Origin of the sequence: Azohydromonas caseinilytica (assembly GCF_012927045.1) — a bacterium.
Classification (GTDB): domain Bacteria; phylum Pseudomonadota; class Gammaproteobacteria; order Burkholderiales; family Burkholderiaceae_C; genus Azohydromonas; species Azohydromonas caseinilytica.
Genome location: NZ_JABBFW010000002.1, coordinates 334629 through 391989, shown reverse-complemented (window position 1 = coordinate 391989; position 57361 = coordinate 334629). Strand labels below are relative to the sequence as shown.

Genomic DNA, 57361 nt, shown 5'->3' with positions numbered 1-57361 from the left:
TCGGCCGTGGCCGAGGAGCGCACGGCGAAGCTGGCACCGGGGTGGTCGCCGGTCAGCCGCACGAACTCCTCGCGCACCGCCGCCTCGAAGGCCGGCGGGAACGGCGCGTCCGTGACCCAGCCGCGGATCTCGGCGCCGGCCTCGGTCAGCGCACGCACGTCATCGACGTCCAGCGCCGACAGGCGGGCGTTGATCTTCTCGGTGAGGTTGTTGAACTTCAAAAACTCGCGGAACGCGTGGGCCGTGGTGGCGAAGCCACCGGGCACGCGCACACCGGAGGCGGCGAGCTGGCTGATCATTTCGCCCAGCGAGGCGTTCTTGCCGCCGACCGACTCGACGTCGGTCATGCGCAGCTGCTCGAAAGGCAGGACCAGAGCGGTTGCGGCTTGAAGGTTGGACATGGAAAAGCTCCGTGATGATGGGAAAGCTGGAGCCCTGCGCAGCCGCCGACACGAAAACGTGCCCGGTGTGGATTTGTTCTTGATGTTCTTGGATTTGGAGATCCCGGGCAGTCGTGCCGTCGGGGCCGCAAGGCGAATTGGGCGTGATTCTACGCAGCCGCCACCTATGATCGTCACAACACTCCATCTTGCTGTACGTCATGCCCAACCGAACCGTGTTCTTCGTCTCCGACGGCACCGGCATCACCGCCGAGACTTTCGGCAATTCGATCCTGGCGCAGTTCCCGGCCAAGCACCGGCATGTGCGGCGGCCCTTCATCGACACCGAAGAGAAGGCCGCGCAGGTGGCCGCCGAAATCGAGGCCACCGCGCTGCGCGAGGGCAAGCGCCCCATCGTGTTCATCACGCTGGTCAACGAGGCCGTGCGCCGCATCGTCAAGGAGTCGCCGCACGGGCTGATGCTGGACATGTTCAACACCTTCGTCGAGCCGCTGGAGGCTGAGTTCGGCGTGAAGTCCAACCACCGCGTCGGCCGCTTCTCGGACGTGGCCAAGAGCGAGGAGTACAACGAGCGCATCGAGGCCATCAACTTCTCGCTGGCGCACGATGACGGGCAGTCCGCGCGCAACCTGGAGAGCGCCGACGTGATCCTGGTGGGCGTGAGCCGCAGCGGCAAGACGCCCACCTCGCTCTACCTGGCCATGCAGCATGGCATCAAGGCCGCCAACTACCCGCTCATTCCCGAGGACTTCGAGCGCGGCCAGCTCCCCTCCTCGCTGGCGCCGCACAAGCGCAAGTGCTTCGGCCTGAGTATCGACCCGGAGCGTCTCTCGCAGATCCGCAACGAGCGCCGACCGGGCAGCAAGTACGCGGCGCTGGAGAACTGCCGCTGGGAGGTGCGCCAGTCCGAAGCCATGATGCGCCGCGAGGGTATCGGCTGGCTCAGCTCCACGCACAAGTCGATCGAGGAGATCGCCACCACCATCCTGCGCGACATCCGCCCCGACCGGCTCATCTACTGAGCCAGCGGGCAACCTGGCGCGGGCTGCCCGGGAACCCGCGCCGAAGCCCGTCAGCCGGTGCGCCGCCGCGCCGACTCGTGCAGGCAGATCGCCGCCGCGGCGGCAACGTTGAGCGACTCCTCGCCCCCGGGCTGCGCAATGCGCACGGTGAGGTCGCAGCGCTGCAGCAACTCCTCGCGCACGCCCTGCCCCTCATGCCCCATCACCCAGGCACAGGGCCAGGGCAGCGGGGCCTCATGCACCGCCTGCGCCGCATGGGAGCTGGTGGCCACCAACGGCAGTTGCAGCGCCGTCAAGGTTTCGGGCTCGATACCCTCGACCAGGCGCAGGTTGAAATGGGCGCCCATGCCGGCGCGCACCACCTTGGGCGACCACAGCGCGGCGCTGCCCTTGAGCGCGATCACCTGCCCAAAGCCCAGGGCCGAGGCGCTGCGCAGGATGCTGCCGAGGTTGCCCGCGTCCTGCACCCGGTCCAGCACCACGCTGGCCTGCCCGGCGGCGATGTCGGAGAGCGCCGGCGGCACCCAGGTGAAGCCGATGCGTGCGGGCGATTCCAAGGCGCTGATGCCGGCAAAGAGCGCGTCCGGCAGCACCATGGCCTTGGGCGCCGCGGCGGCGAGCTCGCGCAGCGCCGGCTGCAGCCAGCCTGACTCGCTCACCACGGCCTGTGCCGGGCGCTGCCCGCGCGTGAGCAGCGCCCGGCACAGGTGGTCGCCTTCCAGCCACACCAGGCCGAGCTTGCGGTACGCCGACGGATCCTGCGTGAGCTTGCGCAGTTTCACCAGCAGCGGGTTGTCGCGCGAGGTGATGCGTACCGGCTCGCCCATCACGCCACCTCCCGGCCGCCGGCGGCCAGCGCCTCGCGCACGGGCCTGAAGCTGCGCCGATGCACGGCGCTGGCGCCATGCGCGCGCAGCGCCGCCAGGTGCGCCGGCGTGGGATAGCCCTTGTGCACGTCGAAGCCGTAGTGCGGGTACTCGGCATGGAGTTGCGCGCACAACCGGTCACGGTGCACCTTGGCCAGGATGGACGCGGCCGAAATGGAAGCCACCAGCGCGTCGCCGCGCACGATGGCCTCGGCCGGAATGCGCAGCGGCGGCAACCGGTTGCCGTCCACCAGCGCCTTGGCCGGCTTCAGGCGCAGTCCCTCCACGGCCCGCTTCATGGCCAGCATGGTGGCGTGCAAGATGTTGAGGCGGTCGATCTCCTCCACGCTGGCCTCGGCGATGCAGAAGCTCAGCGCGCGGGCGCGCACCTGGTCGAACAGCAGCTCGCGCCGCCGCGCGGTGAGCGCCTTGGAGTCGGCCAGGCCCTCGATGGGATCGTCATCGTCCAGGATCACGGCCGCGGCCACCACCGGCCCCGCCAGCGGGCCTCGCCCGGCCTCGTCCACACCGGCCACCAGGCCGGGCACGTCAAAGCACAGCGCCATCTGCTCAGGCCCGATCCAGCAGTCGTGCAATCGCATCCGTGGCCGTGCGGGCCGTATCGCGCCGCAGAAGGTGATGAAGTTCCATGAATCGTTGTTCCAGCGCGGCCGCGCGCTGCGGCGCATCGAGCCACTGCAGCACCGCGTCGGCCAGCGCGCGGGGCGTGGCATCGTGCTGCAGCAGCTCGGGCACCACGAAATCGCGGCACAGGATGTTGGGCAGCCCGACCCAGGGCTGATAGCGCATGCGCTTCATGATCTGCCAGCTCAGCGCGGCCATGCGGTAGGCGATGACCATGGGCCGCTTGAACAGCGCCGCCTCCAGCGTGGCGGTGCCGCTGGCAATGAGCGTGACGTCGCAGGCGGCCAGCGCCTCGTGCGAGCGGCCGTCGAGCAGCGTCAGCGGCAGCCCGGCGCCATGGGTGGCGATCTGCGCATCGACGAGCCCGCGCAGGCCCGGCGCCACCGGCAGCACGCAGCGCAGGTCGGGCCGCGCCGCATGCAGCAACCTCACCGCGCCCAGGAAGGTCGGCAGCAGGTTCGCGATTTCGCCGCGGCGGCTGCCGGGCAGCAGGGCCAGCACGGGCGCGCCGTCGCTCAGACCCAATGCCGCGCGCGCCGCGGCGCGGGGCACCTCCAGCGGGATGGTGTCTGCCAACGGGTGGCCCACATAGCTGGCCTCGATGCCATGGCCGCGCAGCAGCTCGGGCTCGAAGGGAAAGAGGCACAGCACATGGTCCGTGCTGCGCGCCAGGCGCTTGGCACGCCCGCCGCGCCAGGCCCAGATCGACGGGCAGACGAAGTGCACGGTGCGCACGCCCGCGGCCTTGAGCCGCGCTTCCAGCCCGAGGTTGAAGTCGGGTGCGTCCACACCGATGAACAGGTCGGGCCGCTCCTGCAGCAGCCGCGCGGCCAGCGCCTCGCGGATGCCCGAGATCTCGCGGTAGTGCCGCAGCGCTTCCGCATAGCCATGCACGGCCAGCTTCTCCGAGGGCCACCAGGCGGTGAAGCCCTGTGCAGTGAGCTTGGGACCGCCGATGCCGGTGGCCGAAAGCCGCGGCCAGCGCTGCCTGAGCCCGCCCAGCAGGAGCGAGGCCAGGAGGTCGCCGGACGCTTCGCCGGCGACCATCGAGAAGCGAGGATCGCCTGCGATGGATGCCATGGCGGTCAGCGCACGATGCCGCGTTTGGCGCGTTCCAGGAATTCGAGCATCAGCCCCAGGTCGGCGTCGCCGTCCGCGTCGGCGCCGCCGCGCAGCGCCTCGATCTGGCCCCTGGCGTTGTCCAGCGTCAGGCCTTCGCGGTAGAGCAGCTTGTGCATCTGCTTGACCTGCGCGATGCGGGCCCGGCTGAAGCCGCGCCGGCGCAGGCCCTCGATGTTGAAGCCGCGCGCCTGCGCGGGGTTGCCGTCGATCATCATGAACGGCGGCACGTCCTGCGACAGCGCCGTGGCGAAACCGATCATGGCGTGCGCGCCGATCTGCACGAACTGGTGCACACCGGTGAGGCCGCCCACGATCACCCAGTCGCCCACATGCACATGGCCGGCCAGCGTGGCGTTGTTGGCCAGGATGGTCTTGTGGCCCAGCTGCACGTCGTGCGCGATATGCACGTAGGCCATGATCCAGTTGTCGTCGCCCACGCGCGTAACGCCCACATCCTGAGCCGTGCCGCGGTTGAAGGTGCAGAACTCGCGGATGGTGTTGCGGTCGCCGATGTGCAACTCGGTGGGCTCGCCGGCGTACTTCTTGTCCTGCGGGGCGGCGCCCAGCGAGGCGAACTGGAAGATCCGGTTGTCGCGGCCGATGGTGGTGCGGCCCTCGATCACGCAATGCGGCCCGACGGTGGTGCCCGCACCGATCACGACCTGGGGGCCAATGAGCGTGTAGGCGCCGACGCTGACGTCCTCGGCCAGCTCGGCCGCCGGGTCCACGAGCGCGGTGGGATGGATCAGGGCCATCGGTGCGTCAGGCGATCTTGCGGATCGTGCACATGAGCTGCGCCTCGGTGGCGAGCTCGCCGTCCACCAGGGCACGTGCGGTGAACTTGGCGATGCCGGCCTTCATGCGGTCCAGCGACACCTCCAGGCGCAACTGGTCGCCCGGCTCCACCGGGCGCTTGAAGCGCGCGCCGTCGATACCGGCAAAGTAGTAAACGGTGTTCTCGTCAGGCCCCGTGTCGTCGCTGGCGAAGGCCAGCAGCGCCGAGGCCTGCGCCAGCGCTTCGAGGATCAACACGCCCGGCATCACCGGGCGGTGCGGGAAATGGCCCACAAAGTACGGCTCGTTGATGGAGACGTTCTTGAGCGCCACGATGCGCTCGCCCTTCTCCACCTGCAGCACCCGGTCCACAAGCAGGATCGGATAGCGGTGGGGGAGCTTCTTGAGAATCTGGTGGATATCCATCATGAAATCTTTTTCTCGAGGGCCTTCAGGCGCTCGCGCAATGCATGCAGCTGACGCAGGGTGGCTGCGTTCTTTTCCCAGCTCGCATTGTCGTCGAAGGGGAAGGAGCCGCTGTAGCGGCCCGGCTGGCGGATCGAGCGGCTCACCAGCGTGCAGGCCGAGACATGGACATGGTCCACGAGCTCGATATGGCCAACGACGCTGGAGGCGCCGGCAATGGTGCAGTGCCGCCCGATGCGGGTGCTGCCGGCGATCGCCACGCAGCCCGCGATGGCAGTGTGCGCGCCGATGTGCACGTTGTGGGCGATCTGGATCAGGTTATCGAGCTTTACGCCGTCTTCAATGACGGTGTCGCCCAGCGCCCCGCGGTCGATGCAGGTGTTGGCGCCGATCTCCACGTCGTCGCCGATGCGCACCGCGCCGAGCTGTTCGATCTTTTCCCAGCGCCCCTGGTCCGGCGCAAAGCCGAAGCCGTCGGCGCCGATCACCACGCCGCTGTGCACGATGCAGCGTTGGCCCAGCGTGCAGCGCTCGCCCAGCACCACACGGGCGGCCAGGCGCGAGCCCGCGCCGACTCGGGCCGCGCGGCCCACGAAGGATTGCGCGCCCACCACCGTGCCGGCCTCCACCACCGCGCCGGCACCGACGAAGGCCAGGGCCTCGACGCGCGCCGTGGGGTCGATGTACGCCCCCTCTTCCACCACCGCGCCGGGATGCACGCCGGCCGGCAGGGCCGCGCGCGTGCGCACGGCCCACCATTGCGTCAGGCGCGCGAAGTAGAGATAGGGATCAGGCGTGACCAGCGCGGCGCCACGCGCGGCGGCCTCATCGCGCAGCGCCGGGGCCACGATCACGCAGCCGGCCCGAGTGCTGCCGAGCTGGCTGCGGTAGCGCGGGTTGGCCAGGAAGCTGATGGCCGAGGGGCCGGCGCCGTCCAGCGGCGCGATGGCGTCGATGCGCGCCGACGCATCGCCCAGCAGCTCGCCGCCAAGTGCGGCCACAATGTCGGAAAGCGCGACGCTCATGGTTGCAGGCTCAATCAAAAAACAAAGGCTGCGGCCGCCCGAAGGCGGCCGCAGCACTGGCAATGATGCCCGCTGCGCCTGGCCCGCGCGGCTTGGCGCAGGCCCGGCGCCGCAGGGCGCCTCACTTGCCGGCGTTGAGCGCGTCGATCACCTTCTTGGTGATGTCCACGCGCGGACCAGCGAACACCACTTCCTGCAGGATCAGGTCGTACTTTTCCTGGTCGAAGATCTGCTTGATGACCTTGTTGGCACGCTCGACCACGGAGGCGAGCTCCTCGTTCTTGCGCTGGTTGAGGTCTTCCTGGAACTCGCGGCGGCGACGCTGGAAGTCGCGGTCCTGCTCCACGAGGTCCCGCTGGCGCCGCGTACGCTCGGCCTCGGCCAGCGTGGGCGCGTCCTTCTCCAGCTTGTCAGACGCCGCCTTGAGCCGGTTGGCCATGTCGGCCAGTTCGCGCTCGCGCTTGCCGAACTCCGCCTCCAGCTTGCTCTGCGCCGCCTTGGCCGGCGTCGCCTCACGCAGCACGCGCTCGCTGTTGACGTAGCCGATCTTCAATTCCTGGGCCTGCGCGCCAGCACCGGCAGCCGCCAGCGCCGCGGCAAGAACCAGCGACTTCAATCCACCCATGTTCATCAAAACGCGGTCCCGATCTGGAATTGGAAACGTTGAATTCTATCTGCCGGCTGCTTGCGCACCGGCGCGCCCACGCTGAGCTTGAGCGGACCCACCGGTGAGATCCAGCTCAAGCCCAGGCCAGCGGACACCCGCAGGTCATCGAGCTTGACCTTCTCCTCTTCGCCCCACACGTTGCCCGCGTCCACGAAACCGAACAGGCGCAGCGTCTTGTCGTTGCCCGAGCCCGGCACGGGCACGTAGAGCTCGGCATTGAGATTGATCTTGCGGTTGCCGCCCAGATAGGCACCGGTGGGATCGACCACACCCAGCGAGCTCTGGTCGAAGCCGCGCACCGAGCCCAGGCCACCGCCGTAGAAGTTCTTGAACACCGGGTACAGCCGGCCGCCCAGGCCCTTGCCGTAACCCAGCTCGCCATTGAGACCCAGCGTGAAACGCGGGCCCAGCGCAAAGTACTGCTGGACCTGGAAGTTGCTGCGCAGATAGCGGGCATCGCCCCCCGGCGACAGCTCGACGTTGACGCGCTGGTAGCGCCCGCGCGTGGGTACCAGGGCGCTGTCGCGCTGGTCCCGCGCCCAGCCCAGCGTCAACGGCACCGACAGCGCCGTGTCGCCAAAGCGCTCGCGGTACACGAAGTAGGCGTTGGGCAGCGCGCTGCCGCGGATCTCGGTGCGCTCAATGCCGACGCCGAAGTAAACCGTGTCGTATTCGGAGAACGGCACGCCGAAGCGCACGGCGGCACCGGGGGTGACGAGTTGGTAGTCCTCGCCCTGGCTGTTGATCGGGCGGCTGGTGCGGTAGTACAGGTCCACCGCGCGCGAGATGCCGTCGATCGTGAAGTACGGATCGACGGTGGAGAACACCAGCTGGCGGTTGTAGCGGCTGGTGTTGACTTCCACACCCAGGTAGTTGCCGCTGCCGAAGACGTTCTCCTGCCGGATCGAGCCCGAGAGCGTGAGCTTCTCGGCACTGGAGAAGCCCGCGCCCAGCATCAGGTTGCCGGTGGGCTTCTCGGCCACATTGACGGTGAGGTCCACCTGGTCCAGCGCGCCGGGCACCTCCTCGGTGTCGATGGCGACTTCCTTGAAGTAGCCCAGGCGGTCGACGCGGTCGCGCGACAGCTTGATGCGCTGGCCGTCGTACCACGACGACTCGAACTGGCGGAACTCGCGCCGGATCACCTCGTCGCGCGTGCGCGTGTTGCCCGCGACGTTGATGCGGCGCACGTACACGCGGCGCTGCGGCTCGGCCGACAGCACCACCGCCACCTGGCCGTTGGCACGGTCGATCTCGGGCCGCGACTCCACGCGCGCGAAGGCGTAGCCGTAGAAGCCGAAGCGCTCGGTGAACTGGCGCACCGTCTCGGCCACGTCCTCGCTGCGGTACGGCTCGCCGGGCTGAATTTTCACCAGCGAACGGAACTCGTCTTCCTTGCCCAGCAGGTCCCCTTCCAGGCGCACTCCGGTGACGGTGTAAGGCTGGCCCTCGCGGATGGAGATCGTGATCGAAATCTCCTGCTTGTCCGGCGAGATCGTGACCTGCGTGGACTCGACGTTGAACTCCAGGTAGCCGCGGTTGGTGTAGTAGGCGCGCAGCGTCTCCAGGTCGGCGTTGAGCTTGGCGCGCGAGTAGCGGTCGGTCTTGGTGTACCAGGTCAGCCAGCCGCCGGTGGTCTGCTCCAGCAATCCCAGCAGCGTGCGCTCGGAGAACGCCTTGGCACCGACGATGCGGATGTCCTTGATGCGCGCGGTTTCACCCTCGACGATCGTGAAGGTGACGTTGACGCGGTTGCGCTCCTGCGGCGTGATGGTCGTGACCACCTCGGCGCCGTAGAGGCTGCGCGAGAGGTACTGGCGCTTGATCTCCTGCTCGGCGCGGTCCACGGTAGCCCGGTCGAACGGCAACCCCTCGCCGATGCCGGCGGACTTCAGCGACTTGAGCAGCGTGTCCTGATCGAACTCCTTGAGGCCCACGAAGTTGACGTTGGCAATGATGGAGCGCTCATCGACCACCACCACCACCACGTCACCCTCGACCTCCAGCCGCACGTCGCGGAACAGGCCCGTGGCGAACAGCGCGCGCAGCGCCGCCGAGCCCTTCTCGTCGGTGTAGGTGTCACCGATGCGGAACGGCAGCGCCGCGAACACGGTGCCCGGATCGGTGCGTTGCAGGCCCTCGATGCGGATGTCCTTCAACACGAAAGGCTCGGCCGCCATGGCCGGCAGGGCACAGGCAGCAACCGCCACCGCCACGCTGGCCGCCACGGGGCGCAGCGGGCTCACAGATAAGGGAAACAGCATCGGAAGCGCGCGTCAGTGCTGGCCCAGCAGGCGGGCCAGATCGTTGGACAGGGCAAGGGACATCAGCAGCAGCAGAATCAGCGCGCCGCCACGCTGCAGCCACTTGAGCCACAGCTCCGAGACCGGGCGTCCGGTCAATCCCTCGAAAAGATAATACATGAGGTGTCCGCCATCGAGCATGGGCAGCGGCAGGAGGTTCAGCACCCCCAGGCTCACGCTCACCAGCGCCAGAAAGCCCAAGTAGTAGGACAGGCCCTGGTTCACGGACTGGCCGGCGTAGTCGGCGATGGTCAACGGGCCCGAGAGGTTCTTGAGCGAGGCCTCGCCCGTGAGCATGCGCCCCATCATCTGCAGCGTCAGCACCGACACCTCCCAGGTGCGCTGCGCGCCCTGCACCAGCCCGTCCACTGGGCCGCGGCGCACCAGCACCATCTCGGGCGGTTGGCCGACGTAGGCGTCAACACGACCGATGGCGCGCGGGCCTTCGCCATGCAGCCGCGGCTGCACGCTCAATTCCAGCGTCTGGCCTCGGCGTTCGATCTGCCAGCGCATGGGCTGCGGCACACCGTTGCGCACGCTGGCGGCGATGCGCTCGCGCAGGCCCGCCGCGTCCATTACCGGCACGTCGTCCACGCGCAGCACCCGGTCTCCGGCGCGCAGCCCCGCGCGCGCGGCCGGGCCGTCGCTCTTGACCTCGCCGAGCACCGGCTCGCTGTAGGGCGCGCCCAGCCCGATGCGCTGCATCAGTGCCGCATCGACCTCCTGCCCGGCCACGCTCTGCAGATCCAGCACCAGCGTGCGCGTGGCCTGACCCTGCGCATTGCTGGCCATCAGCTGCAGCCGCTCGCCCGCCAGCGCGGCCTGCGTCACCTGCCAGCGCAGCTCGGTGACCGATGCCACGTCCTCCCAATCGGTTCCGTCGCGCGAGACGGCGCGCACCCAGTCGCCCGCGCGCAGCCCGGCACGCTCGGCCAGGCTGCCCGCCGCCGGCGCGCCCAGCACCGGCTTGGCCTCCTGCGTGCCGATCCAACTCGCCGCGGCGTACAGCAGCACCGCCAGCAGCAGGTTGGCCATCGGGCCGGCCAGCACGATGGCGGCGCGCTGCCACAGCGGCTTGTTGTTGAAGGCTTCGCCACGCTCGTGCGGCGCCACGGGTGTCTCACGCTCGTCAAGCATGCGCACGTAGCCCCCCAGCGGCAGCAGCGAGACCACGAACTCGGTGTCGCCCTTCTGGCGCCGCCACAGCACCTTGCCGAAGCCCACCGAGAAGCGCAGCACCTTGACGCCGCAAGCCCGCGCCACGCGGTAGTGCCCGTACTCGTGCACCACCACGAGCACGCCCAGCGTCAGCAGGAAGGACAGCAGCGTGCTCATCTCGCTAGTCCCCTGACGAATTGCCGCGCCTGCGCGCGGGCCCGCTCGTCCAGTGCCAGCAAGTCCTGCAGCGCCGCCTGCGCGGGCAGTTGCGGCAGCACACACTCGACGGTCGCGGCGTTGACGCGGTGGATGTCCATGAATCCGATCGTGCCGCCAAGGAAGGCGGCCACCGCCTCCTCATTGGCGGCATTGAGCACCGCGGTGCTGCCCTCCGGCCCCTTCAAGGCGTCGAAGGCCAGCTGCAGGCCCGGGAAGCGTTGCGCATCGGGCGGCTCGAACGTGAGGGCCGAGAGCCGCGAGAAGTCCAGCAGCCCGGCGCCGGACTCGATGCGCTGCGGATGCGCCAGCCCCACGGCAATGGGCACGCGCATGTCGGGCGTGCCCAGCTGCGCCAGCACCGAGCGGTCGCGGCACACCACCATCGAGTGGATGATGCTCTGCGGGTGGATGACCACGCGGATCTGCTCGGGCGTGAGGTCGAACAGCCAGCGCGCCTCGATGACCTCCAGCGCCTTGTTCATCATGGTCGCGGAGTCCACCGAGATCTTGCGCCCCATGACCCAGTTCGGATGCGCGCAGGCTTCCTGCGGTGTCACGGCTGCAAGCGTGGCCGGATCGCGCTGCCGGAACGGCCCGCCGGAAGCGGTGAGCACAATGTGATCGATGCGCGCGGCCCAGGCGGCACGGTCGTCGGGCAGGCACTGGAAAATGGCCGAGTGCTCGCTGTCGATGGGCAGCAGCGTGGCGCCGCCGGCCTGCACCGCCTCCATGAACAGCGCACCGCCCACCACCAGCGCCTCCTTGTTGGCCAGCAGCAGCCGCTTGCCGGCACGCGCCGCGGCCAGGCAGGGAGCCAGTCCGGCGGCGCCGACGATGGCAGCCATCACCGCGTCCACCTCCGGATGCGCGGCCAGCTCGCACAACGCCTCGGGGCCGGACAGCACCTCGGTGTCGCAGCCCGCGTCGCTCAGCAGCGCACGCAGACGGCGGGCGCCGGCCTCGTCGGCCACGGCGGCGAAGCGCGGCCGCCACTGCAGGCACTGCGCCGCCAGCTCCTCGATGCGCTGGTGCGCGCTCAGCGCGAAGACCTCATAGCGCTGCGGATGGCGCGCCACCACGTCCAGCGTGCTGGTGCCGATGGAACCGGTGGCGCCCAGGATCGTGAGCCGCTGCTTGCTGCAAGTCATGACGATGATTTCGTGTGGAGCCCGGCGCGCACGAGGCGTTGGCGATGCGCGGGCGGGTCAGAGCGCGGCCAGCGCCAGCGCGATGGGGAAGACCGGCAGCAGCGCGTCGACGCGGTCGAGCACACCGCCGTGGCCGGGCAGCAGCGCGCTGCTGTCCTTGGCGCCGGCCGCGCGCTTGACCAGCGACTCGAACAGGTCGCCCACCACGCTCATGCCGGCCAGGAGCAGCACGCCCGCCACCAGCAGGACCGGGCCATGCGCGTTCGCCAAGCGGCCGTAGAGGCTGCTGCCTTCGCCGTCGAGCAGCAGCCATACCAGCGCCAGCACCAGCACGCCGAGCAGGCCGCTGATGGCCCCCTCCCAACTCTTGCCCGGACTGATGGCCGGTGCCAGCTTGCGCCGGCCAAAGCGCCGGCCACCGAAATAGGCCGCGATGTCAGCCATCCACACCAGGCAGAAGACGGACAGGATGAAGTTCAGGCCCAGCGCGCGCGCCTGCGCCAGCGCCAGCCAGGCCAGCCACAGCAGCACCAGGCCCAGCGCGCCGCGCAGCACGCGCGGCAGCCGCGGCCAACCGGCCACGCCGCTGCGCAGCGCCAGCGTGCCGCCGAGCACCCAGGCCACGGCAGCCAAGCCCCAGGCCGGCGTGGGCTCACGTTGCGTCCAACCCGCGGCCAGCGCGCCGGCGCAGGCCGCGGCCAGAGCCACGCCCAGCACGATGGCCAAGCCCGAGCCGGCGCCATTGAGGCGCATCCACTCCCAGCCGGCCGCGCCGATGAAGGCCAGCGTCAGCAGGGCGAACCAGCGGGGGTCGGAGGCCAGCAGCGCCGGGATCAGCAGCCCCAGCAGGACCAGCGCCGTGATCACACGCTGCTTGAGCATTGGCGCTTCAGGCCTGCAGCGCCTGGGGTTGCGCGTCGGGCACGCCGCCGAAGCGGCGCTCGCGCGAGGCGTAGGAGCGCAGTGCGGCATCGAGCTCGGCCTCGCCGAACTCGGGCCACAGACAATCGGTGAACACCAGCTCGGAGTACGCCGCCTGCCACAGCAGGAAGTTGCTGATGCGCATCTCGCCGCCGGTGCGGATGAAGAGATCGGGATCGGGCGCGTGGCTCAGTGCCATGAACTGGTTCAGTCGCGCCTCGTCCAGTTCCTCGGGCCGCAGCCCCAGCGCCAGGGCGCGGCGGCAGGCCTGCACGATGTCCCAGCGGCCGCCGTAGTTGAAGGCCACCGACAGCGTGATGCGGGTGTTGTGCGCGGTGGCGTTTTCGGCCTGCTGCCAGGCCGAACGCACGCGCTCGGAGACGGCGTTGCGGTCACCCACGATGCGGATGCGCACGCCTTCCTTTTCCAGCTTGGTGAGGTACTTCGACACCGCCACCAGCACCAGGCTCATCAGCCCGGACACCTCGTCGTTGGGCCGCTTCCAGTTCTCGGAAGAGAAGGCAAAGACCGTGAGGTACTCGATACCCCGGTCGGCGCAGGCCTGCACCGTGCGCACCAGCGCATCCACACCGTGCTTGTGGCCAAAGATGCGCGGCATGAAGCGCCGCTTGGCCCAGCGGCCGTTGCCGTCCATCACGATGGCCACGTGGCGCGGGATGCGCGGGTCTTGCTGCACGAGCGATTTCAGCATCACAAGGACATGCCGGACTGAGGTCAGACCGCCAGGATCTCGGCTTCCTTGGCCGCGACGAGCTTGTCGATCTCGGCCACGGTGCGGTCGGTGAGCTTCTGCATCTCGTCGAGGCTGCGGCGCTCCTCGTCCTCGGTGATGGCCTTGTCCTTGAGCAGCTTCTTGGCGTGCTCATTGGCGTCGCGGCGCAGGTTGCGCACGGCCACCTTGGCATCCTCGCCGGCGTGGCGCACGACCTTGGTCAGCTCCTTGCGGCGCTCTTCGGTCAGCGCCGGCATCGGCACGCGCAGCAGGTCGCCCTGCGACGACGGATTGAGACCCAGGTCCGACTCGCGGATGGCCTTCTCGATCTTGGCGCCCATGCCCTTTTCCCAGGGCTGCACGCTGATGGTGCGGGCATCGAGCAGGCTGACGTTGGCCACCTGGCTCAGCGGCAGCATCGAGCCGTAGTACTCCACGTGCACCTGGTCCAGCAGGCCCGGGTGGGCGCGGCCGGTGCGCACCTTCTGCAATTCGTTCTTGAAGGCCTCGATGGTCCTGGCCATCTTCTGTTCGGCCGTCTTGCGGATGTCGGCAATGCTCATCGATCGCTCCTCTTACACATGCACCAGCGTGCCCTCGTCCTCACCCAGCACCACGCGCTTGAGCGCGCCGGGCTTGAAGATCGAGAACACCTTGATCGGCAGCTTCTGGTCGCGGCACAGCGCGAAGGCGGTGGCATCAAGCACCTGCAGGTTGCGCACGATGGCCTCGTCGAAGCTGATGCGGGCGTAACGCGTCGCGCTGGGGTCCTTCTTGGGGTCGGCGGTGTAGACGCCATCGACCTTGGTGGCCTTGAGCATCACTTCGGCGCCGATCTCCGCGCCGCGCAGTGCGGCGGCGGTGTCGGTGGTGAAGAAGGGATTGCCGGTACCGGCGGCGAACACCACCACCTTGCCCTCTTCGAGGTACTGCAGCGCCTTGGGCCGCACGTAGGGCTCCACCACCTGCTCGATGTTGATGGCCGACATCACGCGCGCGGTCATGCCTTCCTGGCGCATCGTGTCGGCCAGGGCCAGCGAGTTCATCACGGTGGCGAGCATGCCCATGTAGTCGGCCGTGGCACGGTCCATGCCCACGGAGCCGCCGGCCACGCCGCGGAAGATGTTGCCCCCGCCAATGACTACCGCCACCTCGCAGCCCAGCTGCGTCACCTCCTGGATCTCGCGCACCATGCGCACGATGGTGGCGCGGTTGATGCCGTAGGCGTCGTCGCCCATGAGGGCTTCGCCCGAAAGTTTCAGCAGGATGCGCTTGTAGGCCGGCATGCGGCGTTTCTCCCTGAAGGATGGAAACTGCGAGAGTCTAAGGGGCCACCCCAGGGCGGCCCCGGGTGCCTTCCACGCTCAACGCGCGGAAGGCACATCGGGCTTACTGCCCCTTGGCGGCGGCGACCTGCGCGGCCACCTCGGCGGCGAAGTCGTCCGCCTTCTTCTCGATGCCCTCGCCGACCACGTACAGCGTGAAGCCCTTCACGGTGGTCTGCTTGTCCTTGAGCATCGCGCCCACGGTCTGCTTGCCGTCGGCGGCCTTGACGAAGACCTGGTCCAGCAGCGAAACCTCCTTGAGGAACTTCTGCACCGAGCCTTCGACCATCTTGGCCACGATCTCGGCCGGCTTGCCGCTCTCGGCGGCCTTCTCGGCGGCGATCTTGCGCTCCTTCTCGACCAGCTCGGCCGAGACTTCGGCGCCGGACAGCGCCGCGGGCTTCATGGCCGCCACGTGCATGGCCACGTCCTTGGCCGCCACGTCGTCGCCCTCGAACTCCACGACCACGCCGATGCGCGTGCCGTGCAGGTACGAGGCCAGCTTGCCGCCGCCCTCATAGCGCTTGAAGCGGCGGATGGACATGTTCTCGCCGATCTTGCCGATCAGGCCCTTGCGCACGTCTTCCACCGTCGGGCCGAAGCCGTCCTGGTCCAGCGGCAGCGCGCCGATGGCGTCCACGTCGGCCGGGTTGTGCTGAGCGATCAGCCCGGCGATGTTCTTGGCCAAGGCCAGGAACGAGTCGTTCTTGGTGACGAAGTCGGTCTCGCAGTTGACCTCGACCATGGCGCCGGTCGTGCCGTTGACGACCGCGGCGACCACGCCCTCGGCGGTCACGCGCGAAGCGGCCTTGCCGGCCTTGTTGCCGAGCTTGACGCGCAGGATCTCCTCGGCGCGGTCCATGTCGCCGTCGGCCTCCGTCAGCGCCTTCTTGCACTCCATCATCGGCGCGTCGGTCTTGGCGCGCAGCGAGGCGACCATGCTTGCGGTAATTGCGGGCATATGAATCTCCGTAGATTGTGAAAAGGGGGCTGAAACAGCCCCCTTCGTCAGGCCGGTCGCATCCGGCGCGTGACGGATCAGGCTTCGGCGTTGACCTCGACGAACTCGTCGCCGCCAGCGGACACGGCCTGCACCAGATCGTTGGTGGCGTTGGCCTTGCCTTCCAGCACCGCGTCAGCCACGGCGCGCGCGTACAGCGCGACGGCCTTGGCGGAGTCGTCGTTGCCCGGGATCACGTAGTCGATACCGTCCGGAGAGTGGTTGGTGTCCACCACGCCCACCACCGGGATGCCCAGCTTCTTGGCCTCGGCCACGGCGATCTTGTGGTAGCCCACGTCGATCACGAACAGCGCGTCGGGCAGCGCAGTCAGATCACCAATACCGCCGATGTCCTTTTCCAGCTTGGCGATCTCGCGCTGGAACATCAGCGCTTCCTTCTTGATCGCGGGCTGGGTGCCGGCCTCGACCTGGGCCTGCATGTCCTTGAGCTTCTTCAGCGAGCCCTTGACCGTCTTGAAGTTGGTCAGCATGCCGCCGAGCCAGCGCTGGTCGACGTAGGGCATGCCGGCGCGCTGGGCTTCCTGGGCGATGATGTCGCGCGCCTGGCGCTTGGTGCCCACCATCAGGATGTTGCCGCGCTTGGCCGAGAGCTGGCGCACGAACTTCATCGCTTCCTCGAACAGCGGCTGCGTCTTCTCGAGGTTGATGATGTGGATCTTGTTGCGATGGCCGTAGATGTACGGGGCCATCTTGGGGTTCCAGAAGCGCGTTTGGTGGCCGAAGTGGACACCGGCTTCCAGCATTTCACGCATGCTGACGGACATGGAAAGCTCCAGAAGGTTGGGTCTTGAAGGCCGGCGAGAATCCCTGTGAGAGAGGCTTGAGCGCCTGAAGGGACACCTTGGACCGCCGGCTTCGCGAGTCGTTTTTCTCCGCGCGCCAGGCACCATTGCCCGGCCGGGGAAAAACCCGAAGATTGTAGCACCGACGCCAACCCGGCCGCCGCGTTGCCCCCCTGCCCCGCTTGGACTAGCCTGCGCCGCGCCATGCAACTCATCACTTCTCCCGGTCGCAACCTCCCTCTGCACGACCTGCCCGCCACGCGGCGCCTGGAACAGCGCGCGCTCGCCGCAGTGCCGCCGGGCACCCTGGTGGCACGCGCCGGATTGGCCTTGGCGCGCCTGACGCTGGCCCTGGCGCCGCACGATCGGTGCTGCTGGGTGCTGGCCGGGCCCGGCCACAACGGCGCCGACGCGCTGGAAGCCGCTTGGCACTTGGCGCGCAGCGGCCGCGCCGTGACGGCCAGCGTCTTCGCCGCGGACCTGCAGGCGCTGGTGCCCGCCGCCGCGCAGTCGCTGCAACGCGCCCGCGAGGCCGGCGCCACCATCCTGCTGAACAGCCCCACGCCGCCCGCGGACTGCGCGCTGGCGCTCGATGGGCTGCTGGGCATTGGCAGCGCACGCGCCATCGAGGGCGCCATGGCCCGGGCAGTGCAGAGCTTCAACGCCATCACCGGCACGCGGCTGGCGGTGGATGTGCCCTCGGGCCTGGACGCCGGCACCGGCCGCACCGTGGGCAGCGCCGTGGCGCAGGCCACCGACACGCTGACCATGCTCAACCTCAAGACCGGCCTGTTCACCGGTGCCGGCCGTGCGCACTGCGGCCGCCTGTGGCTGGCCTCGCTGGACGTGGTGGACGATGAGCCCCCACAGGCCTGGCTGGCCGGCCGCGCGTTGCGCGACACCGCGCGTGCTCCGCGTGCTCATGCCCAGCACAAGGGCAGCTACGGCGACGCGCTGGTGATCGGCGGCGCGCAGGGCATGCACGGCGCGGCGCTGCTGGCCGCGCGCGCCGCCTTGAGCGCCGGCGCGGGCCGGGTCTACATGAGCCTGCTCGAAGGCACGCTGGCCCTGGACCCGACCCGGCCCGAGCTGATGTTGCGCGACGCGCTGTGGCGCGCCGGCGTCGAACGACTAAGCAGCGCCACCGTGCTGTGCGGTTGCGGCGGAGGCCAAGCCGTGGCCGCGGCGTTGCCGCTGCTGCTGGAACAGGCCGTGCGGCTGGTGCTCGATGCCGACGGCCTCAATGCCGTAGCCGCGGACCCGGCCCTGGCGCAGGCGCTGCGTGCGCGAGCCGGCCGCAACCAAGCCACAGTGCTGACGCCGCACCCGCTGGAAGCGGCGCGACTGCTGGGCTGCAGCGCGGCCCAGGTGCAGGCCAACCGGCTCGCCGCAGCCCAGCGTCTGGCCGACGATCTGGGCGCCGTGGTGGTGCTCAAGGGCTCGGGCAGCGTGGTGGCCGCGCCCGGCGCGCTGCCTTACGTGAACCCCACCGGCAACGCGGCGCTGGCCAGCCCCGGCACGGGCGACGTGCTCGCGGGCTGGCTCACCGGGCAGTGGAGTACCCAGGCCGGGACCGGCGCGCTGCAGGCGCTGGTAGCTGCCGGCGTGCAACTGCACGGTGCCGCCGCCGATGCCCACGTGCTGCACGGCCCGCTGCTGGCACTGGACTTGATCGACGCCATGCGGCGCCTGGCCTGAAACGCGCGGAGCATGGACGACGGCGGCCACACCAGGGCGTACCCAGAAGCTCATCGCACCGTCTGCCTTCCACATCAAGCCTCAGCCAAACCGCGACACGCCTCTGAGTCAAACCAGGATTGCTGCCCTCAGCAGCACAATCCATCCGATGAGTACCGCCCAACGAGCGGATTGCGAACCACCGGGAAACAATCTTCTGACTACCTCTTCGGGCAGGGAGGACGGCCACAGCCAGTGAGTCCGGCTGCCCCATGGCCACCCCGTCCAGCGCCTCAACCCGTCCGGGCGCAGCGCCGAAAGAAAAAGGGAGCAGCCCCGGCGCTTGGCTGCCGGTGGAAAGCACCCAGCCATACCCCGAGGCCAGCCCCACCGCGCGCCCGGCGTGCCGGCGCGCGGTGGTTCAGCCGCGCGCCTTGCTCTTGCGTGCCGCGGCCTTGGCAGCGGTCTTGGCCGACGCCGTCTTGCGGGCCGCGCTCTTGCGTGCGCCGGTCTTGCGCGCGGTGCGCGCGGCGGCCTTGTGGGCGCGGCTTTCCTCCTTCAGGGCCTGCAGCTGTTCCACGGCGCTGGGAGCCTGCTCCTCCTGGCCGCCACTGTCTGAAACGGCCGCTCCCCTGGTCGCCTCGCCACCCATGGGTGCCAGCGCATGCGGCCGGTCCACGGGCGGCGTGTCGGCCGAGGGCATGTCGGCCTCGCCCAGGCCAGAGAAAGCCTGGGGCACGGTTTCGCGCGCTGTTTCGCCGCCCTTGCGGCCACGGCGAGCGCGAGCGCGCGCCTCGCCCTCCACGGCCTTGCCCTGCACACCGCGCCGTCCGGTCACGCGCAGTTGGGCACCCTCGTGTACCAGGCGGAAGTCGATGCGGCGGCCGTCCAGGTCGACGCGGCTGACCTGCACGCGCACGCGCGAGCCCACCACGTAGCGCACGCCGGTGCGCTCGCCACGCAGCTCCTGGCGCGCCTCGTCGTAGCGGAAGTACTCGCCGCCGAGCTCGGTGATGTGCACCAGGCCCTCGACGTAGAGCGCGTCCAGCGTCACGAACAGGCCGAAGCTGGTAACCGCGGTGACGGTGCCACTGAACTCCTCGCCCAGCCGGTCGCGCATGTAACGGCACTTGAGCCAGGCTTCGACGTCGCGCGAGGCCTCGTCGGCGCGGCGCTCGTTGGCGCTGCAGTGCGCGCCCGCGGCCTCCCACAGCTCCATCTCCTGCGGATGTGCCTTGGCCGCCTTGCCGCCGGAGCGGGTCTTGGGCGCCTCCTCCAGCGCGCCGCTGGCCAGCCGGTAGCGCTTGCCCGCCAGCAGGGCCTTGATGACACGATGCACCAGCAGGTCGGGATAGCGCCGGATCGGGCTGGTGAAGTGCGTGTAGGCCTCGTAGGCCAAGCCGAAATGGCCCGAGTTGCTGGCGGTGTAGATGGCCTGCTGCATCGAGCGCAGCAACATGGTGTGGATCTGCTGCGCGTCGGGACGGTCCTTGGTGGCCTCCGCGATGGCGGCAAATTCGCCCGGCGTGGGTTCGTCGCTCACCGACATCCCCAGCCCCAGCGCGCGCAGGTAGTTCTGCAGCGTCACGCGCTTCTCGGGCGTGGGGCCTTCGTGCACGCGGAACAGCGCCGGATGTTTGTGCTGCTCGATGAAGTCGGCGGCACAGACGTTGGCCGCCAGCATCGCCTCCTCGATGAGCCGGTGCGCCTCGGTGCGCACGCGCGGCACAATCTTCTCGATGCGTCCTTGCGGGTCACACACGATCTGCGTCTCGGTGGTCTCGAAGTCCACCGCCCCGCGGTTGCCGCGGTGCTTGAGCAGCGCGCGGTAAACCTCGTGCAGGTGCAGCAGGTGCGGCACCAGGTCGGCGCGCCGTGCCGCCTCGGGGCCGCGCGTGTTGCCGAGGATCGCCGCCACCTCGGTGTAGGTCAGCCGCGCATGCGAGCAGATGACGGCCGGGAAGAACTGGTAGGCCTGCACCTCGCCGTCCTCGCGCACGAGCATGTCGCACACCATGGACAGCCGATCCTGCAGCGGATTGAGCGAGCACAGTCCGTTGGAGAGCTTCTCCGGCAGCATCGGAATGACGCGGCGCGGGAAGTACACCGAGGTGGCGCGCTCGTAGGCGTCCTCGTCCAGCGCGTCACCCGGCTTGACGTAGTGGCTCACGTCGGCGATGGCCACCACCAGCCGCCAGCCGCTGAAGGCGTTCTTGCCCCGACCGCTCTTGTGCGGCTCGCAGTAGACGGCATCGTCGAAGTCGCGCGCATCCTCGCCATCGATAGTCACCAGCGGCACGTCGGTGAGGTCGATGCGGTGGCGACGATCGGCGGGGCGCAGCTTGTCCGGCAGTGCCGCGGCCTGCGCCAGCGTCTCGGGCGAGAAGCGGTGCGGCACCTCGTACTTGCGCACCGCGATCTCGATCTCCATGCCCGGGTCGTCGATCTCGCCCAGCACCTCGGTGACGCGGCCCACAGGCTGCGAGTACATCGAGGGCTCCTCGGTGAGCTCGATGGCCACCACCTGCCCGGCCGTGGCGCTGCCCGTGGCATTCTTGGGGATGAGGATGTCCTGGCCGTAGCGCTTGTCCTCGGGGGCGACCAGCCACACGCCGTTCTCGTGCAGCAGCCGCCCGATGATGGGCGTCCGCCGTCGCTCCAGGATCTCCAGCACCCGTCCTTCAGGCCGGCCCTTGCGGTCATAGCGCACGATGCGCACGCGCACTCGGTCGCGGTGCAGCACCGAGCGCATTTCCTGCGGCGAGAGGTAGACGTCGCCGTCCCCATCGCGCAGCACGAAGCCATGGCCGTCGCGATGGCCCTGCACTACACCCTCGACTTCGCTCATGAGCGCTGTGCCGAGGCCGGCATTTGCTTTCTGCTTTGTTTTGATGATAGAATCTCAGCTGTTTTCGAAACGACGGAAACAAAGCCCAGGTGGCGGAATTGGTAGACGCACTAGTTTCAGGTACTAGCGGGTAACTCCGTGGAGGTTCGAGTCCTCTCCTGGGCACCACAACATCATAAAGGCCAGCGCAATGCGCTGGCCTTTTTCGTTGGGCACTTCGTTTTTGAACGCGTCCTTACGCGCACCATCCTTGGACGCCGCCTCGGACACCTTGCCCACCCCGGCGCACCCCGTCGACCAACCAGCAGTTGCTCGCGCAACGGGAGCAAACGCCGTGCCGTGCCACGTAACCGCAGCCTTGCCGCGCAGCACCGCAATGCGTGCGGCAACGAGACCAGCACTGGTGAAAAAAACTAGGACGGCAGAACTTGCTGAGGGCTGAAGCGTCCAAGAGGAGTTGTTTGCTGCCACGCGGAGGTATGCGATGGCGCGGCTCATCACCAGAGGATCGCCCGAGCAAGTTCAGCTGCTGACGGCGCTGAGGCAGCAATGCCCGGCGTGCGGTGAGTCGATGCGCTGGCGCTATGAGAACCGCCGCACGGTGGCGACGCTGGGCGGCATGCTGGGGTTGCGCATGAGGATCGCGCGTTGCGAGAACGCATCGTGCGAGCGCTACCACCGACCCTACCGTCCAGAAGCCGAAGGCGCGCTGGTACTGCCGCAGCACGAGTTTGGATTGGATGTGCTGGCACTGGTGGGCGCGCTGCGCTACCAAGAGCATCGCAGCGTGCCGGAGATCCATGCGAGCTTGGTGGCGCGTGGCGTAGCCATCTGCGAGCGCAGCGTGACGAATTTGGTGGACCGCTACGACGAGTTGCTGGCCACGGCGCTGGGCGACAGCGCGCGGCTGCGCCAGGAACTCGTTGCCCAAGGCCGCGTGGTACTGGCGCTCGACGGGCTGCAGCCTGACGTGGGGCACGAGGTGCTGTGGGTGCTGCGCGACTGCCTCTCCAGCCAGGTGCTGCTTGCGCACAGCTTGCTCTCCAGCACGTGCGAAGACTTGGCCCGGTTGCTGCGCCAGGCGCTGCAGCCGCTGGGCAAGATACCGGTGGTAGGTGTGATCAGCGACGGGCAGGACACGATCCGGCGGGCGGTGGCGCAGGAGCTGCCCGGGGTGCCCCACCAGCTGTGCCAGTTCCACTTCCTGCGCGAGGCGGCGCTGCCGGTGTTCGAAGCCGACCGCCACGCAAAGAAGCTGCTGAAGGCGCAAGTCAGGGGCGTGCGTCCTATCGAGCGTTCGGTTGAAGGGCGTGACGACGCCGAGGCCCAGGTCGTGCGCGGCTACTGCTCGGCCGTGCGCAGCGCGATCACCGATGACGGTCACCCGCCGTTGGATGCCGACGGAGTGCGCCTGAAGCAGCGGCTTGAAGCCGTCAGCCAGAGCCTGCAGCGGGTGGCGCAAAAGGGGGGACGCGGTGCCCCGCACCGCTGACGAAGCTGCAGGGGCTGCTTGAGCGCGCGCTGCAACGCACGGCCGCGCTGTGGCCTGACGTGATCTACGCCTGGCACTGGGTGCACAAGGCCGCTCACATCCTGGGCAATGAGGACGGGGCCAATGCCCGAGTGGTGCAGCGACGCTTCGATGGACTGCTTGGGGCCATGAGCCGCCACGGCCATCACGCGGGCACGCTGGCCCCGGCGCTGGAGCGCTTCGCGCACGTGGCGCGCTGCTGGCACGCGGGACTGTTCCACTGCTACGACAACGCCGAGCTGCCGCGCACCAACAACGATCTCGAACAGCTGTTTGGCTCGTACCGCTATCACGAACGGCGCACTACGGGCCGCAAGGCTGCCAGTCCTGCTACGGTATTGCGTGGCGCGGTGCGACTGCTCGCGGCCACTGCCACACGGGGGCGCTTGGTCACGCCACGCGAACTCGCCCGTGCCAACCGACAACGCTGGCAGGAGTTACGGGCACAACTGGAACGGCGTCGCTGCGCACGCGTGCAGCGCACCCGGTTCCGGCGCAATCCCGAGCAGTACCTCGCCAACTTGGAGCAACTGGCTGATCAGCTGGCTTTGCCGTCCTAGAAAAAAAGGCCTGCAGTCGCAGGCCTTTTTGCTGGGGTCGTCAAACCGCGAACTTGCGTGCCAGTCCGTCGGGGCGCAGGTTGTCGTACTCCTCGAACGGCTGGTGAATCCACGGACTCGTGGGCAGCAGCTCGACGAAATAGTCGGGCGTGTAGCAAGAAACGCCCTTGGTCCAGATCACGGCCGAGCGCAGCTCCTTGATGGCCGGAATGCCGCGCAGCCGCTCCACCACCGCCTTGAGCGTGACGCCGGAGTCCGCCAGGTCGTCCACCAGCAGTACCCGGCCGGCGAGCTCGCCCTTGGGCATGGTGATGTACTTGGCCATGTCCAGGCGGCCCTGCAGCGTGCCGCCCTCGTCGCGATAGGAGCTCGTGGACATGATGGCCAGCGGCTTGTCGAACACGCGCGAGAGCACGTCGCCCGGGCGCAGGCCACCGCGCGCCAAGCACAGGATTTGGTCGAACTCCCAGCCTGAAGCCGCCACCTTCAGGGCCAGGCGCTCGGTGAGCAGGTGGTACTCGTCCCAGGAGACGTAGAGATGCTTGCCGTCGTCAGTGAGCATGGGATGGCGTCCTTGCAGTTCAGCGCTGGTAGGGATGGCGCAGCACGATGGTGTGCTCGCGGTCAGGGCCGGTGGAGACCATGTCGATGGGCGCACCGATGAGCGCCTGTACACGCTCCAGATAGGCACGCGCGTTGGCCGGCAGCTTCTCCCACACAGTCACGCCGAAGGTCGATTCGCTCCAGCCGGGGAAGGTGTCGTAGATCGGCACGCAGTCGGCGATGTCGTCGGCGTCCAGCGGCAGGATGTCCACGCGCTGGCCGTGCAGCTCATAGCCAGTGCAAACTTTAATTTCCTTGAGCCCGTCGAGCACGTCGAGCTTGGTGATGCACAGGCCCGAGATGCCGTTGATGATCACCGAGCGCTTGAGCGCGGCGGCATCGAGCCAGCCGCAGCGGCGCGCCCGGCCCGTGACGGTGCCGCGCTCCTGCCCCACGCTGGAGAGGTGATGCCCCACGGTGCCCTCTTCGTCGATGGGCAGCTCAGTCGGGAACGGGCCCGAACCCACGCGCGTGGTGTAGGCCTTGGTGATGCCCAGGATGTAGTGCAGTTGGTCCGGCCCCACGCCTGCGCCGGCGGCGGCGTTGCCCGCCACGCAGTTGCTGGAGGTCACGTACGGATAGGTGCCGTGGTCGATGTCCAGCAGCGTGCCCTGCGCGCCCTCGAACAGGATGTTGGCCCCCGCGGCATTGGCGGCATGCACGCGATAGCCGACGTCGGCCATCATCGGCTTGAGCACCTCGGCCAGTGCCATGGCTTGGTCGAAGATGGGCTGGAACTCCAGCGGCTGGCCCTTGAGATGGCCCACCAGCGCCTCGTTGTGCAGCGCCAGCAGCTCGCGCAGCTTCTTCTCGAAACGCTGCGGATGCTTCAGGTCCTGCACGCGCAGGGCGCGGCGCGCAACCTTGTCCTCATAGGCCGGGCCGATGCCCTTGCCCGTGGTGCCGATCTTGCCGCTGCCGCTGCGCTCGCGCAGCGCCTCGCGGGCACGATCCACCTCCACATGGAAAGGCAGGATCAGCGGGCAGGACTCGCTGATGAACAGGCGCGAACGCACTTCCAGGCCAGCCTTTTCCAGGCGCTCGATCTCGGACAGCAGGTGTGCCGGATCGACCACCACGCCGTTGCCGATGTAGCAGGCCACGCCGTCACGCATGATCCCCGAGGGAATGAGCTGCAGCGCCGTCTTGATGCCCTTGATCACCAGCGTGTGGCCGGCGTTGTGACCGCCCTGGAAGCGCACCACGCCTTGGGCGTGATCGGTGAGCCAGTCCACGACCTTGCCCTTGCCTTCGTCGCCCCACTGGGTGCCGACCACGACCACGTTGCGACCGCGCGCGGCGGCAGGATTCACTTGTGCCATCTTGAGTTGCGTTGAACGGTGAGCGCCACCCCTCAAAGGGCGCGCAGCACCCATTGACCATCGACCGCGACCAGCTCGCGGTCGCAATCGAACTCCTGTCCCTCGTGCTCGTGTCCGGGCAGCACACACAGCACGGTTTCGCCCTGACGACGCAGGCTGCGTACCGCCTCGCGCAGCGTCTGTGCTTCGCCCCAAGGGGCTCGCACGGCGGAACGGGCCGGCACAGACGCAGTGCGCTCGGCCAGCGCCTTGAGATCCAGGCTGAAGCCGACGGCGGGCCGGTTGCGGCCAAACACCGCGCCGACTTCGTCGTACCGGCCACCGCGCACCAGCGAATCGCTGGCGCCGGCACCGTAGATCGCGAACCGGGCACCGCTGTAGTAGGCATGCGTACCTACGTCGCCCAGGTCAAAGCCCAGTCGGACCTGGACATGCGTGCGCTGTACATGGCGCGCCAGCCAAGCCAAGTCGTCCAGTGCGGCACGGATGCCGGGCAGATCAGGCAGCACGGCACGTGCTGCCTCCAGCACTTCCGGACCGCCATAGAGCTGTGCCAGTTGGCGCAGTGCCCGTGCCGTGGGCTCCGCCAGCCCGTCAGTGAGCGCGGTCAGCGCCGCAGCGTCCTTGCGTGCCAGCGCCGCGGCCAGTTCCTCATGCCGCCCACGCTCCACGCCCTGCAGCAGCGCGCGCAGGATGCGCGCGTCGCCCAGGTCCAGCACGGGAGTTTCGACACCGGCGGCGCCCAGGCCGTCCAGCGCCAGCTCCACCACCTCCAAGTCTGCTTCCAGGCCGGCGTGGCCGTAAATCTCAGCGCCGAACTGCAGCGGCTCACGCGTGGCGCGCGGCCCGGCAGGACGGGTGTGCAGTACGGGGCCGCAATAGCACAGGCGCGTCACGCCGGCACGATTGAGCAGATGGGCGTCGATGCGCGCCACTTGCGGCGTGGTGTCGGCGCGCACGCCCAGCGTGCGGCCGCTGAGCTGATCGATGAGCTTGAAGGTCTGCAGGTCCAGCGCATGGCCGGTGCCCGAGAGCAGCGACTCCAGGTACTCCAGCAGCGGCGGCATCACGAGCTCGAAGCCGTAGCTGCGCGCCATGTCCAGCAGACCCCGACGCAGCTCCTCGATGCGCCGCGCCTCGGAAGGCAGCACATCGGCGATGTGCTCAGGCAGCAGCCAGGCAGAGGACATGGAAAACGAGCGGGGGATTAAAAACGGGATTGTACCCAGCACGGCAGACATCCCCCGCGCCCGGGTGCTTCAACCCGAGCCGGTGACAGCCGGCGACGCCGCCGGCATGCCGTCCCGTTTGAGGCCTGTCAGCGGGATGCCGGCGCGGTGCCGGGGCTGCGCAGGGCGCGGAAGAAGTCGCTGCCGGGCTCCAGCACCATCACGTCGCTCTTCTGGCGGAAGCTGGCGCGGTAGGCCTCCAGGCTGCGATAGAACTGTGCGAACTGCGGATCCCGCCCGAAGGCGTCGGCGTACAGCGCCGAGGCCTGGGCGTCACCCTCGCCCTTGATCTTCTGCGCGTCGCGGTAAGCCTCGGCCACGATCACCTCGCGCTGCCGGTCGGCGTCGGCACGGATGCGTTCTGCCTCGGCGGCGCCGGTGGACCGCAGCTCATTGGCCACCTGCTTGCGCTCGGATTCCATGCGGCGATAGACCGCATCCGTGATGTCGGCCACGAAGTCGACGCGCTTGACGCGCACGTCCACGATCTCGATGCCGAAGGCCTTGGCCTCGTCGGTGAGCCGTGCCCGCACGTCGTTCATCACGCGCTCGCGCTCGGTGGCAAGCACGCCGCTGACGCTGCGCCGCGTCACTTCCTCGTTGAAGGCCGCCTGCACCACCGGCGCCAGCCGGTTCTCCAGGTTGCGCAGGTCGGTGCCGTTGTTGCGGATGAACTGGCGCGGCTCGGCGATGCGCCACTTCACCAGCCAATCGATCACCAAGCTCTTCTTCTCGGCCGTGAAAATCGGCCGCGATTCGGGGCTGTCCAGGGTCTGGATGCGCCGGTCGAGGAACACCACGTTCTGGAACGGCGGCGGCAGCTTGAGCTTGAGTCCCGGCGCGGTGATGACTTCCTTGATCTCACCCAGCGCGTACACCACCGCCACTTGGCGCTGATCGACGATGAACAGGGTCGAGGCCGCCAGCATCAGCGCAATCAGCGCGCTGGCCACAATGAGTCCGATGCGGTTCATTGCTTGTTGTCTCTTTCTCGCTGCGGTCAGCGGCTTTCGCGCTCGCGGCCGCGTGCGTTCTCGCGTGAACGCACGTCAGCCACGTTGCCTGCCGTGTTGCTGTTGTTGTCGGGCGTGGGCACGTTGGATGCCGCAGGCGGCGGCGCCACCGCGGTCGCTGCCCCGGCCTGCTGCATCAGCTTGTCCAGCGGCAGGTACAGCAGATTGGAGCCATTGCGGCTGTCCACCAGCACCTTGCTGACGTTGGACAGCACCTGCTGCATGGTGTCGATGTAGAGGCGGTCACGCGTGACAGCGGGCGCCTTCTGGTACTCAACCAGCACCGAGCGGAAGCGCTGGGCATCGCCCTCGGCCTGCGCCACCACGCGGGAGCGGTAGCCCTCGGCCTCCTGACGCAGCCGTGCGGCCGTGCCCTGCGCCTTGGGAATGACATCGCTGGCGTAAGCCTGACCTTCATTCTTGAAGCGGTCACGGTCGGCGCCGGCCTTGACGGCGTCGTTGAAGGCCGCCTGCACCTGCTCGGGCACCTGCACGCTGCCCATGTTGACGTTGGCGACCACGATGCCAGCATTGAGCCGGTCGAGCTGGCCCTGGATGGACTTGACCAAATCCTGCGCCACCGCGTCGCGCTGCTCGTACAGCACCGAATCAACCTTGCTGCGGCCCACGATCTCGCGCACCGCCGATTCCGCAGCCTGCACCACCGCCTCGTCGGGATTGCGGTTCTCGAACAGGTAGGCCCGCGCGTCCTTGAGCCGGTACTGCACCGTGAAGCGGATGTCCACGATGTTCTCGTCCTGCGTGAGCATCGAGGAGTCGCGCAGCCCGGTGGCCTGCACCACCGTGTTGCGTCCGACTTCCACCGAGCGCAGCTGCGTCACCGGCACCGTCTCATGGGCCTGGAACGGATACGGGAAGCGCCACTGAATGCCGGCATCGGCCGTATAGGCATAGCGGCCGAAAGAGGTCACCACCGCCTGGTGGCCTTCCTGCACGATGAACACGCCGCTGCCCAGCCAGATCAGCAGCACCACGCCGGCAATCAGCCCGGCGCCGATGCCCGCGCTCTTCATGTCGGGCTGGAAGGACGGGCCGCCATTGTTATCGCCACCGCTGGGCCCCGGCCGGCCCGACTTGCCGCCGAACAGGTTGGAGAGCTTGCGGTTGAAATCGCGCCACAGCTCGTCGAGGTCGGGCGGCCCATCGTTGCGGCCGTTACTCATCAGGAGCGGCCGCGCCAGCCCTCGCAGCAGTGCCCGCGCGGCACCGGCCACGGAGCGCAAAGGCGATGGCAGGGAAGAGTCAGGGTGGATGCTCATGCTTGCATCGATCGAGGAGAGGAGTCGTCGTCATCACGGGCTGCGGGCCCGGACGGCGAAGGCAGAGGGGCTTCGTCATCAGCGACGCCGGCATCCTGCGTCATCTGGGTGTCGGCCGGTTCGGTGCCTGTGGCGGCCTGCGCGATGAGGTCACGCAGTGCATCCAGTCCCTGCCCTTGCAGCGCGCTGGCGAACACGCGCGGCGTGCGTACCCCGGGCATCCGTTCCAGCGCATCGACCGCCTGGCGCGGGCGCTGCGACTCGGGCAGTGCATCGACCTTGTTGTAGACCAGCACTTGCGGAATGTCCGCGGCGCCGATCTCGACCAGCACGCGGTCCACCTCTTCCATCTGTTCCTGCAGCACCGGGCTGGCCGCATCGACGACATGCAGCAGCAGGTCAGCATCGGCTGCCTCCTGCAGCGTGGCCTCGAAGGCCTCCACCAGCTTGTGCGGCAAATCCCGGATGAAGCCCACGGTGTCGGAGAGCGACACCGCGCGTCCCGCCTGCTCCAAAAACATGGAGCGCGTGGTGGTGTCCAGCGTCGCGAACAGCTGGTTGGCCGCGTAGGCGCGTGCCTTGACCAGCGCATTGAACAGCGTGGACTTGCCTGCGTTGGTGTAGCCCACCAGCGAGACGCGGAAGGTGCCGCTGCGCGCGCGCGCTCGGCGTTGTGTGCCGCGCTGGCGCTTGACCTTGTCCAGCCGCACCTTGAGCGCCTTGATGCGCTCGCCGATCATGCGGCGGTCCAGCTCGATCTGCGCCTCGCCCGGGCCACCGCGAGTGCCGATGCCCCCGCGCTGGCGCTCCAGGTGGCTCCAGCGCCGCACCAGCCGGGTCGAAAGGTATTGCAGCCGCGCCAGCTCCACCTGCAGCTTGCCCTCGTGGCTTTGGGCGCGCTGGGCGAAGATTTCCAGGATCAGCGCCGTGCGGTCCGCCACCGGCACGCCGAGGTGGCGCTCCAGATTGCGCTGCTGCGCGGGGCTGAGAGCCTGATCGAAGATCACGCCATGCGCCTGGTGCATGTCCACCAGGAGCTTGATCTCGTCGGCCTTGCCGGAACCGACGAACAGTGCGGCATCAGGCGCCTTGCGGCGGGCGATCACGCGCGCAACGACTTCGTCACCGGCCGATTCAGCCAACAGTGCCAGTTCGTCGAGCGTGGGATCGAAGGAAGCGTCAGGGCCCAGATCGACCCCGACCAGAACCGCCCGCGCCGGCTGCTGGGCAGACGACGCGGCGGCGGAGGTGTCGGAACTCAAGGTGTTAGTAATGGTGAACGCTGCTTTGAAGGGCCGCCACCGCAATAGTGGCGGGTCAGGAAGCTTCGTTCTGTTCTTGGGCGTGGAAGTTCACTGCGCGCCCAGGCACGACGGTAGAAATCGCGTGCTTGTAGACCATTTGCGTCACCGTGTTGCGCAGCAGCACCACGTACTGGTCGAAGGATTCGATGTGACCCTGCAGCTTGATGCCGTTGACCAGGTAGATCGAGACCGGCACGTGCTCTTTGCGCAGCAGGTTCAGGAACGGGTCTTGTAGGAGTTGCCCTTTGTTGCTCACGTGTTCTCCGTGATGAAAGTCCAGAAAGTCTGCACGTTAACACAGGGGCGTAAAGGCCCGCCGGGCACGGTTCATGCAGACGATCAACCCCCTCACTCCTTGTCGACGAAGGGGTTGTGCGAGGACTTCATCTCGATGCGCAACGGGGTGCCCACGAGCTTGAAATGGTCGCGAATGCGGCCTTCCAGAAAGCGCTTGTAGCTGTCGGTGACATGCTCCAGCGAGTTGCCGTGCACCACCACCACCGGCGGATTCATGCCGCCCTGGTGCGCATAGCGCAGCTTGGGCCGGAAATGGCCGGCGCGCTTCGGAGCCTGGTGCTCCACCGCCTCGTGCAGCAGCCGCGTCAGCACCGGAGTGGGCATCTTGCGCGTGGCCGAGGCATGGGCGTCCGCGATCGCCTTCCACAGCGGCCCCAGGCCCTGCCGCTTGAGCGCGGAGATGTGCAGGATGGGGGCGAACTTCAGGAACGCCAGCCGCTGCGCGATGGAGCGTTCCACCATCTCGCGCTGGTAGCCGTCCACCGCGTCCCACTTGTTGATGGCGATCACCACCGCGCGGCCCGAGTCGAGCACGTAGCCGGCGATGTGCGCGTCCTGCTCGCTCACGCCCTGCATGGCGTCCACCAGCAGCAGCACGACATTGGCGTCGGCGATGGCCTGCAGCGTCTTGACCACCGAGAACTTCTCGATGGCCTCGAACACCTTGCCCTTGCGGCGCAGGCCGGCGGTGTCGATGAGCTCGAACTTCTGCCCCAGCCGCTCGAAGGGCACGCTGATGGCGTCGCGCGTGGTGCCCGGCATGTCGAAGGCCACCAGCCGCTCCTCGCCCAGCCAGGTGTTGATGAGCGTGCTCTTGCCGACGTTGGGACGCCCGGCCACGGCCAGCCGGATCGGCCGGTTGGCGGCTTCTTCCTCGCTCTCCGCCTCGTCCTCGTCGCCGAAGTCGAAGGTTTCCAGCACCGCTTCGAGCAGGCTGCGGATGCCCTGCCCGTGCGCCGAGGAGATCGGGTGCGGCTCGCCGATGCCGAGTTCGTGGAACTCGGCCAGCAGCGGCGAGTCGGCCATGCCCTCGGCCTTGTTCACGGCCAGGAACACGCGCTTGTTGCACTGGCGCAGGTAGCGCGCGATGTCATGGTCCTGTCCGGAGACACCGTTGCGCATGTCCACGACGAAGACCACGGCGTCGGCCTCGGCCACCGCCTGCTTGGTCTGCTTGGCCATCTCCGCCACCACACCGGAAGGCTTGTCGGGTTCGAAGCCGCCGGTGTCGATGACGATGAACTCGCGCGAGCCCAGCCGCGCGTCGCCATAGTGGCGGTCGCGCGTGAGCCCGGCGAAGTCGGCCACGATCGCGTCGCGGCTCTTGGTGATGCGGTTGAACAGCGTCGATTTGCCGACGTTGGGTCGGCCCACCAGGGCCACCACGGGTTTCATCAACGTTTCCTCATTCAGGTCGGAAGGCGAACACGCCGCCTTTGCGCGTGAGCACCACCACGGCGTCACCCGCGCGCAGCGGCTTGCCCAGGATGGGCGAGCCGTCGGTGGGCAAGCGCTGCAGCGTCCGGCCACCATCACGGGACAGGAAGTGCACGTAGCCTTCCGCGTCGCCAAAGACAACGGCGCGCTCCAGCACCAGCGCGCCGCTCAGGTCGCGATTGAGCAGCTTGTCACTGGTCCAGGCCGGCTCGCCGCTGGCGGCGTTCCAGGCACTGATGCGGTCGCTGGTATCGGCACCGAACACCTGGCGGGCATCGCCGCCCAGCGGAGCAGTGCCGTTGGCGTTCTTGGCCCACAGCAGCGCACCGCGCTCGGCATCGACACAGCCCACGGCCGCCTGGAAGGCGCGCGCGCAGACCACGTCGCCCGTGCGCTGCACCGGTCCCACCAGGTCGGCCAGCCGCTCCACCTCGTTGCTGCCGCGCGGCAGCGCGATCGGCACTTCCCAGCGCACCGTGCCCTGCAGCGGATCGACGCCCACCAGGCGCGGCCCCAGCCCCACCAGCAGTGTGTCCTTGAACGGCGCCAGCACGCCCGGCTGCAGCAGCGTCAGCGGCTCGCCCGGGCGCTGCAGCTTCCACAGCAGGCGGCCGTCGATGGCATCGAAGGCCTGCACCGCGCGGTCCAGGCCCAGCACGAACACGCGCTCGCCGGCCACCAGCGGCGCGGTGACGATGCGCGAGCCCAGGCGCTGGCGCCACAGCAGCTTGCCGGCCTCGAAGGTCAGCAGTTCGTTGTCCCGCGTCACGACACTGGCAAAGCGCCCGTCGCTGCCCACACCGGCAGACAGCGGCGCGCCAGCGCCGGCGCGCCAGAGCTCGCGCCCGCTGTCGGCCGCCAGCGCCAGCACCTGGCCATCGCTGCCGGCCAGCACCAGCGTGTTGCCGCTCAGGGCGGGCGTGAGCGCGAAGTTCAGCGTGCCGACACTGGTGTTCCACAGCGGCCGGGCAGCCAGCTGCGCCGTGAAGCTTTCCAGCGGCGCCGGCTTGGGCTTGTTGCTGGAGGCGCAGCCCGCGGCCAGTACCGCCACGGCCAGCGCGGCGCTCAACAGGCGGCGGCTCATTGCGCCACCCCGCTGGCGGCGGAAGCCGCGTTGGCCGGCGTGGGCGCCGCGCCCAGCGCGGTGAGCTTGGCCTCGACCAGCTGGCGGTATTCGATGGCCGGGTCCATGCCGGCCCAGGCCGTCTGGTAGGCGCTCTTGGCCTCGGCGGCCTTGCCCTGCAGCTGCAGCACATCGCCGCGGCGGTCCGCCGCCAGGGGCTTGAATTCGTCGCCCTTGACGCCGTCAAGCGCCTTGAGCGCCTCGTCGTACTGCTTCTGGTCCATCAGCAGCGCCGCCAGGCGCAGCCGCGCGATGTCGCGATAAGCGTCGCCATCGGCCTTGTCCGCAGCCCAGGCCAGCGTGGCGCGGGCCGCATCGGCCTGGCCCTTGTCGGCCTGCACCTTGGCCGCCAGCAACGCACCCTGCGCGGCGTAGGCCGTGCCGCCATGGCGCTCGCGCAGGTCATTGAAGGCCCGCGCCGCCTTGTCGGCCTCGCCGGACTGCGCCGCGCGCTCGAGCTCGCCGTACAGCGCGCCGGCCTTGAAGCCCTGCTCGCGCTGCCACCAGTTCCAGCCGTTCCAGGCCGCGAAGGCGCCCAGCACCACGATCAGCACCCAGGTGATGAGGTTGCCGTACTGCTTCCAGAACGCCTTGAGCTGGTCGATCTGTTCCTGTTCCTGCAGGTCGAGTGAGGTGGCCATGAGGCTGAAGGCTGTCAAAACGCGGGATTATCGTGCAGCAGGTGCGACGCCCAAGCCGCCACCTCCGCCAGCGCCAGGCTGCGCTGCGGCAGCTGCGAACCATCGGGCAGCGCGCGCAGCGCCTTGAGCGCCACCTCGCCGCGGGCCAGCTCCTCGTCGCCGAAGATCAACGCCCATTGCGCCCCGGAGGCGTCGGCGCGCTTGAACTGCGACTTCATGCTGCCCTGCCCCGGGTGCATCAGCGCCGCCACGCCGGCGGCGCGCAGCGCCTCCAGCGCGACGAAGGCCTGCGGCAGCGCCGCCGCCGAGGGAATCACCGCGTACACGCGCGGCGGCGGGGGCGGCGGCAGCACGCCGGCTTCTTCCAGCAGCAACAGCAGCCGCTCCATGCCCAGGGCCCAGCCCACGGCCGGCGCCGGCTTGCCGCCCAGCTGCGCGATCAACGGGTCGTAGCGCCCGCCACCACACACCGTGCCCTGTGCGCCCAGGCGCGTCGTGACCCACTCGAAGACGGTCAGGTTGTAGTAGTCCATGCCGCGCACCAGGCGCGGATTGACGCGGTAGGCCAGCCCCGCGGCATCCAGGATCGCGCACAGCCCATCGAGGTGCGCGCGCGACTCGGCGCCCAGGTAATCCATGAGCTTGGGCGCCGCCTCGATCACCGGCTGCATCGCCGGGTTCTTGCTGTCGAGGATGCGCAGCGGGTTGCTGTGCAGGCGGCGCCTGGCGTCCTCGTCCAGCAGCTCGGCATGGGCCTCGAAGTGGGCGATGAGCGCCGCGCGGTGCGCGTTGCGCTCGTCGGGCTGACCCAGGCTGTTGAGCTCCAGCGTGACGTCGCGCCCTTCCACCAGCCCCAGCTCGCGCCACAGCGCCCGGCACATCAGGATCAGCTCGGCGTCCACATCCGGCCCGGCGTAGCCCAGCGCCTCGGCGCCGGCCTGGTGGAACTGGCGGTAGCGCCCTTTCTGCGGTCGCTCGTGGCGGAACATGGGGCCGATGTAGAAGAGCCGCTTGCCGCCGTCGTGCAGCAGCGCGTGCTCGTTGACGGCACGCACCATGCCGGCGGTGTTCTCCGGGCGCAGCGTCAGCCGGTCGCCGTTCATCGAGTCCTCGAAGGAGTACATCTCCTTCTCGACGATGTCGGTGACCTCGCCCAGGCCGCGCACGAACAGCGCCGTGGGTTCGACGATGGGCGTGCGCGCGTTGAGGTAGCCGTAGCGGCGCATGAGCGAACGCAGCTTGTCCTCCAGCCACTCCCAGTGCGCGGACGTGGGCGGCAGGATGTCGTTCATGCCCTTGACCGCGCGCAGCGGCTCGACCTTGTTTTTCGGTTGTTCAGCCATGTGTGTTGTCGTGGCCGCTGCACCGGCAGCGGCCGGGAAATAGGTTTCCGCTCGCCCTGAGCCCTTCGACAGGCTCAGGCCAGGCTCTGTCGAGGGGCCGCGGCCCAGCCGCGCGGCGGGGCTTCGACAAGCTCAGCCCAAACGGGAAAAGAAGCAGCCTCCGCGGGCCGGGCCGGCGCGCTCAGCGCACCTCGGCCGCCGCGCCGAAGCGCTTCTCGATGTAGTCCTGGACGATCTTCTGGAAGTCCGCGGCGATGCCCTCGCCGCGCAGCGTCAGCGCCTTCTCGCCGTCGATGAACACCGGCGCGGCCGGCGCCTCGCCGGTGCCGGGCAGGCTGATGCCGATGTCGGCGTGCTTGCTCTCGCCGGGGCCGTTGACGATGCAGCCCATCACCGCGACCTTGAGGTTCTCCACCCCCGGGTACTGCGCCTTCCACACCGGCATCTGCGCGCGCAGGAAGTCGTCGATCTGCTTGGCCAGTTCCTGGAAGGTGGTGCTGGTGGTGCGGCCGCAGCCCGGGCAGGCCGTGACGCTGGGATTGAAGGCGCGCAGGCCCAGGGCCTGCAGGATCTCCAGCGCCACCACCACCTCCTGCGTGCGCGGCTCGCCCGGCTGCGGCGTGAGGCTGACGCGGATGGTGTCGCCGATGCCTTCCTGCAGCAGCAGCGACAGCGCCGCGGCGGAGGCCACCGTGCCCTTGGTGCCCATGCCGGCCTCGGTCAGGCCCAGGTGCAGCGGATGCCGGCAGCGCGCGGCCAGGGCGCGGTAGACGCTCACCAGGTCCTGCACACCGGAGACCTTGCAGCTCAGGATCACCTGCGCCGGGTCCATGCCCATTTCCACGGCGAAGGCGGCGGAAGACAGCGCCGACTGCACCAGCGCCTGGTACATGACCTGCTTGCCGTCCCAGGGCTGGGCGCGCCGGGCGTTCTCGTCCATCAGCGCGGCCAGCAGCTCCTGGTCCAGGCTGCCCCAGTTCACGCCGATGCGCACCGGGCGGTCGTGTTTCAAGGCGGCCTCGATCATCTGGGCGAACTGGCGGTCGCGCTTGTCGCCCTTGCCCACGTTGCCCGGGTTGATGCGGTACTTGGACAGGGCGGCGGCCATGTCCGGGAACTCGCTCAGCAGGCGGTGGCCGTTGTAATGGAAGTCGCCGACCAGCGGCACCGAGAGGCCCATGCGGTCGAGCTGCTCGCGGATGTGCGGCACGGCCTGCGCCGCCTCGGGCGTGTTGACGGTGATGCGCACCAGCTCCGAGCCGGCCAGCGCCAGTTCCTTGACCTGGATGGCGGTGCCGATGACGTCCACGGTGTCGGTGTTGGTCATCGACTGCACGCGCACCGGCGCGTCGCCGCCCAGCGTCAGCACCCGGCCGCCCCAGGTCACGCGCGCCTGCAGCGAGCGGCGAGCGGCGGGCTGGGCCACGGCAATCGGTTCCAAAGGCGTGTTCATCGGATCGGGGCTCACTTCAGTTCGAGACGCGCCACGTTGTCACGGGCTTGTGACCGCAGATCCAGCGCCTGGCCGCGGAAGCTCACCGCGGTGGCGGCGGCGTTGCCGATGGTGGCGCGCAGCGGCGGCGCGCCGTCGAGGTTGACGGTTTCACCGGCCTGCAGCGCACGCGACAGCAGCACCTGGTTGGCGCTGTTGCGCACCTCCACCCAGGACTGGGCGCTGGCGCGCATCACCAGCAGGCCACTGGTGGCGGCGGCCACCAGCGTCGTATCCGCCGTGACCGCCGGGGTCGCGGCGGCCGCCGGGGTCGAGGCCGGGACCGAAGCCGGCGTCGCCGGGGCCGGCGCGGGAGCGGTCGTATCGGCGGCCGGCGGCGTGGACGGCGTGATCAGCGTCTCCACCACGCCCGAAGCAGCCGGGTCCGCGCCGGTCGTGGCCGCCGCTTCGGGCGTTTCCGAGGTGGCTCCGCTGCCGAACCTGAACCATTCGGCCGGCATCAGCACGATCGCAGCCGCCCCCAGCAGCAGCAGCGCCACGGCCCACAGCAAGGGGCGCTTGAGCGGGCCCCAGTCACGCGTCTCATGCCGGCCCGCACGCTCGCGGAACGGCGTGTTCAGCCCGGTGGCCACCTGCTCCAGACGCTCGCCGTCGATGCTGGAGGGCAGCCCGGCCAGCACCGGCGCGGCGTCGATCTTGAGCGTGCGGCACAGCGTCTTGGCCAGCGCGCGCGTGAACGCCATGTCAGGCAGTTGGTCGTAGCGGTCGCTTTCCAGCGCCGCAAGCTTCTCCGGCCGCACCTTGATGGCGGCGGCCAGCGTGTCCAGTTCCACGCCCTGCTGCTGGCGCGCTTGGCGCAGCAGCGCACCGGGGGAATCACCACGCGAGGGCGATGCGCTCGGCTCAGTCATCAAAACGTCCTTGGTCCAGGGCAAGCGTCTGTGGCGCCTGCGGATAACGTTGGCGCAATTCGCGCCCGAAGGCTTCCACGGCCGCGTGGCGGCCCAGCCGGTGCTCGATGCGCGCGGCCAGCCACAGCGTCTGCGCATCGGCCGGCGTGCCCGAGCGGCTGACGCGCTCGACATGCCAGCGCGCGCGCTCGGCGTCACCACGGCGCAGCAGCACCTCGGCCAGGCCCAGTGCCGTGGCGGTGTTGGCCGGGTCCAGCTCAAAGGCACGCGCCAAGCTGTGCTCGGCCGCCTCCCAGCGCTGCGCCCGCCCTTGGCACACGCCCAGCGCCAGCAGGCTGCGCGCCGTGCCGCGGTAGTCCGGCTGCGCCAGCGCCTGCTCGAAGCGGGACTGCGCCTCGTCCCAGCGCTGCTGCTGGCACAGGAACCAGCCGTGGTTGTGCAGCGTGTCGGCGTCGCGCGGCGCCAGCTCCAGCGCCCGGGTGAAGCTGGCCTGCGCCGCCACGTTCTGGCCCAGGCTGGCCTGTGCCAGGCCGCGCAGGCCATGGGCCGGCGCCAGCAGCGGATCGGCCGCCAGCGCCCGATCCACCTCCTCCAGCGCCGTTTCGGCCTGCCCCTGCTCGAAGTAGGCCGTGGCCAGCGCCAGCCGGGTCTGCGCGCGGCGCTGGTCCGCATCAGGCTCGGCCACGCGCGCCGGCCCCGCGGCGCAGCCGGCCAGCAGCAGGGCCGCGCTCAGCAGGCCGGGCAGCAACGGGCTCGGGCGGGCGAGAGGCATCGAGTCGGGCTGGACGTCTGGCGGCCGCGCGGCCTCAGGAGCGCGCGGTCGGGGCGGCAGCGTGGATGCGGATCGGCGCGCGCGTCATGCGCTCGGCCGCGCGCGTGCGGTCCTGCACCTCGCCGGCGAGCTGGCCGCAGGCGGCGTCGATGTCGTCACCGCGCGTCTTGCGCACCGTGGTGACGATGCCGGCGTCCGCCAGCACGCGCGCGAAGGCCTGCACCCGCTCGCGCGGCGAGCGCTTGAGCCCCGAGGCCGGGAAGGGGTTGAAGGGAATGAGGTTGAACTTGCAGCTGATGCCGCGGCTGCCGTCGGCACGCGGGCTGCGGCGCACCAGCTCGATGAGCTGCCGCGCGTGATCGTCAGTGTCGTTGACGCCGTCGAGCATGCAGTACTCGAAGGTGATGAAGTCGCGCGGCGCGGCGCTGAGGTACGCGTGGCAGGCGTCCAGCAGCTCGGCGATCGGGTACTTGCGGTTGAGCGGCACCAGCTCGTCGCGCAGCGGGTCGTTGGGCGCGTGCAGCGACACGGCCAGCGCCACGGGGCAGTCCTCGCGCAGCCGCTCGATCATCGGCACCACGCCCGAGGTGCTCACCGTCACGCGGCGGCGCGACAGGCCATAGCCATGGTCGTCGAGCATGGTGCGCAGCGCGGGCACCAGCGCCGCGTAGTTCTGCAGCGGCTCGCCCATGCCCATCATCACGACGTTGTCGATGGCGCGTTCGCCAACACCGAGCTTGAGCCGGGCGCGCAGCTGATGTTCCGCATGCCACAGCTGGGCCAGGATCTCGCCCGTGCTGAGGTTGCGGCTGAAACCCTGGTGGCCGGTGGAGCAGAAGCGGCAGCCCACGGCGCAGCCGGCCTGCGAGGACACGCACAGCGTGCCGCGGTCCTCCTCGGGAATGAACACGCTTTCCACCGCGTTGCCGCCGCCCACGTCGAACAGCCACTTCACGGTGCCGTCGCTGGAGACATGCTCGCTGAGCACGGACAGCGGCCGCACCTCGGCGCGGGTGGCGAGCTTTTCGCGCAGGGACTTGGCCAGATCGGACATCTGGCCGAAGTCGCGGGCACCCTTCTGGTGAATCCACCGGAAGAGCTGCACGGCCCTGAAACGCTTTTCGCCCAGGCCCTCGCAGAAGGCGGTGAGGCCTTCGAGGTCGAAATCCAGCAGGTTGACGAGGCTCATGGCTGCGGGGCCTGTTCAGGCGGTCAAGCGGTATTCAGCCTTGTATCAGCGGCTGAAGACCTGCATGCCGGGGAAGAAGAAGGCCACTTCCACGGCGGCGGTTTCGGGGGCGTCGGAGCCGTGCACGGCGTTGGCGTCGATGCTGTCGGCGAAGTCGGCGCGGATGGTGCCCTTCTCGGCCTTCTTCGGGTCGGTGGCGCCCATCAGCTCACGGTTCTTGGCGATGGCGCCTTCGCCTTCGAGCACCTGGATCATCACGGGGCCGGAGACCATGAAGTCCACCAGGTCCTTGAAGAAGGGACGCGCGGCGTGCACCGCGTAGAACTGCTCGGCCTCGCGGCGCGACAGGTGCGCCATCTTGGCGGCGACGATCTTCAGGCCGGCGCCTTCAAAGCGGGCGTAGATCTGGCCGATCACGTTCTTCGCCACGGCGTCGGGCTTGATGATGGACAGGGTGCGTTCGATGGCCATGTAGGTTCTCCTTGAAGGCGATTGGGCAAAACCCGCGATTGTAAGGGGGCGCCTATGGCCGGTCCCGGCGCGCGGATGTAAGCGCGGCCGGGACGGCATGGGCAGGGAAGCTGCCGGCAGGCGCGGACCGCACGCCTGCCGGCAAGGTCAAGGAATTCAGCCGGGCAAGAGGCACCTCGCCCGGCACGCCGGCATGCCGGCTTGGCGTCAGCGACCGCCGCGGCCGCCCCGGCCGCCGCCGCGGCCCTTGCCGCGCAGGAAGGCATCGGCGCCGATGTAGCCCACGGAGGTCTGCATCGGATCGGGCTGGCGCGGCTCGCCGCCCTTGCCCCGGTTGCCGCCCTTGCCGCCGCGCGGGCCGTTGCCCTGGCCGCCGAAGCCGCCGCCGCCGCCGCCGGGGCCACGGTTGCGGTTGAAACCACCGCCACCGCCACCGCCCGGCCCCTTCTGCACAAAGCGCTTGTCGAAGGTCTGCTGCAGCGGGTTCGGGATCGGGCCATCCTCGTTGCGCTCGCGCCGCTGGCGCTCGGCCTGCAGCGCGCGCTTGTCGTAGGTCTGCTGCAGCGGATTGGGGATCGGCCGGTTGTCGTCGTCCTCCCAATCGGCGCTGCGGCTGCGCGCGCGCTCGCTCTGGATCGCGCGCTTGTCGTAGGTCTGCTGCAGCGGGTTCGGGATCGCGCCGCCCTCGCGCAGCGGGCCCTCGCGCAGCGGGCCCTCGCCGCCACGCCCGCGCTTGCCGCGGCGGTTGCGGTCCGGACGATCGCCACCGCGGTCGGGCCGGTCGCCGCCACGCGGTGGCTGCTCGGCATCACGACGCGGGCCGCGCGGCTCGCGGGCTTCGCGCGCCTCCTGCGGCAGCGGCGTGCCCTCGCCCTGTCGGCCACCGCGGCGCTTGCCGCGGCGGTTGTTGCGCCGGTCGTCGCCGCCCTCGCTGCGGCGCTGCTCGCCGCCCGGCCCCTGGGCCAGGCGCCGGATGGTGCGCACGTCGTTCTCGTCCAGGTCCACCCAGGTGCCGCGCTTGAGGCCGCGCGGCAGCACCACGGTGCCGTAACGGATGCGGATGAGGCGGCTCACGGCCAGGCCCACGGCGTCGAAAAGCTTGCGCACCTCGCGGTTGCGGCCTTCGGTGATGACGACGCGGTACCAGTGGTTCACGCCCTCGCCGCCGCCGTCCTCGATGGACTTGAAGGCCGCGCTCTGGCCGTCGATCTCCACGCCTTCGAGCAGCTTGGCGCGCGCCTCGGGCTCGAGCGTGCCCAGCACGCGCACCGCGTACTCGCGCTCCACGCCGAAGCGCGGATGCATCAGCTGGTTGGCCAGTTCACCGGAGTTGGTGAACAGCAGCAGGCCTTCGGTGTTGATGTCGAGCCGGCCCACCGACTGCCACTTGCCCTGCTGCAGCCGGGGCAGGCGCCGGAACACGGTCGGGCGCTGCTGCGGGTCGTCGTGCGTCACCACTTCGCCCACGGGCTTGTGGTAGGCGATCACGCGCGCCGGCGGCGGCGCGATGCGCACGCGGATGGGCTTGCCGTTGACCTGGATGCGGTCGCCCCAGGAGATGCGCTGCCCGGTGTGCGCGGGCTCGCCGTTGACGGTGATGCGGCCCTCGACGATGAGCTGCTCCATGTCGCGGCGCGAGCCGATGCCGGCCTGCGCCAGCACCTTGTGCAGCTTGGGCGCATCGGGCTCGGCGGCCAGCACGCGCTTGGGCGGCACGGCGGCCTCGGTCTCTTCCGCGGCCGGCTCGACGTCGAAGGCGCCGGACAGCACCTGCTCGAACACTTCCTGCGTGTTGGGCACCACCTCCGGCGCAGCGGCCTGGGCCGCCTCGCCCTGCGCAGCCTGCGGCGCGCCTTCGGTGGCGGCCTCGCTGCCCTCACCGCCCTCGGCGGCCTGATCGCGCTTGGCGCCGCGCCCGCGGCGGTTGCGGCCTTCGCGGCGCTGCTCCTTGCCCGGCGCGGCCAGCAGCGCACCGTCCTCACCCAGCGGCACCACGGCTTCGGCCGGCGCGCCCTCGCTCACGTCCTGGCCCGCACCCTCGGCCCCCACTTCGGAAGCGGTAGCGGCCTCGGCCGCCGGCTTCTCGCGGCGGTTGCGGCGGCGGCGCGGACGCTCGGACGCCTCGGCCCCGCCCTCGGCAGCGACACCCGCCGTCTCGCCCTCGCCACCCGCAGGCCCGGCCGGCGCCGCTTCAGCAACAGCATCCGTCGAAGCGGGCTGCACGGCCGCGGTCTCGGCCGCAGCCGCCACCGCGGGAGCCACGGCTTCCAGCGTGGCGGCAGACACCTCGGCCGCCACGACGGGCACCACGGGCAGCGCGGCTTCCGGGCTGGCGGTTTCGGCCGCCGTCTCGGTCACCGCCTCGGCCGCCTTCTTGCGGGGCGCACGGGGTGCGCGGGCGCGGCGCGGCGCGGCCGCCTCTTCGGCCGGCGCCGCCTGCTCCGGGGCCGCGGCCGCCGGCGCCTCGCTGCCCGGCTCGGCCGGCGCGACGGCTTCAGCCGCCTCGGCCGCCGCCTTGGGCGCGGCGCGCTTGCGCGGGGCGCGCCGGCGCACGGAGGCGGCAGCCTCCTGCGCAGCCGGGGCGCCGTCCTCTGCGGCGGTGGGGGGGGTCAACGGGTTGTCAGCGTCTTCTTGGGAGTTCATGGCTGCGAGGGGGTGTGATCGGCCCCGTGGGCCGATGAGGGTTCGGTGGTGGCGGCAGGAGCCGACGCATCGGGCACTGCAGCGGCGTGGGTTTCGGAGGACGCGTCCAGCAACGGCAACTGCTGCGCCAGGGCCGCCTGGAGCGGGGACTCCAGCGCCTGCGGCAGCGCGCCGGGGGCATCCAGGGGCGGCAGGCCATCCAGGCCGCCCAGCCCCAGGTCGTCCAGGAACTGGCGCGTGGTGGCGTACAGGGCGGGCCGCCCCGGCGCCTCGCGGTGGCCGATGACCTCGACCCAGCCGCGCTCTTCAAGCTGGCGAATGACCTGGGTGCTCACGGTCACGCCGCGGATGTCCTCGATGTCGCCGCGCGTCACGGGCTGGCGGTACGCAATGATGGCCAGCGTCTCCATCACGGCGCGCGAGTAGCGCGGTGGCTTCTCGGGCTGCAGCCGCGCCAGGTAGGGCTGCATCTCGGGGCGGCTCTGGAAGCGCCAGCCCGAGGCCAGCGTCACCAGTTCCACGCCCCGGCCCTGCCAGTCGCGCGCGATCTCGTCGAGCAGCGTGCGCAGCGTATCGGCGCCCAGCTGCTGGTCGAACAGCAGGCGCAACTCGCGCAGCGGCAGCGGCTGCTGCGCGCAGATCAATGCGGTTTCGAGGACGCGCTTGGCATCCTGGGTGTTCATCAAGGTCTCGGAGTGCCGCGTGCGGCAGCGTCGGACATCACGACGGTCAAGGGTCGAAGGACGGGCGCCCGGAAAGGGGCTGCCGGCGTTGGGTTCGGACCTGGGGCCGGACCCGGCTGCTGCGGCTCACGCCGGCGCTCGGGTGCGGGGCTTCAAGGGCTCGGGTCGGGCGGCAGGGCGGGCTGCTTGATGCCTGCCGCGCGCAAGGACATGTTGATTGTAACCCCCTTGCACGGCCTTCCCGTCCTTGCAAGGGTCCGAAGCGGGCCGCAAGGGCTTTTCCCGGGCGACTTGCGCACGCTTTTCTAGCCTTGCAAGGCGTGCCAGGCCGCGGCCAGGTCCGCCGGTGGCGCCTGCTCGAACGCCAGCTCGCCGCCCAGCACCGGATGCGTGAAGCGCAGCCGCGCCGCATGCAGCGCCTGGCGCTCCAGGCCCAGCAGCGGCGTGCCGCCGTACACCGCGTCGGCCAGCAGCGGGTGCCCGCGCGAGGCCAGGTGCACGCGGATCTGGTGCGTGCGCCCGCTGTGCAGCGTGCAGCGCAGCGCGCAGGCGCCGTGCCCGGCGACCAGCACCTCGAAGTCGGTGCGCGCGGGCTTGCCCGAGGCCACGATGGCCATGCGCACGCGCGAGCGCGGGTCGCGGCCGATGGGCGCGTCCACGGTGAATGAGGCCTCCTTCGGCACGCCATGCGCCAGCGCCAGGTAGTGGCGGCTCACCTCGCGCGCGGCGATGGCGCGCACCAGCGCCGTCATGGCCGGCAGCGTCTTGGCCACCACCATCAGGCCCGAGGTGTCCTTGTCCAGCCGGTGCACGATGCCCGCGCGCGGCAGGCGCGCCGCGCCGGCGTGGTGCGCCAGCAGCGCATTGAGCAGCGTGCCCGACCAGTTGCCCGCCGCCGGGTGCACCACCATGCCCGCCGGCTTGTCCAGCACGATCAGGTGCTCGTCCTCAAACACCACGGTGATGGGCAGCGCCTCCGGCTTGAAGGCCCGGCTCTCCGCCGTGGGCACCAGCTCCAGCCGGATGCGCTGGCCCAGCCTCACGCCGCGCGACGCGGTGCGCGCCACCTGGCCGTCGAGCCGCACATGGCCGCGCTCGATCAGGCCCTGCAGATAGTTGCGTGAGAACTCGCCCGCCATGAGCACCAGCGCCTTGTCCAGCCGCAGGCCCTGCAGCGCGGCATCGACCTCGCGCTCGCGCCACTCGTGTTGTTCGTCGTCGGGGCCGTCGTCCTCGGTCGCCGGGTCGGACAAGGGGTCAACCATACAATTCACGTTTTCTTGGACCTACGGACGACGCGCGCGGCGCGCGCCGCTGCATCAGATGAGCTTTTCTTCTTGGAGGCGCCGCTGGGCGCATCAAACGCCGGCGGCCTGTGCGGCGGTGCTGGCGGGGGCCCTGCTGATCTCGGGCTGCGGCACCACGAAGGAGGACCCGCTGTCCACCGTGGCGGTCGAGAAATTGTACGCAGACGCCAAGGACGACATCGGCGCGGGCAGCTACGAGCGTGCCATCAAGACCCTGGAGCGCGTCGAGGGCCGCGCCGCCGGCACGCTGCTGGCGCAGCAGGCCACGCTGGACCTGGCCTACGTGCGCTACAAGACCGGCGAACGCGCCGAGGCCCTGGCGACGCTGGACCGCTTCATCAAGCTCAATCCCTCCAGCCCGGCGCTGGACTACGCGCTCTACCTGCGCGGCATCGTCAACTTCAACGACAACCTCGGCATCCTGGGCCGCTTCGCCAACCAGGAGCTCTCCGAGCGCGACCAGCAGGCCTCGCGCGACGCCTACCAGTCCTTCAAGCAGCTGGTGGACCAGTTCCCGGAGTCCAAGTACTCGGTCGAGGCGCGCACGCGCATGGACTACATCGTCAACGCGCTGGCGAACTACGAGCTGCACGTGGCGCGCTACTACTTCCGCCGCGGCGCCTACGTGGCCGCGGCCAACCGCGCGCAGACGGCGGTGAAGGAGTACCCGCAGACGCCCGCGTCCGAGGAGGCGCTCTTCATCATGGCGCGCAGCTACGAGCGCCTGGAGCTGCCCCAGTTGCGCGACGACGCCGAGCGCGTGCTCAAGCAGAACTTCCCGCAGAGCCGCTTCATGTCCGATGGCGTGCAGGACAAGAAGAAGCCCTGGTGGCAGGTCTGGTGAGGCACCGGCCCTGAAGCCCGGAGGCCAGCCGCGAGGCTGGCCTTTTTCTTGAGGCTGGCCCGCGCTCAGCCGCCGGCCGCGGCGGCCGGCGTTTCGCCCGCCTCGCCAACCGCATCGTCCCCGCCGCGCGCATCGACGGTCTCGCGCTCGGCCGCCAGCTGACGCAGCCAAGCCAGCGCCTCGCCCTCCTCCTTCAGCCGCGCCATCGGCGGCAGCGCCTTGCGCAGCCGTCCGCCATAGCTCTTGAGCGCCAGGCGCGGGTCGCACACCACCAGCAGCCCGCGGTCGCGCTCGCTGCGAATCAACCGCCCCGCGCCCTGCTTCAGCGAGACAGCCGCCTCGGCCAGGAAATACTCGTTAAAGGGCTTGCGGCCCTGCGCCTCCAGCTGCGCCACGCGCGCCTCCACCAGCGGGTCGTTGGGTGGCGGGAACGGCAACTTGTCGATCAGCACGCACTGCAGCGCGTCGCCGGGCACGTCGATGCCCTCCCAGAAGCTGGCCGAGCCCACCAGCACCGAGGCCGGCCGCTCCAGGAAGCGTTTCACGAGCTGCCGCTTCGGCGCCTCCCCCTGCACCAGCACGTCCAGCGCCACGCCGCCCTCGGCCAGCGCCTCGCGCAGCGCGCCGGCCACCGCCTGCAGCGCGCGCAGCGTGGTGGTGAGCACGAAGGTGCGTCCGCCCAGCGCGCTGGCCAGCCGCGCCGCCACGCGGCCCACCGCCGGCGCATGCGGCTCGCTGCCCGCGGCCGGGAAGCGCTCGGGAATCCACAGCCGCGCGTGGGCGGCGTAGTCGAAGGGACTGTCCAGGCGCAGCACGCGCGCGTCCTCCAGCGCGGTGCTGCCGGTGAACCAGGAGAGCTTGGCGTCCGCGCCCAGCGTGGCCGAGGTGAAGATCCAGGCCTTGCGCCCGGCCTCGCGCTGCTGCATCAGCGCGCTGCGGATGTCCAGGGGTGACTCCACCAACCGCACCTGCGTCGGGCCGACGTCGATCCAGCGCACCTGGTCCGGCGCGTTGGGCGCGGCAAAGCGCGCCGCGCGCTCGGCCAGCAGCTGCGCGCGCTGCGACAGCCGCATCAGGTCCGGCCCGTTGCCGGCCAGCGGCTCCAGCGCGGCCGCCGCCGCCTTGCACGCCGCCTCCACGCCGTCCAGCGCGGCCTTGAAGGCACCGTCCTCGGCGCGGTCGGTCCAGGCCAGGCGCAGCGACAGGCGCGCCTGGGCCTGCGCCCCGGCCGCGCGCAGCCGCAGCTCGCGCGCGGCGCTCTCGCAGCGCGAGGCCAGCTCGTCCCAGGGCGCCAGCCCGCGCGCGGGCTGGGTGGTCTCCATGCGCAGGTCGCGGCTGAAATCCAGCAGCTGCGCGCTGCCCAGCGTGGTGCCCAGGAACTGCACGCCGGCCTCGACCAGCTGGTGCGCCTCGTCGAACACCGCCACGTCCACCGTGGGCAGCAGCTCGGCCACGCCGCTGTCGCGCAGCGCCAGGTCGGCGAAGAACAGGTGATGGTTGACCACCACCACGTCGGCCGACACCGCCTCGCGCCGCGCCTTCATCACGTGGCAGCGCGTGAACTGCGGACACTCGCCGCCCAGGCAGTTGTCGCGCGTGGAGCTGACCAGCGGCAGCAGCGGCGAGCGCTCGTCGAGCAGGTCCAGCTCGGCCAGGTCGCCGCTGACGCTGGCCTGCGCCCACAGCTCGATGCGCGCCAGCGCGCGCTGTGTGCGCGCCTCGTGCTCGGCCTCGCGCGCCAGCTGCAGCCGGTGCCGGCACAGGTAGCTGGCGCGGCCCTTGAGCAGCGCCAGGCTCACCGGCTGGCCCAGCGCGGCGCGCAGCCGCGGCAGGTCGCGCAGGAAGAGCTGATCCTGCAGGCTCTTGGTGGCCGTGCTCACCAGGGCGCGCGCGCCCGACAGCAGCAGCGGCACGAGATAGGCGAAGGTTTTCCCAATCCCGGTGCCTGCCTCGGCCACCAGGGCCTCCCGGTTCTCGATGGCTTGAGCGACGGCCAGCGCGAGCTGCTGCTGCGCCGGGCGCTGCACGTAGCCCGGGTCGGCCTGCGCCAGCGCTCCGTGGGCACCGAAGGCCTTTTCAACGGCCTGGGCCAGCGCGCCGCCGCCGGTGTCGTGATCAGGCCCGGCCAGCGGGGCGGAGTCTTGGGATGGGGTGTTCGCCATGGGGGCGCGCAGTGTAGGCCGGGCGCCCGTGGCAACCCCGAGTCAGCCCCTTTTCCGTTCGCCCTGAGCTTGTCGAAGGGCCTGCAGCTCGTTCGGGCTACAGGGCTTCGACAGGCTCAGCCCGAACGGATTGCTTTGCTGCATGCCGGGATCAGGTCAGCGAGGTATCGACCTCGCGGTGCTCCAGCTCCAGGAACTCCCTGGACTGCATCTCGTTGAGGCGCGACACCGTGCGCGGGAACTCGTGCGCCAGCGGGCCGTCCGTGTAGAGCTGCTCCGGCGGCACCGCGGCCGAGACGATGAACTTGCAGCGCCGGTCGTAGAGCACGTCCACCAGCCAGGTGAAGCGCCGGGCCTCGCTGGCCATGCGCACCGGCATGTGCGGCACGCCGGAAAGCATCACGGTGTGGAAGCGGCTGGCGATCTCCAGGTAGTCGTTCTGCGAGCGCGGGCCGCCGCACAGCGTCTTGAAGTCGAACCACACCACCCCGCCGGCGCGGCGGCGCGCCTGCAGCGTGCGCTTCTCGATGTGGAGCACCGGGTCCTCTTCCTTGGCCTCGGCCAGCTCCTCGAAGGCGCGCGTCATGGCCGCGTCGGCCTCCGGCCCCAGCGGGCAGTGGTAGAGCTGCACATGCTCCAGCGTGCGGCGGCGGTAGTCGGTGCCGGCGTCCACGTTGAGCACCTCCATGTGGGCCTTGAGCAGCTCGATGGCGGGCAGGATGCGGTCGCGGTGCAGGCCGTTGGGATAGAGCCCGTCGGGGTGGAAGTTGGAGGTGGTGACGATCGAGACCCGGTTGGCGAACAGCGCCTCCAGCAGCCGGTGCAGGATCATCGCGTCGGTCACGTCGGCGACGTGGAACTCGTCGAAGCAGATCAGCCGATAGCGCCGCGCGATGCGCCGGCCCAGCTCGTCGAGCGGATTGACCGTGCCCTTGAGCTCCTGCAGCTCGCGGTGCACCTCGCGCATGAACTCGTGGAAATGCAGCCGCGTCTTGCGCTTGAGCGGCACGGACTGGAAGAAGCAGTCCATCAGGAAGCTCTTCCCGCGCCCCACCCCGCCGTACATGTAGACGCCGCGCGGCAGGGGCGGACGCCGGATCAGCTTGGTCAGGGCGTTGCTGCGCCGCGCCTTGTAGGCGATCCACTCGTTCTCGCAGCGCTCCAGCGCCTCGATGGCACGCAGCTGCGCCGCGTCGGCCTGGTAGCCGCGCTCGGCCAGCGTCTGTTCGTAGAGGGCTCGGACGGCCACGACTTCCTCGATTGCTCTTTCCGTTCGCCCTGAGTCCTTCGACAAGCTCAGGGGAGCCCTGTCGAAGGGCTCAGCCCGAACGGGTGATTCGGAAAGAGGCCCCGCAGGGCCCCTGATTCAGCACAGGGCTCAGAAGTTGAGCGTGCGCTTGTCCACCGCCAGGGCGGCTTCCTTGGTCGCTTCCGACAGCGAGGGGTGCGCGTGGCAGATGCGCGCGATGTCCTCGGCGCTGGCCTTGAACTCCATCGCCACCACGGCTTCGGAGATCAGCTCGGAGGCCATCGGGCCCACGATGTGCACGCCCAGGATCTCGTCGGTCTGCGCGTCGGCCAGGAACTTCACCATGCCCGTGGTGTCGCCCAGCGCGCGGGCGCGGCCGTTGGCCAGGAACGGGAAGGTGCCGGCCTTGTAGGCGCGGCCCGCGGCCTTGAGCGCCTGCTCGGTCTGGCCCACCCAGGCGATTTCCGGGCTGGTGTAGATGACCCAGGGGATGGTGTCGAAGTTGACATGGCCGTGCTGGCCGGCGATGCGCTCAGCCACCGCCACGCCTTCCTCCTCGGCCTTGTGCGCCAGCATCGGGCCGCGCACCACGTCGCCCACCGCCCACACGCCGGGCAAGTTGGTGCGGCACTCGGCGTCCACCACGATGGCGCCGCGCTCGTCGAGCTGCAGGCCCACGGCTTCCGGATTGAGGCCGATGGTGTTGGGCACGCGGCCGATCGACACGATCAGCTTGTCCACCGCCAGCGTCCGCTCGGCGCCCTTGGCGTCGGCGTAGGCGATGCTCACGCCCTCGCCCTCGGTCGAGATGGCGTTGACCTTCACGCCCAGCTCGATCTTGAGGCCCTGCTTGGTGAAGGCCTTGTGCGCTTCCTTGGCGATCTGCTCGTCAGCGGCGCCCAGGAACACGGGCAGGCCTTCGAGGATCGTCACGTCCGCACCCAGGCGGCGCCACACCGAGCCCATTTCCAGGCCGATCACGCCGGCGCCGATCACGCCCAGCTTCTTGGGCGTGGCGCCGATGCGCAGCGCGCCGTCGTTGGAGAGGATCTTCTGCTCGTCGAACGGGACGCCGGGCAGCGCGCGGGCGTTGGAGCCGGTCGCCACGATCACGTTCTTTGCCGTGAGGGTCTCGGCGGTCTTGCCGGCGACGCTGATCTCGTAGCCGCCCTCCACCGCCTTGCCGAAGGAGCCGCGGCCGTGGAAGAACGTGACCTTGTTCTTCTTGAACAGGTACAGGATGCCGTCGTTGTTCTGCTTCACGACGCTGTCCTTGCGGCCGACCATCTTGGCCACGTCGATCTGCAGGTTCTCCAGGCTGATGCCGTGGTCGCCGAAGTGCTTGGCGGCATGCTCGAAGTGCTCGCTGGACTGCAGCAGCGCCTTGGAGGGAATGCAGCCGACGTTGGTGCAGGTGCCGCCGGGAGCGGGGCCGCCCTTGTCGTTCTGCCACTCGTCGATGCAGGCGGTGTTGAAGCCCAGCTGGGCCGCGCGGATGGCGGCGATGTAGCCGCCGGGGCCACCGCCGATGACGACCACGTCGAAGTTCTTGCTCATGAGTTCCGGATGCGTTTGAGCCCTCACTCGCCCGCCCTGGGCCCGGTCGGGGGCAGGCGCGCGGGTGAAGGCTGCGGGTGAAGCTGAAGCAGGAGCCGGCGCGGGCCGCCGCAGCGGCCGCGCAACCGGCGTGAGGCGCCGATCAGATGTCGAACAGCAGGCGCGCCGGGTCTTCCAGCGCTTCCTTCATCGTCACCAGGCCCAGCACCGCCTCGCGGCCGTCGATGATGCGGTGGTCGTAGCTCATGGCGAGGTAGTTGATCGGGCGCACCACGACCTGGCCGTTTTCCACCACGGCGCGGTCCTTGGTGGCGTGCACGCCCAGGATGGCCGACTGCGGCGGGTTGATGATCGGCGTGGACAGCATCGAGCCGAAGGTGCCGCCGTTGGAGATGGAGAAGGTGCCGCCGGAGAGCTCGTCCAGCGACAGCTTGCCGTCCTTGGCCTTCTGGCCGAAGGAGGCGATGGTCTTCTCGATGTCCGCGAACGACAGCTGGTCGGCGTTGCGGATGATGGGCACCACCAGGCCGCGCGGCGAGCCCACCGCGATGCCGATGTCGAAGTAGCCGTGGTAGACGATGTCGTTGCCGTCCACCGAGGCGTTGAGCACCGGGAACTTCTTGAGCGCGGCCACGGCGGCCTTCACGAAGAAGCTCATGAAGCCCAGCTTCACGCCGTGCTCCTTCTCGAACCTCTCCTGGAACTTCTTGCGCATCTCCATGACCGGCGCCATGTTGACCTCGTTGAACGTGGTCAGGATGGCGTTGGTGGACTGCGACTGCAGCAGGCGCTCGGCGACGCGGGCGCGCAGGCGGCTCATCGGCACGCGCTGCTCGGGGCGCTCGCCCAGGTTGGCGGCCACCGGGGCGGCCACGGCGGGCAGCGGCTTGGCCACCGACGGGGCCACGGGCGCGGCCACCGGCGCGGGCACGGCGGCCTTGGCGCCGGCGATCAGGTTCTGCAGCACGTCGCCCTTGGTGACGCGGCCGTCGCGGCCGGTGCCGGCCACGGAGCCCGGGGCCAGGCCGTTGTCGGCCATCAGCTTGGCGGCGGCGGGCATGGCCACGTCGGACTTGCTGCCGCCCACGGCAGCGGCGGCGGCGACAGGAGCGACCGGGGCAGCGGCGGCGGCGGCAGGAGCCGCGGCAGCGGCCGGCGCGGCGGCGCCGGCGGTGGCCTCGGTGTCGATCCGGGCGATAACCTGGTCGCTGACCACGGTGCCGCCGTCGGCCACCACGATCTCGCCCAGCACGCCGGCGGAGGGCGCGGGCACTTCCAGCACGACCTTGTCGGTCTCGATCTCGATCAGGATCTCGTCCTGCGCCACGGCCTCGCCGGCCTTCTTCTTCCACTGCAGCAGCGTGGCCTCGGCCACCGACTCGGACAGCTGCGGAACCTTGACTTCAACGATTGCCATTTGAGTTCTCTCGGAATTCTGGATAGGGGTGTCTGCCGGGCACGCGCCCGGCTGCCGCACGGCCCCTTCCGGGGGCCGCGCACAGCAGGAAGCGGCGCGCTCACGCGCCGCGGTTCACGTCACTTGTTGAGCACGAAACCCTTGAGCTTGGCGAAAGCCTGCTCCAGCAGCGCCTTTTGCTGCTCCTGGTGCAGGTGCGCGTAGCCCACGGCCGGAGAAGCCGAGGAGGGACGGCCGGCGTAGCCCAGCTTCTGCCCTTCGCTCATGTTCTCGTGGATGTAGTGCTGCACGAAGAACCAGGCGCCCTGGTTCTGCGGCTCGTCCTGGCACCACACGATCTCGGTCGCGTTGGGGTACTTCTTCAGCTCGGCGGAGAAGGCCTTGTGCGGGAACGGGTAGAGCTGCTCGACGCGGATGATGGCCACGTCGGCGGCGCCCTTCTCCTCGCGCTTCTTGACCAGGTCGTAGTAGACCTTGCCCGAGCAGGCGATCACGCGCTTGACCTTGGCCGCGTCGATGTCGGCCTTGAGCTCGCCGATCACGGTGCGGAACTCGCCCGAGGTGAACTCGCTCAGCGGCGAGGTGGCGTCCTTGTTCCGCAGCAGCGACTTCGGGGTCATGATGACCAGCGGCTTGCGGAACTGGCGCACCATCTGGCGGCGCAGCAGGTGGAAGATCTGGCTGGCCGTCGTGGGCTGCACCACCTGCATGTTGTTGTCCGCCGACAGCTGCATGAAGCGCTCCAGGCGCGCCGAGCTGTGCTCGGGGCCCTGGCCTTCGTAGCCGTGCGGCAGCATCAGCACCAGGCCGTTGGCACGGCCCCACTTCACCTCGCCCGAGGCGATGAACTGGTCGATCACGACCTGCGCGCCGTTGGCGAAGTCGCCGAACTGCGCTTCCCAGATCACCAGCGTGTTGGGGTCGGAGCCGGCGTAGCCGTACTCGAAGGCCAGCACCGCCTCCTCCGACAGGATGGAGTCGATGACGACGAACGGGGCCTGGTTGTCGGCCACGTTCTGCAGCGGCACGTAGGTGCCCTCGTCCCACTTCTCGCGCTTCTGGTCGTGGATCACCGCGTGGCGGTGCGTGAAGGTGCCACGGCCGCAGTCCTCGCCCGACAGGCGCACGGCGTAGCCGCTGGCCACCAGCGAGGCGAAGGCCATGTGCTCGCCCATGCCCCAGTCCACGTTGGTGTCGCCGCGGCCCATGCTGGCGCGGTCGTCGTACACCTTCTTGACCAGCGGGTGCAGGTTGACGCTCTCGGGGAAGGTCGTCAGGCGCTCGGCCAGGCGCTTCCACTCGGTCAGCGGGATGGCGGTGTCGGCGGCGTCGGTCCACTTCTTGCCGATGAACGGCGTCCAGTCGACCGCGTACTTGCTCTTGAAGTTGCTGAGCACCGGATCGACGGTGTGGCGGCCCGCATCCATGGCGGCGCGGTAGGCCTTGGCCATGTCGTCACCCAGCGTCTCGCCCAGGCCCTGCGCGGCCAGCTTGTCGGCGTAGAGCTTGCGGGTGCCGGGGTGCGCGGCGATCTTGCGGTACATCAGCGGCTGGGTCAGCGCGGGCGTGTCCTGCTCGTTGTGGCCCAGCTTGCGGAAGCAGATGATGTCCACCACGACGTCCTTGCGGAACGTCATGCGGAACTCCAGCGCCAGCTGCGCGGCCAGCACCACGGCTTCCGGATCGTCGCCGTTCACGTGCAGCACCGGCGCCTCGACCATCTTGACGACGTCGGTGCAGTACAGCGTGGAGCGCAGGTCGCGCGGGTCGGAGGTGGTGAAGCCGATCTGGTTGTTGATGATCAGGTGCACCGTGCCGCCGGTGGAGTAGCCGCGCGTCTCCGACAGCGCCAGCGTCTCCTGGTTCACGCCCTGGCCGCCGAAGGCGGAGTCGCCGTGCACCAGCACGGGCAGCACCTGGGCGCCGACCTTGTCGTCACGGCGGTCCATGCGCGCGCGCACCGAGCCCTCGACCACCGGGTTGACGATCTCCAGGTGCGAGGGGTTGAAGGCCAGGCTCAGGTGCACCGGGCCGCCGGAGGTGGCCACGTCGCTGGAGAAGCCCTGGTGGTACTTCACGTCACCCGCGGGCAGGTCCTCGGGGGCGGTGTGCTCGAACTCGGCGAACAGGTCCTTGGGCATCTTGCCCAGGGTGTTGACCAGCACGTTGAGGCGGCCGCGGTGGGCCATGCCGATGACGATCTCCTGCACGCCCTTCTGGCCGGCCTGCTGGATCAGCTCGTCCATCGCCGCGATGAAGCTCTCGCCGCCTTCGAGCGAGAAGCGCTTCTGGCCCACGTACTTGGTGTGCAGGTAGCGCTCCAGGCCCTCGGCCGCGGTCAGGCGCTCCAGGATGTGCTTCTTCTGCTCCACCGTCAGGCTCGGCTTGCTGCGGATGCTTTCGAGCCGCTGCTGCCACCAGCGCTTTTGCGACTGGTCGGTGATGTGCATGAACTCGGCACCGATGGTGCTGCAGTAGGTCTCGCGCAGCGCCTGCACGATCTGCCGCAGCGTCATCTGCTCGGCGGTCGTGAAGTAGGTGTTCGTGGCGCTGAACGTGATGTCCATGTCGGACTCGCTCAGGTCGTAGAACGCCGGCTCCAGCTCGGGAATCCTGGGGCGCTCCTGGCGCTTGAGCGGGTCGAGGTCGGCCCAGCGCGAGCCCAGCGAGCGGTAGGCCGCGATCAGGCTCTGCACGTGCACCTGCTTGCGCGCCACGGCCAGGTCGGCGCTGCTGGCCTTGGCCGTCAGGGCATTGGACTTGGCGCGCTGCGCGAAGGATTCGATGACGGGCGCGTGGGGGACGTCCGGACGCTCGCTGCCGTCCACCGCGGGGACGTGCTGCAGGGCGTCGAAGTACTGGCGCCAGTTCTCGGGCACGGAGCCCGGGTTGTCGAGGTAGGCCTCGTAGAGTTCCTCGACGTAGGGCGCATTGCCCCCGAACAGGTACGAGTTCGACCTGTACTGCTGCATCATTTTTCGCTCACCTTTCGCCTCGTCCACGAGGCTGTTGGCTGGTTCAAAAACCTTCCGCGACACGGCTTGACCGGTTGGCGGATTGCGACCCGCCTTCACTAGGATTTCTGGTGAAAGAAACCAGCAAAGGGGACGGGAAGGACCACTTCAAGAACGGCGGACTGTACCATCCTGCGATCCCGGGGTGACACCAATCTGACGGTACCGGTCTTGCCAGTGTCATTTTTTGTCCCTGGCAGTCACGCTGCCTTTTCAGGTTGCCTGCTCAGCCACCGAGCAGCCGCCGCCGCGTCGCCTCGTACTCCGCCTTGAGCTGCGCCACGCGCTCGGCCGCCGGCACCACGGCCCGCACCGCGCCGATGCCCTGGCCCGCGCCCCAGATGTCCTTCCAGGCCTTGGACCGGCCGCCGCCGAAGTTCATGGCGCTGGGGTCGCTCTGCGGCAGCGCGTCCGGGTCCAGCCCGGCCGCGACGATGGAGCCGCGCAGGTAGTTGCCGTGCACGCCGGTGAAGAGGTTGGTGTAGACAATGTCGCAGGCCCGCCCTTCGACCACCGCCTCCTTGTACGCCGGCGTGGCGCGCGCCTCCTCGGTGGCGATGAAGGCCGAGCCCATGTAGGCCAGGTCCGCGCCGCAGGCCTGCGCCGCCAGGATTGCCCCGCCGTTGGCGATCGCCCCCGACAGCGCCAGCGGCCCGTCGAACCACTGCCGGATCTCCTGCACCAGCGCGAAGGGGTTGATCGTGCCGGCATGCCCGCCCGCGCCCGCCGCCACGGCAATGAGGCCGTCGGCGCCCTTCTCGACGGCCTTGCGCGCGAAGCGGTCGTCGATCACGTCGTGCAGCACGATGCCGCCCCAGCCGTGCACGGCCTGGTTGATCTCCTGGCGCGCGCCCAGCGAGCTGATGACGACGGGCACGCGGTACTTGGCGCACAGCGCCATGTCGTGCTCCAGCCGGTCGTTGCTCTTGTGCACGATCTGGTTGATGGCGAAGGGCGCCGCGGGCGCCTGCGGGTGCGCGCGGTCATGCGCGGCCAGCGCCTGCGTGATCTCGTCCAGCCACTCGTCGAGCTGCGAAGCCGGCCGGGCATTGAGCGCCGGCATGGCGCCCACGATGCCCGCGCAGCACTGCGCGATGACGAGCTTGGGGTTGCTGATGATGAACAGCGGCGCGCCGATCACCGGCAGCGACAGGTGGGACAGGACGGGCGGCAAGGCCATGCGCGGGCTCCGGAGGCGGGTGGTTGCGGCGGGGATCAGTAGGCTTCCAGCGGCATCGCCGCCAGCGCGTCGGCGCCCTCGACGATGGCGTCGCGCCGGCCGGGCAACGCGCCCAGGACGTGGTCGGCAAAGAAGCGCGCCGTGGCGATCTTGGCGCGCAGGAAGGCCGCGTCCTCGCCCTGCGCCGACGGCAGCCGGTGCTCGGCCGCCAGCAGCGCGCGCGCCATCTGCCAGCCCGCCACCAGTGCGCCGGACAGCATCAGGTAGGGCACCGAGCCGGCATAGACGGCATTGGGATGCGCCTTGCCGTGCTCCAGCACGAACTCCACCACGTCGATGAAGGCCTTGCGCGCGGCCGTGAGGCGGCGGTGCATGGCGCGCGCGTGCGGGCTGCCGCTGCCCGCCAGCTCGGCCTCGGTCACCTCGATCTGCTGCGCGATCCAGCGCGCGGTGGCGCCGCCGTCGCGCAGCGTCTTGCGCCCGACCAGGTCGTTGGCCTGGATGGCGGTGGTGCCCTCGTAGATGGACAGGATCTTGGCGTCGCGCAGGTACTGCGCCGCGCCGGTCTCCTCGATGAAGCCCATGCCGCCGTGCACCTGAATGCCCAGCGAGGCCACGTCCAGGCTGACCTCGGTGCAGTAGCCCTTCACCAGCGGCACCATGAACTCGTAGAAGCGGCGGTTGGCCTCGCGCTGGCCCGGGTCCACATGCGCGTGCGCCGCGTCGTGCGCGGCCGCCGCCACCAGCGCCATGGCGCGCGAGCCTTCGGTCTGCGCGCGCATGGTCATGAGCATGCGCTGCACGTCCGGGTGCTGAATGATCGGCACCGCCGCCGCCGTGCTGCCGTCCACCGGGCGCGACTGCACGCGCTCGCGCGCATAGGCCGCCGCATGCTGGTAGGCGCGCTCCGACAGCGCCACGCCCTGCACGCCCACCGCGTAGCGGGCGGCGTTCATCATGATGAACATGTACTCCAGGCCGCGGTTCTCCTCGCCCACGAGGTAGCCCACCGCGCCTTCCTCCTCGCCGTACTGCAGCACGGCGGTGGGGCTGGCCTTGATGCCCAGCTTGTGCTCGATGCTCACGCAGTGCACGTCGTTGCGCACCGTGGCCTGGCCCTGCGCGTCGGGCAGCATCTTCGGGACGATGAACAGGCTGATGCCCTTCACCCCTTCGGGCGCGCCGGCCACCCGCGCCAGCACCATGTGCACGATGTTCTCGGCCAGGTCGTGCTCGCCCCAGGTGATGTAGATCTTGGTGCCGAAGAGGCGGTAGCTGCCGTCGCCCTGCTTCTCGGCGCGGGTACGCACCAGCGACAGGTCGGAGCCGGCCTGCGGCTCGGTAAGGTTCATGGTGCCGGTCCAGCGCCCGTCGATCATGGGCGGGATGTAGGCCGCCTGCTGCTCGGCCGAGCCCGCCGTGAGCAGCGCCTCGATGGCACCGTCGGTCAGCAGCGGGCACAGCGCGAAGCTGAGGTTGGCGCTGTTGACCATCTCGCTGCAGGCCGCGCCGATGAGCTTGGGCAAGCCCTGCCCGCCGAAGTCCGCCGGATGCTGCAGCCCCTGCCAGCCGCCCTCGGCGTACTGCCGGAACGCCTCCTTGAAGCCGGGCGTGCTGTGCACCTGGCCGTTGTCCCAGCGCGAGGGGTTGCGGTCGCCGGCCACGTTCAGCGGCGCCAGCACCTCCTCGCACAGCCGGGCGCATTCCTGCAGCACCGCCTGCGCGGTTTCCGGGCCGGCGTCC

47 protein-coding genes, 1 tRNA gene and 1 pseudogene (2 of these 49 only partly in view) are annotated in these 57361 nt (G+C 69.7%); 5 read left to right on the top strand and 44 right to left on the bottom strand.

Annotated features, from left to right (window positions below):
- A protein-coding gene (gene ppsA / locus HHL10_RS04865; RefSeq protein WP_169159199.1) for a phosphoenolpyruvate synthase crosses the window boundary here: on the bottom strand, positions 1-401 show its beginning. It extends 1996 nt beyond the left edge of the window; only the first 401 of its 2397 coding nucleotides appear in the window; the start codon lies at positions 399-401; its stop codon lies off the left edge, out of view.
- A gap of 200 nt (positions 402-601) precedes the next feature.
- On the opposite strand from ppsA, the gene ppsR reads away from it, so the two are divergent.
- Positions 602-1423 carry a posphoenolpyruvate synthetase regulatory kinase/phosphorylase PpsR gene (gene ppsR / locus HHL10_RS04860; protein WP_169159198.1) on the top strand — a complete coding sequence of 274 codons (822 nt, stop codon included), beginning with the start codon at positions 602-604 and terminating at the stop codon, positions 1421-1423.
- Positions 1424-1473: 50 nt separating this feature from the next.
- On the opposite strand, the gene HHL10_RS04855 is transcribed toward ppsR, so the two are convergent.
- From HHL10_RS04855 to rpsB, 16 genes are all read right to left on the bottom strand, one after another.
- On the bottom strand, positions 1474-2250 hold the full coding sequence (locus tag HHL10_RS04855) for a TrmH family RNA methyltransferase (protein WP_169159197.1): 777 nt from the start codon (positions 2248-2250) through the stop codon (positions 1474-1476).
- Positions 2250-2891 (bottom strand): ribonuclease HII, encoded by a 642-nt coding sequence (gene rnhB, locus HHL10_RS04850; RefSeq protein ID WP_169159196.1) that lies wholly within the window; start codon positions 2889-2891, stop codon positions 2250-2252. The genes HHL10_RS04855 and rnhB overlap by 1 nt, the downstream gene beginning before the upstream one ends.
- Positions 2860-4014 (bottom strand): lipid-A-disaccharide synthase, encoded by a 1155-nt coding sequence (lpxB, locus tag HHL10_RS04845; protein WP_235971079.1) that lies wholly within the window; start codon positions 4012-4014, stop codon positions 2860-2862. Before lpxB ends, rnhB begins: the two co-directional genes overlap by 32 nt.
- Positions 4015-4019: 5 nt before the next feature.
- Positions 4020-4811, bottom strand: coding sequence for an acyl-ACP--UDP-N-acetylglucosamine O-acyltransferase (lpxA, locus tag HHL10_RS04840; RefSeq protein ID WP_169159195.1), 792 nt, complete (start codon positions 4809-4811; stop codon positions 4020-4022).
- A gap of 7 nt (positions 4812-4818) precedes the next feature.
- Positions 4819-5259, bottom strand: coding sequence for a 3-hydroxyacyl-ACP dehydratase FabZ (gene fabZ, locus HHL10_RS04835; protein ID WP_169159194.1), 441 nt, complete (start codon positions 5257-5259; stop codon positions 4819-4821).
- The gene (gene lpxD, locus HHL10_RS04830; protein ID WP_169159193.1) at positions 5256-6281 is read right to left on the bottom strand and encodes a UDP-3-O-(3-hydroxymyristoyl)glucosamine N-acyltransferase; all 1026 of its coding nucleotides are present in this window, start codon (positions 6279-6281) and stop codon (positions 5256-5258) included. Before lpxD ends, fabZ begins: the two co-directional genes overlap by 4 nt.
- Positions 6282-6402: 121 nt before the next feature.
- Positions 6403-6906, bottom strand: a complete 504-nt coding sequence (locus HHL10_RS04825; protein WP_169159328.1) for an OmpH/Skp family outer membrane protein — start codon at positions 6904-6906, stop codon at positions 6403-6405.
- Between the two features lie 5 nt (positions 6907-6911).
- Positions 6912-9212 (bottom strand): outer membrane protein assembly factor BamA, encoded by a 2301-nt coding sequence (bamA, locus tag HHL10_RS04820; RefSeq protein WP_169159192.1) that lies wholly within the window; start codon positions 9210-9212, stop codon positions 6912-6914.
- A 12-nt stretch (positions 9213-9224) separates the two neighbouring features.
- Positions 9225-10586, bottom strand: a complete 1362-nt coding sequence (rseP, locus tag HHL10_RS04815; protein WP_169159191.1) for an RIP metalloprotease RseP — start codon at positions 10584-10586, stop codon at positions 9225-9227.
- Positions 10583-11776, bottom strand: coding sequence for a 1-deoxy-D-xylulose-5-phosphate reductoisomerase (gene ispC, locus HHL10_RS04810; protein WP_169159190.1), 1194 nt, complete (start codon positions 11774-11776; stop codon positions 10583-10585). Before ispC ends, rseP begins: the two co-directional genes overlap by 4 nt.
- Positions 11777-11833: 57 nt before the next feature.
- The gene (locus HHL10_RS04805; protein WP_169159189.1) at positions 11834-12658 is read right to left on the bottom strand and encodes a phosphatidate cytidylyltransferase; all 825 of its coding nucleotides are present in this window, start codon (positions 12656-12658) and stop codon (positions 11834-11836) included.
- 7 nt (positions 12659-12665) lie between these two features.
- On the bottom strand, positions 12666-13409 hold the full coding sequence (gene uppS / locus HHL10_RS04800) for a polyprenyl diphosphate synthase (protein WP_169159188.1): 744 nt from the start codon (positions 13407-13409) through the stop codon (positions 12666-12668).
- Positions 13410-13432: 23 nt separating this feature from the next.
- Complete coding sequence (frr, locus tag HHL10_RS04795) at positions 13433-13993, bottom strand: ribosome recycling factor (protein ID WP_169159187.1); 561 nt, start codon at positions 13991-13993, stop codon at positions 13433-13435.
- A 12-nt stretch (positions 13994-14005) separates the two neighbouring features.
- On the bottom strand, positions 14006-14716 hold the full coding sequence (gene pyrH / locus HHL10_RS04790; RefSeq protein WP_169159186.1) for a UMP kinase: 711 nt from the start codon (positions 14714-14716) through the stop codon (positions 14006-14008).
- Positions 14717-14819: 103 nt separating this feature from the next.
- Positions 14820-15716 (bottom strand): translation elongation factor Ts, encoded by an 897-nt coding sequence (gene tsf / locus HHL10_RS04785; protein WP_169159185.1) that lies wholly within the window; start codon positions 15714-15716, stop codon positions 14820-14822.
- A gap of 77 nt (positions 15717-15793) precedes the next feature.
- Complete coding sequence (rpsB, locus tag HHL10_RS04780; protein ID WP_169159184.1) at positions 15794-16540, bottom strand: 30S ribosomal protein S2; 747 nt, start codon at positions 16538-16540, stop codon at positions 15794-15796.
- 222 nt (positions 16541-16762) lie between these two features.
- Here rpsB and HHL10_RS04775 point away from each other — a divergent pair, with 222 nt between their 5' ends.
- The gene (locus HHL10_RS04775; RefSeq protein WP_169159183.1) at positions 16763-18256 is read left to right on the top strand and encodes an NAD(P)H-hydrate dehydratase; all 1494 of its coding nucleotides are present in this window, start codon (positions 16763-16765) and stop codon (positions 18254-18256) included.
- Positions 18257-18656: 400 nt separating this feature from the next.
- Here the strand turns inward: HHL10_RS04775 and rnr are convergent, their stop codons facing one another.
- Positions 18657-21083 (bottom strand): ribonuclease R, encoded by a 2427-nt coding sequence (gene rnr / locus HHL10_RS04770; RefSeq protein WP_169159182.1) that lies wholly within the window; start codon positions 21081-21083, stop codon positions 18657-18659.
- 83 nt (positions 21084-21166) lie between these two features.
- On the opposite strand from rnr, the gene HHL10_RS04765 reads away from it, so the two are divergent.
- Positions 21167-21251 (top strand) — tRNA-Leu (locus HHL10_RS04765).
- A 403-nt stretch (positions 21252-21654) separates the two neighbouring features.
- Positions 21655-23174 (top strand): annotated as a pseudogene (locus tag HHL10_RS04760) (ISNCY family transposase).
- A gap of 40 nt (positions 23175-23214) precedes the next feature.
- Here the strand turns inward: HHL10_RS04760 and HHL10_RS04755 are convergent.
- The 19 genes from HHL10_RS04755 to HHL10_RS04665 all read right to left on the bottom strand — a co-directional run bounded on the left by HHL10_RS04755 (position 23215) and on the right by HHL10_RS04665 (position 44153).
- The gene (locus HHL10_RS04755; protein WP_169159181.1) at positions 23215-23736 is read right to left on the bottom strand and encodes a phosphoribosyltransferase; all 522 of its coding nucleotides are present in this window, start codon (positions 23734-23736) and stop codon (positions 23215-23217) included.
- 19 nt (positions 23737-23755) lie between these two features.
- A complete protein-coding gene (locus HHL10_RS04750; protein WP_310734525.1) occupies positions 23756-25090 on the bottom strand; it encodes an adenylosuccinate synthase in 1335 nt (444 codons plus the stop codon).
- Between the two features lie 41 nt (positions 25091-25131).
- On the bottom strand, positions 25132-26289 hold the full coding sequence (locus tag HHL10_RS04745) for an ATP phosphoribosyltransferase regulatory subunit (RefSeq protein WP_169159179.1): 1158 nt from the start codon (positions 26287-26289) through the stop codon (positions 25132-25134).
- Between the two features lie 128 nt (positions 26290-26417).
- Positions 26418-27302, bottom strand: a complete 885-nt coding sequence (gene hflC, locus HHL10_RS04740; protein WP_169159178.1) for a protease modulator HflC — start codon at positions 27300-27302, stop codon at positions 26418-26420.
- 26 nt (positions 27303-27328) lie between these two features.
- On the bottom strand, positions 27329-28525 hold the full coding sequence (hflK, locus tag HHL10_RS04735) for an FtsH protease activity modulator HflK (RefSeq protein WP_235971077.1): 1197 nt from the start codon (positions 28523-28525) through the stop codon (positions 27329-27331).
- Between the two features lie 92 nt (positions 28526-28617).
- Positions 28618-29883 (bottom strand): GTPase HflX, encoded by a 1266-nt coding sequence (hflX, locus tag HHL10_RS04730; RefSeq protein ID WP_169159176.1) that lies wholly within the window; start codon positions 29881-29883, stop codon positions 28618-28620.
- 55 nt (positions 29884-29938) lie between these two features.
- The gene (gene hfq, locus HHL10_RS04725) at positions 29939-30181 is read right to left on the bottom strand and encodes an RNA chaperone Hfq (RefSeq protein WP_028999187.1); all 243 of its coding nucleotides are present in this window, start codon (positions 30179-30181) and stop codon (positions 29939-29941) included.
- Between the two features lie 92 nt (positions 30182-30273).
- Positions 30274-31617 carry a ribosome biogenesis GTPase Der gene (der, locus tag HHL10_RS04720; RefSeq protein ID WP_169159175.1) on the bottom strand — a complete coding sequence of 448 codons (1344 nt, stop codon included), beginning with the start codon at positions 31615-31617 and terminating at the stop codon, positions 30274-30276.
- A 10-nt stretch (positions 31618-31627) separates the two neighbouring features.
- Entirely contained in the window at positions 31628-32743 is a 1116-nt protein-coding gene (gene bamB / locus HHL10_RS04715) for an outer membrane protein assembly factor BamB (protein ID WP_169159174.1), read from the bottom strand.
- Positions 32740-33423 carry a YfgM family protein gene (locus HHL10_RS04710; protein ID WP_169159173.1) on the bottom strand — a complete coding sequence of 228 codons (684 nt, stop codon included), beginning with the start codon at positions 33421-33423 and terminating at the stop codon, positions 32740-32742. The genes bamB and HHL10_RS04710 overlap by 4 nt, the downstream gene beginning before the upstream one ends.
- Before the next feature lie 14 nt (positions 33424-33437).
- A complete protein-coding gene (gene hisS, locus HHL10_RS04705; RefSeq protein WP_169159172.1) occupies positions 33438-34766 on the bottom strand; it encodes a histidine--tRNA ligase in 1329 nt (442 codons plus the stop codon).
- Positions 34767-34947: 181 nt separating this feature from the next.
- On the bottom strand, positions 34948-36219 hold the full coding sequence (gene ispG / locus HHL10_RS04700; RefSeq protein WP_169159171.1) for a flavodoxin-dependent (E)-4-hydroxy-3-methylbut-2-enyl-diphosphate synthase: 1272 nt from the start codon (positions 36217-36219) through the stop codon (positions 34948-34950).
- A gap of 11 nt (positions 36220-36230) precedes the next feature.
- Positions 36231-37130 carry a helix-turn-helix domain-containing protein gene (locus tag HHL10_RS04695; RefSeq protein ID WP_169159170.1) on the bottom strand — a complete coding sequence of 300 codons (900 nt, stop codon included), beginning with the start codon at positions 37128-37130 and terminating at the stop codon, positions 36231-36233.
- On the bottom strand, positions 37123-37902 hold the full coding sequence (pilW, locus tag HHL10_RS04690) for a type IV pilus biogenesis/stability protein PilW (RefSeq protein ID WP_169159169.1): 780 nt from the start codon (positions 37900-37902) through the stop codon (positions 37123-37125). The genes HHL10_RS04695 and pilW overlap by 8 nt, the downstream gene beginning before the upstream one ends.
- A gap of 34 nt (positions 37903-37936) precedes the next feature.
- Complete coding sequence (gene rlmN / locus HHL10_RS04685) at positions 37937-39091, bottom strand: dual-specificity RNA methyltransferase RlmN (RefSeq protein ID WP_169159168.1); 1155 nt, start codon at positions 39089-39091, stop codon at positions 37937-37939.
- Positions 39092-39136: 45 nt separating this feature from the next.
- Entirely contained in the window at positions 39137-39562 is a 426-nt protein-coding gene (ndk, locus tag HHL10_RS04680; protein WP_169159167.1) for a nucleoside-diphosphate kinase, read from the bottom strand.
- 207 nt (positions 39563-39769) lie between these two features.
- Positions 39770-42175, bottom strand: a complete 2406-nt coding sequence (locus HHL10_RS04675) for a pseudouridine synthase (RefSeq protein WP_235971075.1) — start codon at positions 42173-42175, stop codon at positions 39770-39772.
- A 26-nt stretch (positions 42176-42201) separates the two neighbouring features.
- Complete coding sequence (scpB, locus tag HHL10_RS04670; protein WP_169159165.1) at positions 42202-42888, bottom strand: SMC-Scp complex subunit ScpB; 687 nt, start codon at positions 42886-42888, stop codon at positions 42202-42204.
- 305 nt (positions 42889-43193) lie between these two features.
- Complete coding sequence (locus HHL10_RS04665; RefSeq protein WP_169159164.1) at positions 43194-44153, bottom strand: RluA family pseudouridine synthase; 960 nt, start codon at positions 44151-44153, stop codon at positions 43194-43196.
- A 58-nt stretch (positions 44154-44211) separates the two neighbouring features.
- Between HHL10_RS04665 and HHL10_RS04660 the strand changes: the two genes are divergently transcribed.
- A complete protein-coding gene (locus tag HHL10_RS04660; protein ID WP_169159163.1) occupies positions 44212-45039 on the top strand; it encodes an outer membrane protein assembly factor BamD in 828 nt (275 codons plus the stop codon).
- A 65-nt stretch (positions 45040-45104) separates the two neighbouring features.
- Here HHL10_RS04660 and yoaA read toward each other — a convergent pair whose 3' ends face one another.
- The 7 genes from yoaA to HHL10_RS04625 all read right to left on the bottom strand — a co-directional run.
- Positions 45105-47201 (bottom strand): DNA repair helicase YoaA, encoded by a 2097-nt coding sequence (yoaA, locus tag HHL10_RS04655; protein ID WP_169159162.1) that lies wholly within the window; start codon positions 47199-47201, stop codon positions 45105-45107.
- A gap of 151 nt (positions 47202-47352) precedes the next feature.
- A complete protein-coding gene (gene zapE / locus HHL10_RS04650) occupies positions 47353-48450 on the bottom strand; it encodes a cell division protein ZapE (RefSeq protein ID WP_169159161.1) in 1098 nt (365 codons plus the stop codon).
- A 129-nt stretch (positions 48451-48579) separates the two neighbouring features.
- A complete protein-coding gene (gene lpdA / locus HHL10_RS04645; protein WP_169159160.1) occupies positions 48580-50007 on the bottom strand; it encodes a dihydrolipoyl dehydrogenase in 1428 nt (475 codons plus the stop codon).
- Positions 50008-50149: 142 nt separating this feature from the next.
- A complete protein-coding gene (gene odhB / locus HHL10_RS04640; protein ID WP_169159159.1) occupies positions 50150-51424 on the bottom strand; it encodes a 2-oxoglutarate dehydrogenase complex dihydrolipoyllysine-residue succinyltransferase in 1275 nt (424 codons plus the stop codon).
- Between the two features lie 119 nt (positions 51425-51543).
- The gene (locus HHL10_RS04635) at positions 51544-54399 is read right to left on the bottom strand and encodes a 2-oxoglutarate dehydrogenase E1 component (RefSeq protein ID WP_169159158.1); all 2856 of its coding nucleotides are present in this window, start codon (positions 54397-54399) and stop codon (positions 51544-51546) included.
- Positions 54400-54664: 265 nt separating this feature from the next.
- The gene (locus HHL10_RS04630) at positions 54665-55618 is read right to left on the bottom strand and encodes an NAD(P)H-dependent flavin oxidoreductase (protein WP_169159157.1); all 954 of its coding nucleotides are present in this window, start codon (positions 55616-55618) and stop codon (positions 54665-54667) included.
- Positions 55619-55653: 35 nt separating this feature from the next.
- On the bottom strand, positions 55654-57361 hold the 3' portion of the coding sequence (locus HHL10_RS04625; protein ID WP_169159156.1) for an acyl-CoA dehydrogenase. The gene runs 89 nt beyond the window's last position; 1708 of the gene's 1797 nt are visible here — the last part of the coding sequence; its start codon lies beyond the right edge, outside the window — the gene reads right to left on this strand; the stop codon is at positions 55654-55656.

Coding starts and splice junctions, on each gene's coding strand:
- bamB (WP_169159174.1), bottom strand. CDS start 32,743: ATGAGCCGCCGCCTGTTGAGCGCCGCGCTGGCCGTGGCGGTACTGGCC.
- HHL10_RS04855 (WP_169159197.1), bottom strand. CDS start 2,250: ATGGGCGAGCCGGTACGCATCACCTCGCGCGACAACCCGCTGCTGGTG.
- fabZ (WP_169159194.1), bottom strand. CDS start 5,259: ATGATGGATATCCACCAGATTCTCAAGAAGCTCCCCCACCGCTATCCG.
- uppS (WP_169159188.1), bottom strand. CDS start 13,409: ATGCTGAAATCGCTCGTGCAGCAAGACCCGCGCATCCCGCGCCACGTG.
- HHL10_RS04635 (WP_169159158.1), bottom strand. CDS start 54,399: ATGATGCAGCAGTACAGGTCGAACTCGTACCTGTTCGGGGGCAATGCG.
- HHL10_RS04805 (WP_169159189.1), bottom strand. CDS start 12,658: ATGCTCAAGCAGCGTGTGATCACGGCGCTGGTCCTGCTGGGGCTGCTG.
- rnhB (WP_169159196.1), bottom strand. CDS start 2,891: ATGCGATTGCACGACTGCTGGATCGGGCCTGAGCAGATGGCGCTGTGC.
- lpxD (WP_169159193.1), bottom strand. CDS start 6,281: ATGAGCGTCGCGCTTTCCGACATTGTGGCCGCACTTGGCGGCGAGCTG.
- HHL10_RS04665 (WP_169159164.1), bottom strand. CDS start 44,153: ATGGTTGACCCCTTGTCCGACCCGGCGACCGAGGACGACGGCCCCGAC.
- hflC (WP_169159178.1), bottom strand. CDS start 27,302: ATGAACCGCATCGGACTCATTGTGGCCAGCGCGCTGATTGCGCTGATG.
- lpxA (WP_169159195.1), bottom strand. CDS start 4,811: ATGGCCCTGATCCATCCCACCGCGCTCGTGGACCCGGCGGCCGAGCTG.
- pyrH (WP_169159186.1), bottom strand. CDS start 14,716: ATGCCGGCCTACAAGCGCATCCTGCTGAAACTTTCGGGCGAAGCCCTC.
- HHL10_RS04630 (WP_169159157.1), bottom strand. CDS start 55,618: ATGGCCTTGCCGCCCGTCCTGTCCCACCTGTCGCTGCCGGTGATCGGC.
- bamA (WP_169159192.1), bottom strand. CDS start 9,212: ATGCTGTTTCCCTTATCTGTGAGCCCGCTGCGCCCCGTGGCGGCCAGC.
- HHL10_RS04745 (WP_169159179.1), bottom strand. CDS start 26,289: ATGTCCTCTGCCTGGCTGCTGCCTGAGCACATCGCCGATGTGCTGCCT.
- lpdA (WP_169159160.1), bottom strand. CDS start 50,007: ATGAGCAAGAACTTCGACGTGGTCGTCATCGGCGGTGGCCCCGGCGGC.
- yoaA (WP_169159162.1), bottom strand. CDS start 47,201: ATGGCGAACACCCCATCCCAAGACTCCGCCCCGCTGGCCGGGCCTGAT.
- HHL10_RS04755 (WP_169159181.1), bottom strand. CDS start 23,736: ATGCTCACTGACGACGGCAAGCATCTCTACGTCTCCTGGGACGAGTAC.
- HHL10_RS04695 (WP_169159170.1), bottom strand. CDS start 37,130: ATGACTGAGCCGAGCGCATCGCCCTCGCGTGGTGATTCCCCCGGTGCG.
- hflK (WP_235971077.1), bottom strand. CDS start 28,525: ATGAGTAACGGCCGCAACGATGGGCCGCCCGACCTCGACGAGCTGTGG.
- rseP (WP_169159191.1), bottom strand. CDS start 10,586: ATGAGCACGCTGCTGTCCTTCCTGCTGACGCTGGGCGTGCTCGTGGTG.
- der (WP_169159175.1), bottom strand. CDS start 31,617: ATGAAACCCGTGGTGGCCCTGGTGGGCCGACCCAACGTCGGCAAATCG.
- ndk (WP_169159167.1), bottom strand. CDS start 39,562: ATGGCCATCGAACGCACCCTGTCCATCATCAAGCCCGACGCCGTGGCG.
- HHL10_RS04660 (WP_169159163.1), top strand. CDS start 44,212: ATGAGCTTTTCTTCTTGGAGGCGCCGCTGGGCGCATCAAACGCCGGCG.
- pilW (WP_169159169.1), bottom strand. CDS start 37,902: ATGCCTCTCGCCCGCCCGAGCCCGTTGCTGCCCGGCCTGCTGAGCGCG.
- HHL10_RS04710 (WP_169159173.1), bottom strand. CDS start 33,423: ATGGCCACCTCACTCGACCTGCAGGAACAGGAACAGATCGACCAGCTC.
- HHL10_RS04825 (WP_169159328.1), bottom strand. CDS start 6,906: ATGGGTGGATTGAAGTCGCTGGTTCTTGCCGCGGCGCTGGCGGCTGCC.
- ispC (WP_169159190.1), bottom strand. CDS start 11,776: ATGACTTGCAGCAAGCAGCGGCTCACGATCCTGGGCGCCACCGGTTCC.
- HHL10_RS04775 (WP_169159183.1), top strand. CDS start 16,763: ATGCAACTCATCACTTCTCCCGGTCGCAACCTCCCTCTGCACGACCTG.
- ppsR (WP_169159198.1), top strand. CDS start 602: ATGCCCAACCGAACCGTGTTCTTCGTCTCCGACGGCACCGGCATCACC.
- rpsB (WP_169159184.1), bottom strand. CDS start 16,540: ATGTCCGTCAGCATGCGTGAAATGCTGGAAGCCGGTGTCCACTTCGGC.
- rnr (WP_169159182.1), bottom strand. CDS start 21,083: ATGAGCGAAGTCGAGGGTGTAGTGCAGGGCCATCGCGACGGCCATGGC.
- tsf (WP_169159185.1), bottom strand. CDS start 15,716: ATGCCCGCAATTACCGCAAGCATGGTCGCCTCGCTGCGCGCCAAGACC.
- frr (WP_169159187.1), bottom strand. CDS start 13,993: ATGAGCATTGCCGACATCCGCAAGACGGCCGAACAGAAGATGGCCAGG.
- lpxB (WP_235971079.1), bottom strand. CDS start 4,014: ATGGCATCCATCGCAGGCGATCCTCGCTTCTCGATGGTCGCCGGCGAA.
- hisS (WP_169159172.1), bottom strand. CDS start 34,766: ATGGCTGAACAACCGAAAAACAAGGTCGAGCCGCTGCGCGCGGTCAAG.
- ispG (WP_169159171.1), bottom strand. CDS start 36,219: ATGAACACGCCTTTGGAACCGATTGCCGTGGCCCAGCCCGCCGCTCGC.
- scpB (WP_169159165.1), bottom strand. CDS start 42,888: ATGAACACCCAGGATGCCAAGCGCGTCCTCGAAACCGCATTGATCTGC.
- rlmN (WP_169159168.1), bottom strand. CDS start 39,091: ATGAGCCTCGTCAACCTGCTGGATTTCGACCTCGAAGGCCTCACCGCC.
- odhB (WP_169159159.1), bottom strand. CDS start 51,424: ATGGCAATCGTTGAAGTCAAGGTTCCGCAGCTGTCCGAGTCGGTGGCC.